Here is a 57,671-nt window from a genome sequence, read left to right as displayed (position 1 = left end):
AGGTGTTGGTGTGCGTGGGGCGGAAGACGTGCCCGAACTGCGTCTCGGACGCGGAGCGGTCGGCCTTCACGTCCAGCGGGAAGGCGGCCTTCAGGAACTTCTCCGTCTCGTGCCAGTCCACCTCGGTCTCGACGTCCAGCACCTTCGCGCCCGCGCGCAGCGTGAGCCGCTGCACCACGGAGGAGCCTCCGAAGGTGCGGGCCACACGCACGGTGGCACGCTCCTCGCCGGACTCCGCCAGCGTCAGTTCGTCGGTGTCCGTGAGGTCGGTGACGTTGTGGCGGTAGAAGGCGTCGACGTCCCAGGCGTCCCAGTGGTTGGGGAAGTCGGGGTGCACCTGCAGCAGGTTGGCCGCACCGCCGGGCGCGACGTTCTCTCGCTGCGCTTCCTTGTCGTATGCCGATACGACCAGACCGCGCGCGTCCACCTCGATCCGGAGCAGCCCGTTGGCGAGGACCCAGCCCCCGCCGGGACGCTCCTCGGCCGACACGGGTGTGCCGCCGGCGCGCTCCCGGGCAGGCGCTGCTCCGCCCGCGGGGACGCCGTCCCTCGCGTGCGGGGCAGCGTTGAAGACGAGCGGGACGTCGCCCTCCCCGGCGAGGGCGGCCTGCGCCTCCCCGATGATCCCTTCGAGCTCCGCTTTCACCCGGGCGTAGGTCTCACGGGCCTCACGGTGCACCCAGGCGATCGACGAACCCGGCAGGATGTCGTGGAACTGGTGCAGCAGCACCGTCTTCCACAACGCGTCGAGCTGCTCGTACGGATAGGTGTGCCCTGTCCGCACCGCGGCCGTCGCAGCCCACAACTCGGCCTCGCGCAGCAGGGATTCGCTGTGCCTGTTGCCCTGCTTGGTCTTGGCCTGCGAGGTGTACGTGCCCCTGTGCAGCTCCAGGTAGAGCTCGCCCGCCCACACGGGCGCCTTCTGCGCGTACTCCTCCTCCGCCTTCGAGAAGAAGGCCGAAGGCTTCTCGATGGTCACGCGCGGCGAGCCCTCGAGGTCCTTCAGCCGCTCGGCGCGGGCGAGCATCTCGCGCGTGGAACCGCCGCCCCCGTCGCCCCAGCCGAAGGGAGCGAGCGAGCGCGTGGCGCCGCCCTTCTCCTGGTAGTTGCGGGCGGCGTGCGCCATCTCCTCGCCGCCGAGATCGGAGTTGTAGGTGTCGACCGGCGGGAAGTGCGTGAAGACCCGCGTGCCGTCGATGCCCTCCCACCAGAAGGAGTGGTGGGGGAACTTGTTCGTCTCACTCCAGGAGATCTTCTGGGTCAGGAACCACTTCGCTCCCGCCAGCTTCACGATCTGCGGCATGGCCGCCGTGTAGCCGAAGGAGTCGGGCAGCCACACCTCCTTGGTCTCCACGCCGAACTCGTCGAGGAAGAACCGCTTTCCGTAGAGGAACTGCCGCACCATGGCCTCGCCGCCGACCATGTTCGTGTCGGACTCCACCCACATACCGCCGACCGGCACGAACTGGCCGTCCGCGACCTTCTTCTTGACCTTCGCGTAGACCTCCGGCCGGTGCTCCTTGATCCAGGCCAGCTGCTGCGCGGACGACATGGCGAAGATGAACTCGGGGTGGTCGTCCATGAGGTTGACCATGTTGGAAGCCGTACGGGCGACCTTCCGCACCGTCTCGCGGACGGGCCAGAGCCACGCGGAGTCGATGTGCGCGTGCCCGACGGCACTGATGCGGTGGGCCGACGGGCGCGCCGGCGTGGACAGCACCCTGCTGAGTGCGGCGCGGGCGGCGGAGGCGGTGCCAACGATGTCATGGAGGTCGAGGGCGTCCAGCGCGTCCTCGACGGCACGCAGCAGTTCCCAGCGCCGCGCGTCCTCGAGGGGCAGCTCCCGCATCAGCGATCCGGTCACTTCGAGGTCCTGGACCAGCTCCCAGACCTCTTCCTCGAAGACCGCGATCTCCATGCGCCGCAGCCGGTAGAGCGGACGGTCGCTGGCGGTGAGCTTGTCGCCCTGGTACGTGGGCGTCTGCGGGGTGTTGACGATCGGGTTGGCAGCGGCCTCGACGAACAGCTCGATCTCTTCGTCGCCCGCCGCCGAATCGGCGATGCGCACCCAGTCGTTGCGCGGGTTGAGCGCCTTCACGGCCTCGCCGTCCGCGCGGTAGACCAGGCCCTCGCACTGGAAGCCGGGCATGTTCCGGTCGAAACCGAGGTCCAGCACCGCCTCGACGGTCCGGCCCCGCCACTCCTGCGGGACGCGCCCGGTGACGCGGAACCAGGTGGTGCCCCACGCGGGTCCCCACCGCTGTCCTGCCTTCGCGGGCTCGTAGGACGCGTTGAGGCCCTCGTCCACAGGAACGGGCTCGCCGGGTGCGTCCCAGCGCCCGAGGGTCAGGGGTACGGGGCTGCTGTACACCGCGGGCCTGATGCGCTCGTTCAGGACGCGGCGCAGTCGGTCCTCAACGATGCGGCGGTCGTCGTGCATGCGGCTGCTCCGATCTGTGGATCCTCATTCCTCCTGGTAGGGACCCTGCCATCATGCGCGCCGCGAAGATAGCGCTTGTGATTCGGCCTGCGGTGGCGTAAGGGCACACCGCTGCCGGTCCGTTCGGTGAGAGGGCCGCTGGTAGCGACGGCGAACGGCTCGCCGCGGTCCGCCTGTTGGGGCCGGCGCGATCTGCCGGGTGCGCCTCTGCCGGAGAGACGCGGATTCCTCAGCGTCGAACTGCCCCTGGCATCACGCGCGGACGCTCCGGCGCCTTGTGGTGCGGTGCCCACGAGGCGGAGGATGTTTCGCCCGCGGCAATCATGCGCATGCCAACCCAGTCCGTTCAGTTCAGTTCGGTACGGAGTTCCGGGCCCTGCCGGGCCGATGAGGAGGACGCAACGTGGAGAAGACCACCGGCCCGGAGCCCGCGCGCCGGCGGCTGAGGCGGCTGTCGATCGCCGGAGCCGCGGGAACCGCCGCCGTCCTGGCACTGCTCGCGTTCCCCGCCTCAGCCGTCGAGGGACCACCGCCGGCGCTGCCGGCCGGCGCGGAGGAACGCGAGAAGACGTTCCAGCCCGCCTACGACTACGACACCGACGGCTGCTACGCCACCCCCGCGATAGGCGCCGACGGGACGCTGAACGAGGGGCTGAAGCTGGGCGGCGACGTCAACGGCGAGTGCCACGACGAATCCGACCTCGACAACACCAACAACTACTCGCGCGAGAAGTGCAACAACGGATGGTGCGGCATCGTCTACGCCTCCTACTTCGAGAAGGACCAGGTCTCCCTCGGCCCTGGCAGCGCCGGCCACAGGCACGACTGGGAACACATCGTGGTGTGGGTGAAGGACGGGAAGGCCGAGTACGTCTCGACCTCCCAGCACGGCGGGTTCGCCGTCCACAAGGCCGCGGACCTGCCGTTCGACGGCACGCACCCGAAGGTCGTCTACCACAAGGACGGGGTGAGCACGCACTGCTTCCGGGCCGCCAAGAACGACGGAGGCGACGAACCCCCGGAGAACCACAAGGGCGCGTGGCAGTACCCGACCCTGGTCGGCTGGAACGGCTTCCCCGAGGGCGTGCGCGACAAGCTCACGGCCGCGGACTTCGGCGACGCGACACTCGGCATCAAGGACGACACCTTCAACGCGCACCTCGCCGAGGCCAAGCCGGACGACATCCCGTTCGACCCGGACGCCTGATCCGGCGGCCAGTCCGGCGGGCCGCCGGGGCACGGGTGCGACAGCCGGCGGTCCGCCGCCAAGGGGCGGTGCCGCCGCCCGCCGTGAGCGCGTCCGGCGGCTGCGCCGGCAACGCTGTTTCGCCGAGGGCAGACCGCTGCTGCCTTCCCCAGGAGCTCCGCGCTCCTACGCTGGGAAGGTGACCCAACACGCCGCGAAACGAGCCCGCGTCATCCCTCTGTGCCCGCCCGAGACGGCGCCGCCGCACCCACCGCACGGGCAGGGGCGCCCGCCCGTGCGCCCCGGGGACCCCGCGGCGGGGCGCCCCGCCGTTCCTGGTGGTCCCGCTGCCGTGAAGGAGCCCCTGTGGAGGGACGTCGTCGGCGACGTCCTGCGGCGTGAACGGCTCGCTCAGGACCGCACGCTCAAGGACGTGGCGGAGACCGCCCGCATCTCGATGCCGTACCTCTCCGAGGTGGAGCGCGGTCTCAAGGAGGCGTCGTCCGAAGTGCTCGCGGCAGCCGCGAGGGCGCTCGGCCTGGATCTCGCGGGCCTCCTCGTCCTGGCACACGAGGAGCTGGTGCGCCTCGCAGGGATCGCCCGGGTGTCGGCGCAGCGCACGGTGCCCGCTTCGACCGCCTCGTTCCTCGCGCGCCGGCCCGACGCCGTGGGCCCCCGGCGCAGCGGCGCCCGTACAAGCCCCCTGCACGGGGAGATGCGCCTCGCCGCCTGACGACGTGTCCGGCGCCGCCGCCCTCCGCCCGACGTTGCGGAGGGCGGAGAGCGGCGAAACTGAAGGCGGCGACGGAACGTCGCGTCAGGCAGCCGCTACTGCGCGCTTCGTGAGCACCTCGTCGGCGAGCCCGTACGCCACCGCCTCGTGAGCGGTGAACACCTTGTCGCGGTCCATGTCGGCGCGGAGGGTCCCGACGTCGTGGCGTGTGTGCTTGGAGAGGACCTCCTCGACCTGGGACCGGATGCGCAGCATCTCCTTGGCCTGCAGGCTGAGATCGGAGACCGTCCCCTGGTGGCCGCCGCTCGCGGGCTGCCCCAGCAGCACACGCGAGTGATCGAGGACGAAGCGGCGCCCCGCGTCGCCGCCCGCGAGCAGGACCGCGGCGGTGGAGGCGGCCTGACCGACGCAGAACGTGGAGATCGGGGCGCCGACGAACGTCATCGTGTCGTAGATCGCCATGAGCGAAGTGAACGAGCCGCCGGGCGAGTTGATGTAGATCGACACCTCCCGCTCCGGGTTCGACGCCTCCAGGTGGAGGAGCTGTGCGATGACGACGTTCGCCACTCCGTCGTCGATCTCCGTGCCGAGGAAGATGACGCGGTCGGCCAGGAGCCGGCTGTAGATGTCGTACGCCCTCTCGCCCTGCGGCGTGCGTTCGACGACCGTCGGGATCGTGTACTGGCTCATGACAGCCCCATCCGTCGCTGCGTGCGGGCCGGGCGGACGTCCGCGAGCGATTCGACGACGCGGTCGGCCAGTCCGTACTCAGTCGCCTGCTCCGCCGTGAACCAGCGGTCGCGGTCGCTGTCTTCGGAGATCGTCCCGACGTCCTGACCGCTGTGCGACGCGGTGATCCGTTCGATCGTCCGCTTCATGAACTCGAGGTTCTCCGCCTGGATCGCGATGTCGGCGGCCGGTCCTCCGATCCCGGCGGACGGCTGGTGCATCATGATCCGCGTGCTGGGCATCACGAAGCGCTTTCCCGCCGCTCCGACGGTGAGCAGGAACTGGCCCATGCTGGCGGCGAATCCCATGGCCAGAGTCGAGACGTCGTTGGGGACGAGCTGCATCGTGTCGTAGATCGCCAGGCCGGACGTGACAGAGCCGCCGGGACTGTTGATCAACAGGCAGATGTCTGTCCTCGGGTCCTCGGCGGACAGCATGAGCAGCTGTGCGCAGACCCGGTTCGCGGATACCTCGTCGACCTGCGTGCCCAGCAGCACGATGCGCTGTGCGACCAGCTGCTCCGCCAGGTGGTCGTCGAAGCGGGTGCGGGGAGTGTCCTCGTCGGCGGTTCGCGCGTCGCGCACCGGCTGCGGGCCGGTCGTCAGCAGGGCCATCGCTCCTCCATGTGTGGGGCGGCCGGGATGCCGCTGTCCTCCACACTCGGCGGGGTTCCGTGCCTGCCCAAGAGTTCTCGGCCCCCGGCAGATTCGCCGAAGGCAGAGGCGCGAAAGGAGAGTTGCGAGGGCGGGGGCACGACGCAGGAGTGCTACGGCAGAGGTGCCGGGAAGCGGTGCACTGTCCGGCCGTCGAGCGTGCAGCTGTCCGACCGCCGAGCAGGCCGCCCATGGGGGCGGCGGCCTGCTCGACTCGGAGTTTGATGGGCACCGGTCGCGGCTGTCGGCAGCGCGCTCCGGTCTCGCCGAACCGTCGCGGTGAGCATGACAGAACAGAGACCTCCGCGGGGCCGGTCCGTTCAGATAGGCCGAATACCAGCCCGACCGTGGCGCTGTACCCGCCCCGCAGTGCCCGTCCCTGGAGTCGGGCCTGCACGGACAGTGCGCTACGGCTTGACCGAGCGGTAGTAGTCCCGCGCGCCCCCGTGCAGCGCCAGCGGAGCCGTGTAGATCGCGGTACGCAGGTCGACCTTCTGCGCCGCGTGGACCTTGTCGCCGATCTGGTCGCGGCTCCTGAGGACCGCCCGCGTCACACCCTCCGTCAAAGCGGTGTCCGTACGGTCCGTCGTCACCAGCAGATTGGCCACTGCCACCGTCTTGACCGGCTCGCCCTGCTGGACGGCCGGGTACGCGTCCGGAGGCATCACCGCTGCCCGGTAGTAGCGGGTCTCGGGTTCGAGGGCGTGCAGCTTCGGTACGAGGTCGCCGAGCTGGACGAGCTGGATGTTGGTCTTCGCGGCGAGGCCCTCGATCGCGTTGGTCGGCAGGCCGCCCGACCAGAAGAACGCGTCGAGCTTCCCCTCCTCGAGCATGCCGGGCATCCGGTCGATCCCCGCGCGCACAGCGTGCACGTCCTTGTCGACGTCCAGCCCGGCAGCACGCAGCAGCCTCCCCGCGATGAGATTCACACCGGAGCGCTCCTGGCCGACGCCCACGCGCAGTCCCTCGAGGTCCTTCGCACTGCGCACGGCAGAGCCCGCGGGGACGACGAGCTGCATGTAGTCGTCGTACAGCCGTGCACACGCGCGCAGCCGGCCGGCGCCCTTCTCCCCGTCGTCGCGGTAGGTGGCCACCGCGTCGGCGGCGGCGATCGTGAAGGACGCCTTGCCGGACGAGACCATCTCCAGGTTCTGCACAGAGCCCTGACTGGGCAGCAGCCGCATGTCGACACCCGGCATCTCGCGGTCCACGCGCTCCTTGAGGAGCGAGCCGTAGCGCGCGTACACACCCGTGGGGACTCCCGTGGCGAACGAGACGGTGCCACTGGGCGCTGAGCGTCCGCCGGGGATCAGCCACCACAGCAGCAGGGACAGCACCACGGCGGCCGCTGCTCCGGCACGCAGCAGCGAGCGCCGGCGCGAGCGGTCGCTGCCCGTGCCGGGAAGGATGCGGCGGAAGCTGAACATGCGCGTGATCGTGCCAGCCCGCGGCCCGGTAAGCGAGGGGCGGGGGCCCTGAGGGAGCGCGTACCCTGGTCGACTGAGATGACTGCGAAGACATATCAGCTGCGGACGTTCGGCTGCCAGATGAACGTCCACGACAGCGAGCGGATGGCCGGTCTGCTGGAGGACGCGGGTTACGTGCGCGCGCCCGGGGACGCCGACGGCGCCGACGTCGTCGTCTTCAACACCTGCGCGGTGCGCGAGAACGCCGACAACCGGCTGTACGGCAATCTCGGCCAGCTCGCGCCGAAGAAGGCCTCCCGTCCCGGCATGCAGATCGCTGTCGGCGGCTGCCTCGCGCAGAAGGACCGCGAGACGATCGTGAAGAAGGCCCCCTGGGTCGACGTCGTCTTCGGCACCCACAACGTGGGGAAGCTGCCCGTACTGCTGGAGCGGGCCCGCATCCGCGAAGAGGCGCAGGTGGAGGTCGCCGAGTCGCTGGAGGCGTTCCCCTCGACGCTGCCCACGCGGCGCGAGAGCGCCTACGCGGCGTGGGTCTCCGTCTCCGTCGGGTGCAACAACACCTGCACCTTCTGCATCGTTCCGCAGCTGCGCGGCAAGGAGAAGGACCGCCGTCCCGGCGACATCCTCGCCGAGATCGAAGCCCTCGTCGACGAGGGCGTCAGCGAGATCACGCTGCTCGGGCAGAACGTCAACGCCTACGGCTCCGACATCGGCGACCGCGAGGCGTTCAGCAAGCTGCTCCGCGCCTGCGGCCGCATCGAGGGACTGGAGCGGGTCCGCTTCACCTCGCCGCACCCCCGGGACTTCACCGACGACGTGATCGCGGCAATGGCGGAGACGCCGAACGTGATGCCGCAGCTCCACATGCCGTTGCAGTCGGGCTCGTCGAAGGTGCTGAAGGCGATGCGGCGCTCCTACCGCCAGGAGCGCTTCCTCAGCATCATCGAGAAGGTGCGGGCCGCGATGCCGGAGGCGGCCATCACCACGGACATCATCGTGGGGTTCCCAGGGGAGACCGAGGAGGACTTCCTGGAGACGCTCCACGTCGTACGGGAGGCCCGCTTCGCGCAGGCCTTCACGTTCCAGTACAGCAAGCGCCCCGGGACGCCCGCAGCCGAGATGGACGGGCAGATCCCCAAGAAGGTCGTGCAGGAGCGGTACGAGCGCCTGGTCGAACTCCAGGAGGAGATCTCCTGGGAGGAGAACAAGAAGCAGGTCGGCCGGACGCTGGAACTGCTCGTCGCGGAGGGCGAGGGCCGGAAGAACAACGCCACGAAGCGGCTGTCCGGGCGGGCCCCCGACAACAGGCTCGTGCACTTCGCGCCACCGCAGGAGACCGTACGCCCGGGCGACACGGTGACGGTCGGGATCACCTACGCGGCACCGCACCACCTGCTCGCGGAGGCCCCGCCGCTCTCCGTGCGCCGCACCCGCGCGGGCGACGCCTGGGAGGCCCGGCACGCGGCGCCCGCCACGGGCGCGCAGCAGCAGGGCGTCATGCTCGGGCTGCCGACGGTGGGCGTCCCGGAGCCGCTTCCGGCCGACACCGGCGGCTGCGGAGTCCGCTGACGCGCGGAGCCGGACGGCCGAGTCACGTCCGCCACCGGCGGACGGCGCTGGAGACCGCCACCGCCGGTTTGTGAAGTCACCTGCGGCTACGCGGTGTTCATCGTTCGCAGGGGGGCGGGAGTACGGCCCACATCGGCTGCACCGGGGGCGGCACTCGTACACGAGCGCGACGGGTGAGACTTCGGGCGCCGCACCGTGCCGGATTCCCGGTCCCGTACCGCTCGCCGTAATTACCTGATGATCGAGCGGTTACGCAGAGCGACTCACGGCGTTAAGCTGCGCGCCATGCTTGTCGCCGCAGCCGTATGCCCCTGTCCGCCGCTGCTCGTTCCCGAGGTCGCGGGAGGTGCGGCCCACGAGATGGACGCAGCCCGCGCGGCCTGCGAAGAAGCGCTGAGACGTCTCGCCGCGGCCCGCCCGGGGAAACTCGTGGTCGTCGGCCCGGCCGATCCCCCCGCGCGCGGAACGTACGCCCAGGGGGCGCGCGGTTCCTTCCGCGGCTTCGGAGTCGACCTGGACGTCACGCTCGGCAAGGGCGACCCGGTCCCGGACGCGCACCCGCTGCCCTCGTCCCTGGCCGTCGGCGCGTGGCTGCTGAGCCGCGCGGAGTGGACTGCCGCCCCCGTCGAGGGCCTCGGCGTCGGCGAGCCCCTGAACAGGGAGCGGTGCGAGACCGTCGGGGCCCAACTGTCCGCTTCGGACGAGCGGTTGGCCCTGCTCGTGATGGGCGACGGCACGAACTGCCGCACCCTCAAGGCCCCCGGCTACTTCGACGAACGTGCCGCTGCGTTCGACGCCCGTGCCGCCCGCGCGCTGGACGAGGCGAGCCCGGAGCAGCTCCTCGCTCTGGACGAGGAGCTCGGGTACGAACTGGGTGCGTCCGGACGTTCGAGCTGGCACGTGCTCGCGGGCGCGGCGGCAGCCGGAAGGGGCGAGGCCGGCGCCGAACCAGGCGGCGGATTCGAGGGGCGCCTGCTCTACGACGAGGCTCCGTACGGCGTCGGGTACCTCGTCGCCAGCTGGAGCTGACGGGCGCCGTCGGGGAGCCGCCTACGACCCGCTCGTACGGAAGCGGGCGTGTGCTCCGGGGTACTCCGGAGCCCACGCCCGCGTGCCTGGGCGTTCGGCGGCCGGTTCGGTCCGCTTGGCCTCCTGGCTGCCTGGCTGCTTGGTCAGGCTCCGCCGGGGCCCTTGCCGCGGCCCCCGCCGGAATCGCGTCCCTTCCCGCCGCCGTCCTGCCGGCCGAGCTTCTCGGCCTGGTCCTTGGCCTTCTGGGTGGAGCTCCGGATCTGGTCGCTGTACTTGCCCTTGGTCTTGGAGTCGGCCATCTTGCCGGCCTTGTCGACGCCCTTGGAGACCTTGTCGCTGTGCTGGCCCAGCATGCCCTTGACCTTGTCCATGAAGCCCATGGTGGCCACCTTCCTTCTGTCCGGTGTGCCTGAGCGGCGTTTCAGTTGCGGGCGTCGCCGGCTTCGCCGCCGGCGGCTGCCTCGGGCGACCGCCGGCTCGGGAACCGAGATCCTCGCTCTCGTCCTCAGCCGCCGGTGCGGCACCGACCTCCTGCCTTTCTCTCCCGCTCGCCGGTCCGGCAGCCTAGGCGGCACCGGCGGGCGGCTTCCGAGGCGGATCGGAGAAGGGTGCAGAAGTCGCACAAAGACGCCCATACCTACACTCCTGACCTTACTCATTCGGCCGCGATCCGGCGCTTCGGGAGGCGTCGGCCCCTCAACACCGGGCCGCGGGCTCCCGGAGAACAGCTCGGGAAACACTTGAAAAGTGCAATGAAGCTGCTCGGGGCCGTGTTGCGCGGCACTTCGGGGAGAAGGGACGTCACGGGGGTTTGCGACACTGACGGCGTGAATCCCTCCGCCCTTCCTTCGTCATTCCGCAGCGAACCGCCGGTCGTCGCCGTGGTCGGACCGACCGCTGCGGGGAAGTCCGACCTGGGCGTCGAGCTCGCCCGTCACCTCGGCGGTGAGGTGATCAACGCGGACTCGATGCAGCTCTACAGGGGCATGGACATCGGCACGGCCAAACTGCCGGCCGACGAGCGCGGAGGCGTCCCGCACCACCTGCTCGACATCTGGGACGTCACAGCCGTCGCGAGCGTCGCCGAGTACCAGAGGCTCGCCCGAGCCGAGATCGACAGGCTCCGCTCCGCGGGACGCGTCCCCGTGCTGGTCGGCGGTTCGGGGCTGTACGTGAGGGGCGCCATCGACGCCATGGACTTCCCCGGCACCGATCCCGAGGTACGCGCGCGGCTGGAGGGAGAGCTCGCGGCCGAGGGATCGGGAGCGCTGCACTCGCGGCTCGCGCAGTCCGACCCGGCGGCCGCGCGGGCGATCCTGCCGAGCAACGGCCGCCGCATCGTGCGCGCACTGGAGGTCATCGAGATCACCGGCCGCCCCTTCACCGCCAATCTCCCCGGGCACGAGGCCGTCTACGAGACCGTCCAGATCGGTGTCGACGTGGCCCGGCCCGAACTCGACGCGCGGATCGCAACCCGCGTGGACCGCATGTGGGAGGCCGGCCTCGTCGCCGAGGTACGTGCCCTGGAGGCGGCGGGTCTGCGAGCCGGACGTACGGCCTCCCGCGCCCTGGGGTACCAGCAGGTGCTCGCCAGCTTCGCGGGAGAGTGCACCGAGGCGGAGGCGCGCGAGGAGACGGTGCGCGCCACGAAGCGCTTCGCGCGCCGCCAGGATTCGTGGTTCCGTCGCGACCCGCGTGTCCACTGGCTGAGCGGCGCGGAACCGGACAGGACGGAACTGACCGGGAAAGCACTGGCCCTCCTGGAAGAAGCGGTCACAGCCTGATCACGTGATGGCAGCAAGGGACGATGAAGCCCCCTGACCAGCAGCTTTCTAGCCGGTGAGGGGGTTTCGTCGGCGTGTGGGGCCGTCTCTGGGCCGTCAGGGCGGGGGAGCAGGCCCACCCAGCACAGAGTCGATGGCCTTCCGGGTGCGCTCCCGGCTGCTGGGCATGAGGTGCGCGTACACCCGAAGCGTCATCGCCGGGTCGGCGTGACCCAGATACTCGCTCACGGCCCTGATGTTCTCGCCTGCCTCCAGCAGCACCGAGGCGTAGAAGTGCCTGAGCGCGTGCGTGCCGTGCTCGCGGGCCGCTTCGGGGCTCTCTCCTGGCTCTGGCTCTGGAAGGACGCCAGCGGCGACGAGAGCCGGTTTCCAGTACCGGGTATTGAAGTCCTTCCGGCGTATGACGGTTCCCCGAGTACCGGTGAAGATCAGGTTGTGCGTCACCTGGGGACCGTCCAGCCGACGCCAGGGAAGCGTCACCTTGACCGGCTCGCAGCGGCGCATGTGCGACCTGAGCGCGTCGGAGACGACAGCGGGCAGCGGGATGTCGCGCTCCTTCTCACACTTCGGCGGTGCGAATACCGCCTGGCCGCGGATCAGCTTCACCTGCCTCACCACATGCACGGTCTGAGCCTCGAAGTCGACGGCGTCCGCAGCGAGTCCGAACACCTCTCCCTGTCGCAGGCCGCAACCGCCGGCAGCGTCGACGATGGCCTGGAACCGTCCCGGAAGTGCCCCGCGAACCGCGGCGACGTGCTCCGGAAGCCACGGAGTGACGCGCTTGGTGTCCCGCGCCGGGGGCCGCACGGACCGTGCACTGCACGGGTTCCGAGCCAGGTACCCGTCATCGACTGCGGCTGAGAGGACGGCTCGCACAGTCCCGTAGATGTGCACGGCGTACGTGCCGGGAACGCCCCTGTCCTCCAGCTCCCGAAGCCACTTGCGGACGTGTTCCGGCTTGAAGGAGCCGAGCGGACGAGAACCGATGTGCGGGTACGCATGCAGCCGGAGGTACCGCTCTGCACCGTCCTGCGTCGACACGTCGGTCGTCTGTACCGCCAACCACCGTTCCGCGTACTGGCGGAAGGTCGTACGAGCCGCCTTCGGGTCGACGTAGGCGCCGCGCGTCATATCGGCCGCCGTGTTGGCGAGCCAAGCGTCTGCCTCGCGCTTCTGCCTGTCGGGGAATGAACGGCTCTTCTCCGTGCCATCCGGTGCCACGTAGCGAGCGCGGTAGCGCATGCCGGTGCCGTAGCGGTCCGTCCTGGTCTTCACGGGCTTGCCGTCGTCGCCAGTGCTGGTCTTGTACCAGCGGTCTTGGATATGTCCGGCCATCAGGCGGCCTCCTCGACCTGGGAGGCCACCCAGGTCTGAACGTCCTCGGGGTCGTAGCGCACATGTCGGCCGACGCGGAAGCCGCGGGGACCGGTGCGCTTGCGGCGCCACTGGTAGACGGTCTCGACCGGGACGCACAGCAGGTCAGCGAGGTCCAGCGGAGTGAGGTAGCGCTCGGGGAGGGTGCGCTTCATGCCGCCACCTCCAAGTCGTCCAGGTCTGCGAGCGCTTCGCGTGCGGTTTCTCGGTTGGTCTGTAGGTCGCGGTGGATGTTGGCGGCGAGCCAGGATTCGCCGGGTGTGTGTCCGTGGCCGGCGTAGGTCCAGTGGGCGAGGGTGAGCGTGGTGGCCTCGGTGTGTTCGTCGGGGTCGGGGAGGCCGCGTTCGCGGCGTTCTTGTGCGGCGCGGTAGTCGGCGCGTACCTGGCGCCGTTCGGTGAGGGTGGTGGAGTAGGCGCGGGACTTGGTCATGAAGTGGCCGCGGAAGCCGAGCATGTGCGCCCACGCCCACAGCTTCCTGTCCGGGTAAAGGTCATCCAGATCGCGGCAGGCGCGGATCAACTGCCGTGTGTGGTCGGGCAGGTCAGGATGCTTGTCCAGCTCGGACATCTCGCCGATGCGGCGGTCCAGGGTGCCGGTGGTCTCGGCTGCTTTGGTGGCGTATTTGGCCACGTAGCCAGCCACGGCCGCATCGGTGAGTTCCTGGCCCTGGTCTGTGCCGATAGCGCGGACGTCGACCTGGCTGCCCCATCGCAGCGTCCGGGCAGGCTGGTCACCGGCAGCGGGCACGGTCGTCTGGGCGCGGCGGGCGGCGGCCTGGATCGCGTCCTCGAGCAACGCGGTCGATGCCCAGGCGGGTGGGGTTGAGGTGGGGCCGTCGGGTCCGTCGATGCGGATGATGGCGTGGAAGTGGATCGCGCCGCGGCGTTGGAACTCGGCGACCTTCCCGAACGAGACGCGGGCGGTCTCTTTGAGCAGGGTCTGTGTGATGCCGGCGCGTGCGGCGACTTCGCGGCGCAGGTAGATGGTGAAGCGCTGCCACAGCACGCTGGCGTGGTTGTTCCACAGCACCGCCGCGGCGTAGTCGTAGCGCTTCGGGTCGATCGCGGTCCCGAGCACAGGGGAGTTCTCCGCATGGCGGGCACCGCAGACGCAGCGACCGGAGGTCGGCCGGTTGTGAACGGCCCCAAAGCTCGGGGCGGTGAGGGTGGCGAACACGCCGGGGTGTGCGCGGATGCGGTCGGGGATGTCCAGGCGGGGATCGCCGGTGATGCCGGCGCGGATGAGGTGGAAGACGTCTCCGGCGTAGGTCCAGGCGCAGGCGGGGCAGCGGGAGGCGCGGCGGTTGCCGCAGGCGACGCGGAGCCTGCCGCCGGGTTCGTCGGCGGTGGAGTAGGAGTAGAGGACCTCGCCGGTGTTCCGGTCGCGGGTGACGGTGGAGCCGGTCAGGTGGATGGGGTCGGAGCAGCCGCCGGTGCGGCGTACTTGTTCTTCCCAGCGGTCGAAGCCGGGGGACCCGGCCACCCTGAGAAGGTCTCCCAGGGTGATCGGGTCCAGGCCCACCGCGGTGGCGGTGTCGGTCACTTGCGTCCCCCACAGATGTTCTTGTGGGCGGTGTAGTAGGCGACCATCGAGCTGACGTTGGCGTCGCCGTTGGTGTGGCCGGACTCGCCGCAGGGGCAGTAGAAGTCGCCGGTGGCGGGGGTGTATTCGTCGTCCTTGGTGACGTGGAGCCCCGGGCGGTTCTCGCTGGTACGCAGGTCAGCCACTGTGGTCACCGCCCCACCGGAGTCGTGAGGCGAGCAGGGCGGGAGACGGTGCCGGTGCCGTCGCAGCCGGTGCAGGTGATGCGGAGCGTGGCGCGGGTGCCGTCGGCGTGGCGGGTGCCGGTGTCGATGGCGACGACGGGGAAGCCGTCGCAGTCGGGGCAGCGGCGGACGCGGGCAGGGGTGGGCTGGGTCATGATGGTGGGTGTCCTTTCGGATCTTCGGATTCGGGAGGGATGCAGGCACCCGGGGCGGCGGATACTTGGCGGTAGAGGCCGCCCCGGGGGCCCTTCAGCGGTGGTGAAGTAGCGAGCGGATGACCACGGCGCACACGGCGACCGATGCCGCGGTGATCGCGACCGCGAGGAGCATGGAGACCAGGACCGTCCCGACGATCAGGACGGCGGCGGCGCCACCGGCTACGGCGAGACCGGCACCGGCCGGGGAGATGTGCACCGAGGGCCGGGAGGCAGGCGCCGGTGTCGGCGCGGGAGCGTGAACGGCAGGCGCCTGTGCGACCGCGTACGTCGGGGTGTCGGTGGTGCCGAGGGTGGTCACGATCGGGACCGGGGCGGTGCTGGCCTGGTCGGGTGCCGGGTATTTCGGGGTGAACATGCCTGTCCTTCCTGATCAGTTGGTGGTGCAGGTGTGGGTGCGGGCGGCGAGTTCGGCCGCGGGGCGGGAGTCGTAGTCGGCGGAGAAGCCGCAGCGTGGGGCGGTGCAGGCGGCGGTGTGCTTCTGCCGGCCGCGTGCGTCCGCGCGGGTGCCGACCTGGACCGGGCCGAAGCGCTGGACGTTGGTGAAGTGGTTCGGGCGTGCCATGTGCGGTGTCCTTTCAGGCGAGTTGAGCGGCGATGGCGTCGGCCAGGTGGTCAGGGACTCCGAGGCGAGCGCGCAGAGTCGGAGTGTCGATGCGGGTTCCGGTCTGCGCGTGGTGGGCGTCGGCGACCTTCCGTGCGTGATCCACCAGCGCCGGAGGCACGATCGGAACGGCGGCCGGGACCGGCTCGGGCTCGGGCTCGGGGGCAGCGGGTGCCTCGACGGAGACCGGTGCGGGATCGGCCGGCGCCGGGGTCGGCCCTGGCAGCTCGGCAGGGGCAGGTGTCGCGGGTTGGTGGACCGCTTCGCGTTCGACTTCGGTGACCGGCGTCGGCGCGGGGACGGGGTCGGCGGCTTCATCGGTGACGAGGTTGTGGACCTGTCGCATGAGGGCGCCGAAGGCCAGCAGTGCGGCGGTCGGCGGGACCGCGGCGACGACGTGATCGAGGCTCAGGTCATCGGTGCCGACGCCGGCGACGTTGAGTGCGATGGAGCCGAGGGAGCCCGCGGCGGTGAGGGAGAAGGCCCACCAGTCCCAGCCGCCGCGAAGTGCGGCGCGGAACATGAGGACTTCACCGGCGAGGATGAACAGGTCGATGGTGCCCGGCCATGCCCAAGCACGCTCGGGGCTCTTGGCCAGGCCGTTTTCCTTGGCCACGTCGGCGAGGTGTGCGTAGGAGAGCCAGAACGCGGCCACCGTCAGGACGATGATCACGACTCCTGCGGTGAGGATCGCGGCCCGCTCTGCCTGCATCTTCGTCATTGAGGCACCTCCTTCCAGATGAGAGTCAGTTCGGTTTCAGGCATGGGTGGGGTAGGGACGTGGCGTGAGGCGGTCACGCCAACCGGTTGGGAAGTGCGGCCTATTCGGTGACGGGCCGGGGCTTGACCAGCGAGGGACGCTCAACCGGCGTCGGCTCATCGGCCGCCGGGAGGACGGGGCGGAAGGGTGTGAGTGCCGGCAGGTGCGGGGTCAGGTGCGCGAACTCGCGGCAGACCGCGACCGCTTCAGCCGGGCTGGTCTCGGGGGTGCGGATGTAGGACCAGCCGCCGGAGGAGTCACCGGCCACCGCGACACCGGGCCGGTCCGGTGCGATCGTGGTGACCGCGGCGACGGCTTCGGGTGCGATGTCGCCCAGGCCCATCTCGCCGGTCTGCTTGTCGTTCACCCGGTGGACGACGCGGCCGGTCAGCTGTGCGCGGAGCATCGTGGCGCCCTTGCCGAGTTCGGAGCTGAAGCGCTGTCCGCAGACCTCCAGGTAGATGCCCACGGCGCGGGCCATCTGCGCGAGGCGGATCATCTGCATGACCATCCGGTCCCGGCGTTCCTCGTCCTTCTTCGCCGCGGTCAGGAACAGCTCTGCGACCTCATCGACCAGCAGGACCAGCGGTATCGGCCGCAGACGCGCGGGGAGTTCCCACAGGTCCGAGGCGCCGTGCTCGGCAAGCAGGTCGAAACGCGATTCCATCTCCCCCACCAGGACATCCAGCAGACCCGAGGTCTCCTCCGGAGTCGTCGCCAGAGCCGAGAGACGAGGGGCGTAGCGGGACTGCTCGACACCGCGCTTGCAGTCCACCCCGATCAACCCGACCGGCAGTTTCGCCAGTCCGGCGATGAGGTTGCGCTGGTACATCGACTTGCCCGACTGGTTCGCACCGAGCGTGAGTGCGTGGGGGACCTTGCGGTAGTCGCGGACGAACGCCGTCCCGTCATCCCGCAAAGCCACCGGCACCACCAGCTCACCCGAGGGCGAACGGCGGGGCATGCGCACCTTCTTCAGCACGTCGTAGCCGGTCATCCGCAGCTCAACCACACCGGGCCTTGTCTCCACCACGTTCACCGCGTGGACACCCCAGGCATGACGCAGACGACCCGAGGCGGCGGCCACGTCGGCAGGTTCCAGGCCGGCAGGCAGCCGCAAACTCACCCGCAGGCCCGTCGAGGTACCGCCCACACGGCGGATCTTCGGCGGGACCGGCTGCACCTGAGCCTGCCGGGCGATGTTCCGCGCGAGGAAGGCCCGCAGCCGGGAGGGCTGCACCGTCAGCCCGCACACATCCATCGTGGAGCGGTAGGTGACGACGAACCGCCCCCAGGTCACCGGCAGCCCGACAAGCGACCAGTAGACGCGCGGGGCGCGGACCTTGGCGTAGCCGAGACCACCAGCCCCCGCGAGGGGACCAGCGATCTCCAGCACCGTAGAGAGGTCCGCCATGATCAGGCACCCGCCGTGATCGCGACCGCGCGGAAGGCGATCCCGTGACGCTTCTGCCCGTTGAACTCGTTCTCCCAGTCCCGGGCCTTGAGCCCCACCACGGAGACCGGGGTACCGGGCTGCAAGTTCTCCGGGACGCCGGTCTCGGGCACGGACACCTGGTACAGGTTGCCCTCACCCTCATCCGAGATCAGCAGGCCAACGGTCATCATCTTCGCCTGCGTCTCACGGTCGACCGCGACCTCACCGGTCTTCTTGTTCACCAGCTTCGGCGTCGGCGCAGTCGCGACGAACACCACAGCAGTCGAAGTGTCGATCTTGAAGGACGGCATATCTACTCCCAGCCTTGCTGTATTGGAGCAGCCCCAAGAAGCCCCAATTCGGCGCTGTCCTAGGACTGCGGGGTTACTGAGCAAGACAGTGCCACGCAGTCCCAGGACTGTCAACAGTCCTGGGACTATGTTTGACTGGACTGGTCGGAAGGGGTTCAGAGATGGCGCCCAAGTGGCGAGAGCTGGCTGACAAGCTGGCAGAGCAGATCAAGGGGGGCGAGTACGAGCCTGGCCAGCAGCTTCCCGAGATTCGCAAGCTGGTCAAAGCAGGTGAAGGCTCCAAGTCGACCGTGCATGCGGCCTACAAAGCCCTCGAAGCAGAGGGCCTGGTCACCTCGTCACGGGGTCATGGCACCGTCGTACGGCAGCGAGTTCCGCTAAAGCGGCTGGGCATCGCTCGATACGACAAGGCCAAGTGGCGTGATGGCGACGAGGTCGCCTTCATCGCCGACCGCGTCGCCTCCGGACGTGCCTACCGCCGCAATGAGCAGACGCAGACGATCAACCTGGTTGAGGCCCCGCCGCTGGTCGCCGCTGCCCATGGCCTGCCTGAAGGTGCGGAAGTGTATGCACGAGCACGACTCGTGAAGGAAGGCGACCAACCGACGCACTCGCTCACCAGCTACTACCGCCCCGAACACGTCGAGGGCACAAGGCTCGTCGACCCGACTCCTGGGCCAGCTGGGCGCGGTGGCGGGTTCCGCGTGCTGTACGACGCGGGGTACGAGATCGACCACATGAAGGAAGAGATCTTCGCGCGCGCTCCGACGTCGGACGAAGTGAAGCAGCTGCAATTGCCTCCGGGGGAACCAGTCGTTGAGCTGCACAGGACGACGTTCACTGCCTCTGGCACGGTGGTGGAGTTCGCGATCGGCGTGCATGCAGCATCGCGCTTCGCTTGGGAGTACGAGTTCAAGGTCCCGGACTCGGCGAAGGATCAGAAGGGCCAGCAGTGATCTCGACGCAGTCTTGGGCTGACGCGCGGCGTTTGTGGGACTACCACCAGATGGGGCACGCCATGCGCCCGTGCTCAGTCGCAGTCGGGTTGGGCAGCCACGATCTCGGCGTAGCGGATACGGCGGTGGATCTGTACAAGCGCGGCCTCGCTCCATTGCTCGTCTTCACCGGAGCCACCAGCCCCACCACTCAAGACCGCATGCCGCGCGGAGAAGCCATCCACTATCGAGAGCGGGCGCTGGAACTCGGCGTTCCCAGCTCAGCCGTGCTTGTAGAGCCCCACGCCCGGAACACTGGCGAGAACATCCGCTTCTCGAAGGAACTACTCAAAGAGGCCGGCATCCAGGTGTCGTCTGCGGTCCTAGTCAGCAAGCCGTACGAAGAGCGGCGTGCGTACGCCACGGCGCGCAAACTCTGGCCCGAAGTGGAGATCATCAGTGCGTCCACTCCGATGACTTTTGACGAGTACGTCGAGTCGATCCAGGACGTTCACTTGGTAGTCGACATGCTCGTCGGCGCGCTGCAGCGGTTGCTGATCTACCCGGAGCAGGGATTCATGATCAGGCAGCCGGTGCCGGATGACGTAGCGGAGGCTTACCGTCGACTGTGCAACGAGGGCTTCACCAGCCGACTCGTGCCTGCCAGCTAGAGAGGTTGGCAACTGTTACAAGTTTCTCTACCTCATCAAGACCCCGCCCGATGGGCGGGGAGGGGGGTCGGGGCGCTTCAGTGGGGACCGGTCGAAGAAGGGGACGGCCGGCCCCGGTCAGCCTCAACGGCAGTGAGCAGGAACACAGGGGAGCTGCCGTACGGAAGCCCTCGCACCAGGTCCGGGCCAGCCGGCAAGGCTTCGCCCCCATGGGCAGCGGGTCGGCGCCGGCACCGCGATGGCGAGGAAGCTCTTGCCCTTCGGGCATCCGGTCGCGTGGCAGATCAATCGGCTTCACAGCCGTCGCTACGGACACACCCTCCGGCCCGCACATGCGGGCCGCTCGGGGCTCGCGGCTGCGGCTCCGCTCCTGCCTTCGGCCCGCGCCGCCGCGCCGCGGCCCCGCGCCGCAAAGCGCCGCGAGATGTCCGATAGACGCTTTGATCCACCAAAGCCCGCGCCGGACTGACGAGAGCAGAAAACACCCCACCCCACGGGCAACGAGCGCCACCCATACCCCAGGGGAAGCCACCACCAGCCGGACAGGGATCGAAGCAACGAATCGACACAACCAAATCCCGCACCAGGCCCGGAGCAACCACCCACCGAACCCCAAGGCGCAGGAAGAAGAGGGGGAAGGAGGGGTGGGAGCGGGGTCGGCCGGCTTCACGGCTTTAGGCAGCCACCTTGGGATGAGCCTCGAAGATCAGGGGCTCACTTCGGGCTATTGCGGGCAGGCGAGGTGCTGCCCGAGTCGCAGCAAGCTTACGAGCCCCTGATCTCTCATCCCAAGGCAGCTCCAGCCCAAAGCCGCTCCGTCGACCTCCCGCCACTTGCAACATCAGGTTTCAAGTGATGTAACGTTGTCGGTGTCAGCTTCCACTATTATTGGTGTAGTTGACGCCTGAAATGTCGCAGGTGGGCTCCATGTAAAGGAGCCCGGGTACTGGACCTTACCCAGCACCCGGGCTCGATGTGGAGTCATCGAGTGGGCCCGGCCGAGCGCAAAGCGGTCGGGCCTGTTCTATGCCCTTCCGGCGGGTCCAACTCGATCTTTGGGGCGCTAGCGCGCCAGCTGCTCCACACAGCCTGCGATCGCCGCGACAGTCGTCAGAATCGCAATTAGAAGCTGAGCCTTGCTCGGCTCAGATCCGTCCGCGTCATCAGCTTCCCGTCTTGGCTTGCGCATCTCCATGGCAGCTCCTCATCGTGAGAGCCCCCGAAGGCTCGGGGTCACCTCGGCCTCGTTGCCGAGGCGTACTAGACCGAGAGGAACTGACGCGATCAGCATACCGGTTGACGGGGACTCAGGTGCCGGGACCGTTGTCCAGTCAGCCTCTGTGCAGTCCTCAGAGCGCTGTGGAAGTCTGTTTAGTGCGCGCCTCAGTCTTGGTGTCTAACGCCCGCTCGTGACTGTCAGTTGCCACACGTACCCTTCCGTCATGCGCAAAGGTGCGATCACACGGGATGCCGTACTCAAGGCCATCGCCGAGTACGAACAGCTAGGCCGCTCCGAGTTTCTGGCTAAGCACAACTTCTGCGAGGCCCGCTCGTATGTCCTCCTGCACGAGGGACGGGAGTACGACTCGAAAGCCATAGCCGGAGTGGCACACAAGTGGGACCACGGCCGCGCGTTGCTGCCGGAAGAGTTCAGCGGTGGGAAGGATCACGCCGCGGCCTGGCTCAAGCGAGCCGGGTTCCACGTCAAGTCCGTGAAGAACCCCGACTGGGCCCGTGATGAGATCATCCTGGCCTGCCACCTCGTGATGACCAACGGGTGGAAAGGGCTGGACGCCAACGACCCGCGCGTCATAGAGCTGTCCGGCCTCCTGCAGCTCCTGCCGATCCACGCCGAGGCCGACCGCAACGAGAAGTTCCGAAACCCCAACGGGGCGGCCCGTAAGACGTTCGACATCGCCACGCGTCACCCGGACTACCGGGGCAAGCCCACTAAAGGTGGTGCCCTTGATGTCGAGGTGCTGCACGAGTTCCTGGCCCGGCCGGCCGAGATGACCGAGGTGGCCCAGCTAATACGGCAGGGAATCACCGCGGGAGACCTCCAGGCTCTGCCGCTGGACGATGACGAGGTTCTGGACGACTACAGCGTGCCCGAAGGCCGGTTGCTGATGAGCCGACACAAGCGCCGGGAGCGGAACAAGGGCCTGCGGAAGAAGAAGATCGCCGCAGTACTCAAGAAGGGCGGAACTCTGGCCTGCGAGGCATGCGGCTTCGATTTCGAAGGGGTATACGGCGACCGCGGTAGCGGCTACATCGAATGCCACCACGTCGTACCACTGCACGAGGCCGGCGAGGGGCGGACCAAGCTCAGTGACCTCGCACTCATCTGCGCAAACTGCCACCGCATGATTCATCGCTGTGCACCCTGGCCGACCCCGAGGGAACTGCGCACTCTCATCGAGAGCCGCCGGGGCGCCGTGGCACACATCCCCGCACAGCGGAACGCAGAAGCCACCGAGCCTGCCTCCGACCAGGCATAGCCTTCCGAAGCCCTCGTCCCTGCCGGGTACATCGAGCGGGAAACCACGAGACCAACAACCCCGGTCGGAGGCCGTTCCTACTGCTCTCTGCGCGGCGGCGGTGGGAATAGCCGAGCTGCGAGCCCTGGAAGCGCATACGCAGAGAAAGCGCATCAGGGGCCGCTCACCTGGGTCGTCGTCGTTGAGCATGCCTGGCTCGGGCTTCGCGAGATTCGCCACAGGCGAGCGCGCAGTCGGGACGGCGCAGGATGCCGACGCGCCGGTCGATGGTGCGGAGGTGTGGCGCATCATCAAGAGGATATCGAACACATGTGCGCTATGGCTCACCCCCCCCCGGGTGTCCGATTAGCGCCGAGTCCAGACGATGGTGGACTGGATCCCCGGGCCGTCTCTGGGCCGTGCGACGGCGGCCAGCAACGACCAATGACGCCCATTGGTGACCGCGCCGCGACGTCGCTGTGCTGGTGATTGCCGTGTTTCCCGTTGAACCGCCATATGGCCGGTCACAGCCTGATCACGTGATGGCATCGGGACGCCCTGCGCGTCCGTCGGGGCCGTTACGACGTGCCATCATCGACCATCGTTCGGAGCCTGCAGCCGTAGTTGGGAGGGCGGGTGGCGATGGAGGCCGGCCCTCGTGACAATGAGGAGACAGCCGTCGACGAGGTGAAGCGAGTCGGGCCTGTTGGAAGCCTCGACGACATCACGAGCCTCGACGACCGGGCGGAGGATTCGTCCGGGCACGGCGGCGGTTCCGCCGTCGGCAGTGCCGCGGCGGCTCACCGCGCTGCCGGCTTCCCCGGAAACGGCACCAACGGTACGCGTGACGGCCTCCCCGATGCCGTGGACGGCGGCGAGGACGGCGTCGGCCACGACCCCGACGAGCTGCCCGCCGTCGACGAGACGGCCGTCGAACCCCAGGAACTGCGTCCGCCGCGCAAGCTGCGGCTGTGGCAGATCGCCCCGATCGTCGGCCTGAGCGCGCTCGGCTCCCTGATGTTCGCTTTCCCCCTCGCCTTCGAGCCGGGCGGCGGCACCGGAGCGGTCGTCTCCATGCTCGGGCTGCTGATCTGCGGCTGCGCCGCGGGCTGGGGCGTCATGGCGGCCCGCCGAGCGGGCCTGACCTGGCCGGGGCTGCCTGCGCGCGGCTCCGGCGACCGCCCTGACTGGCGCGTCGTGCTGCTGTACGCCGTCGTCGTGGGCACCGTCGTGGTGCTGGCCATCTGGCGCGTCGCCCGCCTCCGCTGAGCACCCCCGCCCACCAGGAGCGGCGACCGGCGCTCCCGTACGATCGGGAGCATGGTCACCCCACAGCCCGTGCAGTTCCTGAAGGGCCACGGCACCGAGAACGACTTCGTCATCCTCCCCGACCCGGACGGCACCCTCGAAGTGTCCCCGGAGACCGTCGCGCGGCTGTGCGACCGGCGGGCGGGGATCGGCGGCGACGGGCTGCTGCGGGTCGTGCGGTCGGCGGCCCACCCCGAGGCCAGGGCAATGGCGGGGGACGCCGAGTGGTTCATGGACTACCGCAACGCTGACGGCTCCGTCGCGGAGATGTGCGGCAACGGCGTACGCGTCTTCGTGCGCTACCTGGAGAGGGCGGGCCTGGCCAAGGCGGGCGAGGTCGCCGTCGCGACTCGGGCGGGAGTGCGGCACACGCACCTCGCCGAGGACGGCGGCGAGGTCACCGTCGCCATGGGGCCGGCGGCACTTCCCGGGGACGAGATCACGGTGCGCGTCGGCCAGCGCGAGTGGCCGGCCGTGCACGTCGGGATGGGCAACCCGCACGCTGTGGCTTTCGTCGCCGATCTCGGCCATGCGGGAAGGCTGCTGGACGCGCCCGAGGTGTCCCCGGCAGCTGTCTACCCGGACGGTGTGAACGTCGAGTTCGTGGTCGACCGCGGCCCCCGCCATGTCGCCCTGCGCGTCCACGAGCGGGGTTCCGGGGAGACGCGTTCCTGCGGTACCGGTGCGTGCGCCGTGATGGTGGCGGCCGCGCGGCGCGACGGTCTCGACCCGGCAGCTGACGGTACGCCGGCGACGTACACCGTGGACGTGCCCGGCGGACGGCTGGTGATCACCGAACGGACCGACGGCGAGGTCGAGATGACAGGTCCGGCCGTGATCGTCGCGGAGGGTTCCCTCGATCCGGAGTGGCTGGACGCCTGAGGCGTGGGATCCGGCGGCACGAAACAAGCGCACTGGTGAACTCCCTTGCCTTTAAACGTCCCTCGATGGGGTGATCCGTTTCACGCTGCGCGGGACCCGGTCATCCGCGTGCGCTGGGGTCGGTAGCATCACAGGCCCGGGCCTGTCCGGGGTGTTGCGTCAGCGGAGGTGCCATGAGGAGTCTGAGAAGGCTCAGTCACGCGGCCCTGCTGGGGCAGGGCCCGCGCCGTGACGGTCTGCCCGACGCCATGGAGCACGTCGCCAAAGTGCACCGTGCCCACCACCCCGACGCCGATCTCGCGGCGCTGCGCCGCGCCTACGTGCTGGCCGAGTCCTCGCACCGAGGGCAGATGCGCAAGAGCGGCGACCCCTACATCACGCATCCGCTGGCCGTGACCCTGCTCCTGGCCCAACTGGGCGCGGAGACCACGACGTTGACGGCCTCCCTGCTGCACGACACCGTCGAGGACACCGACGTGACGCTGGATCAGGTGCGCGAGGAGTTCGGCGAGGAGGTGAGCTATCTCGTCGACGGCGTCACCAAGTTGGAGAAGGTCGACTACGGGGCGGCCGCCGAGCCGGAGACGTTCCGGAAGATGCTCGTGGCAACCGGCAACGATGTCCGCGTGATGTCGATCAAGCTCGCGGACCGGCTCCACAACATGCGCACGCTGGGCGTCATGCGCCCCGAGAAGCAGGTCCGCATCGCCAAGGTGACGCGGGACGTGCTGATCCCGCTCGCCGAGCGGCTGGGCGTACAGGCACTCAAGACCGAGCTGGAAGACCTCGTCTTCGCCATCCTTCACCCCGAAGAGCACGCGCTGGCACGGGAGTTGATCGCCGAACACGCCAAGGAGCCCGATCCGCTGACGGGCATGGCCACTTCGGTGCGGCGGGTGCTGCGCGAGGCCGGCATCATCGCGCAGGTCCTCATCCGGCCCCGCCACACCGTCTCCGTGCACCGCCTCCGCCAGAAGAGAGGCGATCTCGGACCGTGCGACTTCGGACGTCTGCTGATCATGGTGGAGGAGGACGCCGACTGCTACGCCGTCCTCGGTGAAGTCCACACCTGCTTCACGCCCATCGTCGCGGAGTTCAAGGACTTCATCGCGGCGCCGAAGTTCAACCTCTACCAGTCGCTGCACACGGCGATCGCCGATGAGGAAGGCCGCGTGGCCGAAGTCCTCGTGCGCACGCGGCAGATGCACCGGGTCGCGGAGGCCGGCGTCATCGCGCTGGGCGACCCGCACGGCGTTCCCTCCGGCGGTGACGGCAGCGACACGGAGCCCGGCCCCGGCTGGCTCTCCCGGCTCCTGAAGTGGCAGAGCCACGCCACGGACACCGAGACCTTCTGGACGGAACTGCGCGACGAACTCGCGCAGGACCGCGAGATCACCGTCTACTGCGCCTCCCCGGGGGCGGCGCCCGCCCCGAGCGGTGGCGCCCTGCCGCTTCCGGCGGGGGCGACCTGTGTCGACGCCGCCTACGCCAGGTACGGGGAAGCGGCCCACCGCTGCATCGGCGCACGCGTCAACGGGCGTCTGACGGCGCTGAGTACGGTGCTGAGGGACGGCGACGCGCTGCAGCTCTTCCTCGAGCCGGCGGCTTCGGCACCGTCCGGTCCGTCGCCGGAATGGCTGGACCACGCCCGTACCCCGGCCGCGCGTATCGCGATCCGGCACTGGCTCGCCGCTCACCCCGTGGCCGCGGAGGCGGAACCCAAGCAGGAGCTGACCAGCGTGGGTGCCCCCGGCAGCGGTGGCGGCCACACCCGGCAGGCCGGAGACGGCGGCTCCCGTGCAGTCGCACCCTTCTCTACAGCGGCTCCTGCCTCTCCGCCGGACCCGGCCGACCCGGGCGGCCGGAACTCCATGGGGACAGGGGACAGCGCCGGCCCGTCCCCGGACAACGGCCGCGCGACGGAGACGGCATCGGTCGTGGCCGAGGACCCGCATGCTGTCGTGCGCCTGGCGCGATGTTGTACGCCCGTGCCGCCGGACTCCGTCACCGGTTTCGCTGTCCGGGGCGGCGCTGTGACAGTGCACCGCGAGAGCTGCCAGACAGTGACACGCATGGCGTCCACCGGCAGGCGACCGGTCCCGGTGAGCTGGCGGCAGGGGGCAGTGGGCTGCCGGGTCACCCTGCGCGCGGAAGCGCTCGGGCGGCCGCATCTGCTGGCGGACCTGACCGAGATCATCGCGGCACAGGGCGCGGCAGTCGTCGCAGCCGACGTCGAACCGCCGCGCGAACAGCGAGTCCTCCACACGTACACGCTGCAGCTGCCCGACGCGGCGGGACTGCCTGATCTGATGCGCGCGATGCGACGAGTCCCCGGCGTCTACGACGTCACCCGGGCCAGCCGGCCCCTGCCTGCCCGCTGACGTTCCACGGCGCACAGACGGGCCCTGCACCGCCGGAGAAGGCCCGCAGAAGTCGTACTCTCCTGCCGACAGAGCGCGCTGACTTCTTTCGAGTGGGGCCCCGCGAGGCAGATCTTGCGCCCTGTCCGCCACGGATAGCAGTACCTGCATGGACTTCCCGCTCTTTCGGTCGCCGGCGCACAGTGCGCCGGCGACTCCGGCCCTCGTTTCCCCTCCCACGTCCGACGGCTCGGACCGATCAGCTTCCGGGGGGTGCGCCGGGGCACCGGCCGGGCCGTTCCGCGCCCGTCCCGCCTATCGCCGCGCCTGCACCTGCGCCGCCGTCGCCACCGCCGTCCTCACACTTGTCGGTGCCGCTCTGCCCCCGCCGGAACCGCAGGGAGTGGGCGACCGGCTCTTCCCGGAACTCGGCAACCCGGGGTACGACGTGCGCGCATACGACATCGCCTTTGACTACTCGGGCGACAACACCAAACCGCTCGACGCGCGCACAGTCATCGATGCCGATGTCACCGCAGAGGACGGCTTGTCCCGCTTCAACCTCGACTTCACGGCAGGGAAGGTGCGCTCTGTCCGCGTCAACGGCCGTCCGGCGAAGCGTCAGAGCGTGAAGGAGGATCTGGTGGTGACGCCCGCCGCTGCGCTGCGGAAAGGGCAGCGGATGCGCGTGGAGATCCGGCACACCAGTCCGACGGACAAGGCGGCCACGAGCGGCTGGGTCCGTACCGAGGACGGCCTCGCCATGGCGAACCAGGCGGACGCCGCCCATCGCGTCTTCCCGTCCAACGACCACCCTTCCGACAAGGCCGCATTCACGTTCCGTGTCACGGCTCCGAAGGCTCTGACCGTCGTCGGAGGCGGACAGTTGAAGAGGAAGGCGCACAGGAGCGGCGGCCGCACCGAGTGGACGTACCGCCTCGCTCACCCCATGGCCACGGAACTCGCGCAGGTGTCGATCGGCCGTTCCTCGGTGCGGCGGTCCGAGGGCCCGCACGGTCTGCCGCTGCGTGACGTGGTGCCCCGCAAGGACCGGAAGGCACTGGAACCGTGGCTGGAGAAGACGCCCGGGCAGCTGGCGTGGCTGGAGAATCGGCTGGGGCGCTACCCCTTCGAGACGTACGGACTGTTGATGGCCGACGCCAGCACCGGCTTCGAACTGGAGACGCAGACGCTCTCCCTGTTCGAGAAGGAGCTCTTCACCTCCGGCGCCGTTCCCGACTGGTACCCGGAATCGATCATGGTGCATGAGGCGGCGCACCAGTGGTTCGGTGACAGCGTCACGCCCGTCACCTGGGACGATCTCTGGCTGAACGAGGGCCATGCCACCTGGTACGAGTGGCTCTACGCAGCCGAACGCGGCGGTCCGTCGCTGGCATCGAGGGTCAGGAAGGCGTACATGGAGTCCGACACGTGGCGCCGCAAGTTCGGCCCGCCCGGCCGTCTGCACGCCGCCGAACCCGGCAACAAGATCAACATCTTCCGGAAGAGCGTCTACGACGGTTCCGCGATCCTGCTCTTCGCCCTCCGGGAGAAGATCGGGGCACAGGCGTTCGACCGGCTGCAGCGGGAGTGGGTCACCCGGCACCGGGACGCCAACGCCTCCTCGGACGACTTCGTCTCCCTGGTGAACGAGGTCTCCGGGGAGGATCTGAGTGCGTTCCTCGACGACTGGCTTTACGCGGAGAAGACGCCGTCGATGCCCGGTCATCCGCGCTGGCGGTCGGGCGGCCGGTAAACGGGATGACGGCGCGCAGGGGCCGTGTCACCATTTCAGGCGGCGCACGGAGCGTCACCGGACGCTCCGGCGTCTGGGAATCAATGGCGCGGGGCAAGCGTTCCCCTGATGGGACTCCGCGGGTCCGTGTGGCTGTGCGCGCACCATCCCCGCATCCGCCTTCGACGTAAGGATCAAATGACCTTCTCTTCTCCCTCTTCTTCCCTTCCCACCACTGGCCTGCGTGTCGCCGAATCCGACCGTCGAGCTGACGCCCTGATGGAAGAGGACGTTGCTTGGAGTGACGAGGTCGACGGAGAGCGTGACGGCGAGCAGCACGACCGCAGCGACCGGGCCGCTCTGCGCCGCGTCGCCGGTCTCTCCACCGAGCTGGAGGACGTCACCGAGGTCGAGTACCGGCAGCTCCGCCTGGAGCGCGTCGTGCTCGTCGGTGTGTGGACCTCCGGCACGGCCCGGGACGCGGAGAACTCCCTCGCGGAGCTCGCCGCCCTGGCCGAGACGGCGGGGGCGCTGGTCCTCGACGGCGTGATCCAGCGCCGCGACAAGCCTGACGCCGCGACGTACATCGGCTCCGGCAAGGCCCAGGAACTGCGCGACATCGTCATCGACAGCGGTGCGGACACCGTGGTCTGCGACGGTGAACTCAGCTCCGGTCAGCTGATCCACCTCGAGGACGTCGTCAAGGTGAAGGTCGTCGACCGTACGGCCCTCATCCTCGACATCTTCGCCCAGCACGCCAAGTCGCGTGAGGGCAAAGCACAGGTCGCGCTGGCTCAGATGCAGTACATGCTGCCGAGGCTGCGCGGCTGGGGCCAGTCGCTGTCGCGGCAGATGGGCGGCGGTGGCTCCGGTTCCTCGGGCGGCGGCATGGCGACGCGTGGTCCCGGTGAGACCAAGATCGAGACCGACCGGCGGCGCATCCGCGAGCGGATGGCGAAGATGCGGCGCGAGATCGCGGAGATGAAGACCGGCCGCGAGATCAAACGGCAGGAGCGGCGCCGCAACAAGGTGCCCTCGGTCGCCATCGCCGGATACACCAACGCGGGCAAGTCCTCCCTGCTCAACCGCCTGACGGGCGCCGGAGTCCTCGTCGAGAACGCCCTGTTCGCGACTCTGGACCCGACCGTGCGGAAGGCGGAGACGCCGAGCGGGCGGCTGCACACCCTGACGGACACGGTCGGTTTCGTGCGGCACCTCCCGCACCACCTCGTGGACGCGTTCCGTTCCACGATGGAGGAGGTCGCCGACGCGGATCTCATCGTGCACGTCGTGGACGGCTCGCATCCCGCTCCGGAGGAGCAACTGGCCGCTGTGCGCACGGTGATCCGTGATGTCGGGGCTTCGCACGTGCCGGAGATCGTCGTCGTCAACAAGGCCGACGCCGCCGAACCGCTCGTGCTGGAACGGCTGCTGCGTGCCGAGCGCTGCGCGCTCGCGGTCTCCGCCCGTACAGGGCAGGGGATCGACGAGCTCCGTGCGCTCATCGACGAGGAACTGCCGCGTCCGTCCGTGGAGCTGGAGGTGCTCGTGCCCTACACGGCGGGCAACCTCGTCTCCCGCGTACACGGCGAGGGCGAAGTGCTCTCCGAGGAGCACACGGGCGAGGGCACGCTGCTCAAGGTGCGTGTCCACCCGGAACTGGCGTCCGAGCTGCGCCAGTACGAGCCCGCTGCCGCTGCCCAGCGCACGTAACACACGGCCCTGTGACGGCCGAACAGTGCGACGGCCCGCTCTTCGACGTGAAGAGCGGGCCGTCGCGTGTGTGTCTGCCGACGTGATGCGTGTGCCGGTCAGTTCTACTTCGCGAACTTCTTGCTGATGCTGTCGAAGACCGCTTTCGCTGTCGGGCCCAGGCGCGGTCCCGCCAGCCACGTGGCCGGCTGCGGGCCGATCGAGTTGACGGAGACCAGCTCGGCCTTGCCGTTCTCGCCCTTCATGAACCAGCCGCCGCCCGAGGAACCGCCCGTCATGGTGCAGCCGATGCGGTACAGAGCGGGCTGCGCGGGGTCGATGGTGAGGCTGCCCGGCTTGTCCGTGCAGCTGTACATCTTCGCCCCGTCGTACGGCGGCGCCGCGGGGTAGCCGTAGGAGCTGAGGCCCGAGAAGCGCTCAGTGGCCGGAGCGTTGAAGTTGATCTTCACCGCCGCGCCCACGGTCTCCTCCAGGGACTTGCCCGTGCGCTGCTGCGGACGGACCTGAAGCACCGCGAAGTCCTGCTGGGCCCCGCCGCCGCCGGACTGAGCGCCCTCCTTGATCCAGTAGTCGCTCGTCTGCGCCCACTCCGTCCACCACTGACCGTACGGAGCGACGTCCTGCGGCTGCGCGTTCCGGATCTGCGACGGCGGCAGCCCGCGGTTGTTGTAGGCCGGTACGAACATGATGTTGCGCAGCCAGCCGCCGGCCTTGCCGGAATGTACGCAGTGACCCGCTGTGGCGACCAGGTTCGACCGTCCGGGACTGCGCGGGTCCTTCACGACGGTGCCCGAGCAGACCTTGGGGCCCTGCGGCGTCTCCATGAAGACCTTGCCCGCGGGTGCGGCGTTGCTCGTGTACGGCGTCTTGACGCCGCGCGCCTCGACCGGCCGGGGCTCGGGGCCGGTCGCGCTGGCGCCGGAGGCCGACTCGACGTTCTCGGGGACGCGCTTGCCGTTGTCCTCGGCGTCCTCCATGCGGCCCGGCTTCCAGTGGTCCTTGATGTAGGGGTTCACGAAGTCGGAGCCCTCACGGATCCACTGGTCGCGGTCCCAGTTCTTCCACTCGCCGTTGCGCCACTTCTCCAGGTCCTTCAGCGAAGTGGGCAGGTCCTCGGGCAGCTTGTCGGGGATGCCCAGGTCCTCCGCGGAGGAAGGCCGCCCGGACGGCCTGGCCTGCGCGTTGCTGTCGCTGTCGCCGCCCTGCGAACAGGCCGTGGCGGTCAGTACGAGAACCCCGGCGACCGCCGCGGCGGCCACGGCAGGACGGCGTCCCGGCCTGCGTATCGATGACATGGAACAGATCCCCCTGATCGGGCGTGAGTTGATGGCTGTGCGTGCCGTGGGGCGTGACCGCCCCGCGGTGGGTGCGATGCGTCGCTGCGGAACGCCGACCGCCGGGGCGGCGAACCTGATGCGGCACCGGGGACGTAGCGGTCCGGGTGGTTTCCGGGCAAGTACCGGGCGGACGCCGGCCGGCGCGCCTCGGACGCGCCGGCCGTACCGCAACGGGCACCGGTGGTGCTGTGCCGGCTACTTCTTCGCGATCCTGTCGAAGACGCCCTTGGCCTCCTTGCCGATGCGGGGGCCGGCCAGCCAGCCGCCCTGCACGGGGCCGATCGAGGTCACGGACAGCAGCTGCCTGCCGCTCGCCGTGAGCCAGCCGCCGCCGGAGGAGCCGCCGGTCATGGTGCAGCCGACGCGGTACATCGTGGGCTGCGCGGGGTCGATGGTGAGGCGGCCGGGCTTGCCGGTGCAGGTGAGCATCTTCGCCCCGTCGAACGGCGGCGCCGCCGGGTAGCCGTGCGGTGTGAGGCTCGGGATGGACTTCACACGCGGAGTGCTGAAGTTGATCTTCGCCGCCTTGCCGACGACTTCCTGCAGCGACGGGCCGGACTTCTTGTCCTCCGGCCTGACCTTCAGCACGGCGAAGTCCTGCGACGCGCCGCCGCCTCCGGCCTTCGCGCCCTCGTCGATCCAGTGGTCCGTGGTGCCCGCGTACTTCGCCCACCAGACGCCGTCGGGGGCCACGTCCTTGCTCTTGGCGTTCTCCAGCTGCGCGTTGGAGAGGCCCTTCGGGTTGTAGCGCGGTACGAAGACCACGTTGCGGAACCAGCCGCCGCTCTTGCCGGCGTGCACGCAGTGCCCCGCCGTCGCCACGAGGTTGGACTTGCCGGGGTGCGCCGGGTCCTCGACGACGGTGCCGGAGCAGACCAGCGGCCCCTTCGGGGTGTCCATGAACACCTTGCCCACCGGGGCGGTGTCCTTGGTGTAGGGGAGCTTGACCGGCTTGGCCGTCACGCGCGCAGGCGTGGGGTCGGTGACGCCCTCGTCCTCACCGGTGCCGTTGTCGCCGCCGCTCTCGCCGTTGTCGATCTCGTCGTCATCGACCTTGCGGTCGTTCCCGTCGGCGTCCTTCATCCGGTCCGGGTCCCAGAGGTCGTCGATGATCGGGTTGATGAACTCCTTGGCCTGGCGCAGCCATTCGTCGCGGTCCCAGTTCTTCCACTCGCCGTTGCGCCACTTCTCCAGGTCCTTGAGGGAACTCGGGAGGTCCTTGGGGAGCTCGTCCGGCAGGTTCAGATCGTGTTTGGCGTCCGGCTCGGCCGCCGAGGCCGAAGCGCTGGGCGCGCTCCCCCCGTTGTCCTCTTCCGGTCCGCAAGCCGTGGCCGTCAGTGCCAGAGCCGCGACTGCGGCGACTGTGGCCACAGCCGGCGCTGAACGCCGTCGCGAGCGCCGGAGGTTGGCTGACATGAATGAACTCCCCCTGGATGTCGTTCTGCCTCTTGAGTTGTGAGGGCCCCGCCGAGCGGAGCGGCAACCACTATGCCCGGTGAGAAGGGGGACGGGCCCGGCAGGGTCCACGGTTCCGACCGGTTCACATGACAGATCTTCACTTCGCCCGTGATCCCCGGGCATCGGCTTCGTTGGTACGGACGGGGGAGTCCGGCCCGCTCTTGAGCGCGCCAAGTCGACACCGGAGGAGATCTCTGTGAACGCGCGTACCGGAGCCGAAGGCCCGCCGAGCGGAACGGCGCCCGCACCCGCCCCCGCTACGGGCCGGCACCGCGCCGTCGTGCCCGGCCAGGTTCTGGCAAGCCGCCGGATCGAGCTGCAGGAGAGCGCCGTCGCAGCGGCTCCCGCGGAAGCCGCTGACGGGACGTTGGAACCACCGCGTCCACGGGCGGCCGCACTGCCGGCCGCGACCGCGCTGCTTGACGCGACGGCAGACGGCGCCGGTCATACCGGACTGCCGCGGCAGGCAACCGGTGCTCCGGACGGGCGTCCGTCCGCCGGGAGCTCCACCGACCCCGAGCAGGCGGCGGACGCCGCCGCGACGGAGAACCTGCTGCGGTGCTGGGTACGGGAGAACGACATCCCGCGACCCGCCCAGGACACGCTGCGCGTCGCACTGCACGCGTCCGGCCTCGTACTGCGCGTCCCGGTCCGCTACTGGTCCGACACCGGCCGCCACCGCTTCGGACCGCCCGTACCGGAGAAGGCCCCGCCGGACTGCGCGCCCATGGACGCCGTCACTCTGGCCGCACTCCTCAGCCGCGAGGCGTCCCACTCCGCCCGGACGGCTGCGGCGGCACAGGCACCGAGCGCGAACGGCGCGAGTACCGCCTCACCGCACGGCGTGGCTGGTTCCGCCGAGTCCGCGGGCCTCGTGGGCCGGGTCGCGGACTCCGTCGAGCGCACGGCCAGCTTCCTCGCCGCACGGACAGCCGCCCCCGAACCGCCGTCGCCAGTGGGACCGTTCCTGGACGCCGAGCAGTCGCTCGTCCTCGGGCATCCCCTGCATCCGTCGCCGAAGGCACGCCAAGGGCTCTCCGACGCGGAGTGCCGCGCGTACTCGCCCGAGCTGCGGGGCTCCTTCCGGTTGCACTGGATGGCAGTCGACCAGTCAGTACTCGCCCGGGACTCCGCGTGGACGGAGCGTGGCCGGACAGTCACCGGCGACCAGCTCGCGATGCGCCTCGTCGGCGATGCCGCTGTGCGGTTGCCCGCCGGAACCGTGCCGTTGCCCCTGCACCCGTGGCAGGCCCGCCAGCTCCAGCACAGGCCGGCTGTAGCCAGGCTCCTCTCGGACGGGCTGCTGCACGACATCGGCACGACGGGCGACCTGTGGCACCCCACCTCGTCCGTCCGCACCGTCGCGCAGCCCGGCGGACCGGCGATGCTGAAGCTCTCACTGGACCTTCCCATCACCAACTCCCGCCGGGAGAACCTCCGTAAGGAGCTGCTGCGCGGCCTGGAGGTGCACCGTCTGCTGCGCGCGGGGCTCAGCGCACAGTGGCGCGCGGCGCATCCGGGCTTCGACATCGTCCGCGATCCCGCGTGGCTCGGCGTCGACGGACCCGACGGGCTGCCGGTCCCGGGAATGGACACGGTGATCCGGCACAACCCCTTCGGCGCCTCGGACGACGCCGTCTGCCTGGCCGGACTGACCTCACCGCGCCCTGTGGCGGAGGCCGGCGGCACGGTCATGCGTTCACGTCTGACCGGCATCGTGCAGCGGCTGTCCGCGAGGACGGGACGGCCGGTCGCCGCTGTCGCCACCGAGTGGTTCCTGCGCTACCTCGACGCCGTCGTACGGCCCGTGCTGTGGCTCGACGCCAACGCCGGCATCGCGCTGGAAGCGCATCAGCAGAACACGCTCGTCCTGCTCGACGGCGACGGCTGGCCGAGCGGCGGACGCTACCGCGACAACCAGGGCTACTACTTCCGCGCGTCCCACCGTGAGGAGCTGCAGCAGCGGCTTCCCGGAGCGGCGCTCGGCGTCGCCAGCGACTCCTTCGTCGCGGACGCGGTGGTCGACGAGCGGTTCGCGTACTACCTGGGCGTCAACAACGTGCTCGGCCTCATCGGCTCGCTGGGGGAGCAACGGCTCGCGACCGAACAGGTGCTGCTCGCCGCGTTCCGCCGCTTCCTGCGCACCGAGGCGGCGGGGGAGGAGGGCGCACCCGCGTCGCCGCTCCCCGCCATGCTCCTCGACGCGCCGACGCTGCGGTGCAAGGCCAACCTGCTCACCAGGCTGCACGGCATGGACGAGCTGGTCGGGCCCGTCGACACCCAGTCCGTCTACGTCACCGTCACCAACCCCGTGGCCGGCTGAAACGCCGGGCTCCCGCCGGACGTCGCACCGCGCACGCACGCGGGCGACGCGAACGGCCTGCGCGGACCGTCACCACGGCACCCGCCAGGCCCTGACAAGCGAGAGGAGGCGCCGTCCGTGCAACAGCCGAACCGGCCCCCTTCCGGATCCAGCAACGACGACACCCTCGATCTTCAGCTGGCCGGGGAACTGGCCGCCCTGCTGGCCGAACACGACAAGGCGGACGAGATCGGCCGGCTCGCCGTGCACGGGGCGTCCGGCACGCCGGCCGGCCAGGCCGCAACTCCCGGCCGTTCCACGGCTCTCCCGTACGGTCACGACCGGCAGGTCACCGGCCCGTGCGTCCGCGGCCCCGTCCCGGGCAGGGCGAAGGATCCCGGACTCCTCGACTCCGTCCACACCTGGCCGCCCGTCGGCACAGAGGTCGGGACGGTTCGGCTGGTGCCGGTGCGGTTGGAACGCGATCTCCGGCTGATCACTGCATGGATGAACGACCCGGCAGTGGCCGCATTCTGGGAGCTCGCCGGTCCGGAGGACGTCACAGCAGAGCACCTGCGGAAACAACTGGACGGCGACGGACGCAGCGTCCCCTGTCTGGGCGTCCTCGACGGTGTCCCCATGAGCTACTGGGAGGTCTACCGCGCAGACCTCGACCCCATCGCCCGCTACTGCCAGGCGCGCCCGCACGACACCGGGCTGCACCTGCTGATCGGCGGGGTCCCGGACCGCGGCCGCGGCATCGGAACGGCTCTGCTGCGCGCCGTCGCCGATCTCGTCCTCGACCAGCGGCCCCGCTGCGGCCGGGTCCTGGCCGAGCCGGACGTACGCAACGTCGCCTCCGTCGCGGCGTTCCTCAGCGCCGGGTTCCGGCTGTCCGCCGAGGTGGATCTGCCGGACAAGCGCGCGGCGCTGATGGTCCGCGACCGCGAACTGCGCGAGGTGCTCTGAGGCGCACACGACCGCCCGTCCCCGAAGTTTCGCTGCTCCAGCGTTCCCGTCCCCGAGCAAAGGAGACCCCAGTGCACTTGCCGCCGACCGCTGACGACGGCACCGACGCCCCCTGCGGCCCCGCTGCGTTGCACTTCCCGCACGGACTGGACGCGGACAGCTGGCGCCGTGCTTCGCGCAGACTCTTGCTGAAGATGCTCAGCGAGTTCGCCTACGAGGGGATCATCGAACCGGAACACGATCCGGACGCTCGGCCCGACTCCCACACAGACGCTTCCTCGGGGGGCGCCGCAGGCCGGCCGTACCGCCTGCGCGTCGACGACGGGCTCACCCTCCGGTTCCGAGCCCGGCGCGGCGCGTACGGCCACTGGAACATCGCCCCGGCGTCGCTCAGCCCCGCGGACGCGGACCCCTTCACCTTCCTCGCTCACGCGCACGAATCCGTGCTCGGGCTGACCGGCGACACCACAGGGCATCTGATCCGCGAGCTGACGGCCACGCTCACCGCGGACGTCCGTTCGGCCGCGCGGGAACTCACGGCGGAACGCCTCGCCGACCTCGGCTACGCGGAACTCGAAGGGCACCAGAAGGGCCACCCGTGGCTCGTCGCCAACAAGGGCCGGATGGGCTTCTCCGCGTCCGACGCGGCCCGTTGGGCCCCGGAGTCGCGCAGCGCGGAGAGACTGCCCTGGATCGCCGTACGGACCGGCCTGGCCGCGTACCGCGGAGTGCCCTCCCTCGCCGAACCGCAGCAGCTCTACGCACGCGAGCTGTCGCCGGAGACGCTCCGCAGCTTCCGCTACACACTGCGCAAACGGGGGCTGCAGGCCGAGGACTACCTCTTCCTGCCCGTTCACCCCTGGCAGTGGGAGGAGATGATCGCACCGCTCTACGCCGCCTCCCTCGCCTCCGGTGACATCGTTCCCCTGCCCACGGACGGGGATCTGCGACTGCCCCAGCAGTCGATCCGCACCTTCCTCAACACCAGCCGCCCGGAACGGCTCACGGTGAAACTGCCGCTGTCCGTGCTCAACACCCTCGTCTGGAGGGGCCTGCCCACCGAGCGCACCCTGGCCGCCCCAGCCGTGACCCGCTGGATCCACGGGCTGCGGGACGGCGACGCCTACCTCCGGGACGAGTGCCGGGTGATCCTGCTCGGCGAGGTCGCCTCCGTCACCGTCTCCCACCCCCTGTTCGACCGGCTTCCGCAAGTGCCGTACCAGTACCGCGAACTGTTGGGCTGCATCTGGCGCGAACCGCTGTCCGGACAGCTGGACTCGGGCGAGCGGGCCCGCACCCTCGCGGCCCTCATCCACACCGACGCCCGCGGCCGCTCCCTGACGGCGGAGCTCGTGGGACGCTCCGGGCTGGAGCCGCGCGTGTGGCTGCGCCACCTGTTCGCCGCCCTGCTCCCGCCGCTGCTGCACTTCCTCTACCGGTACGGGACGGTCTTCTCCCCGCACGGCGAGAACGCCATCGTCGTCTTCGACGAGGACGACGTGCCGGTGCGCCTGGCGGTGAAGGACTTCGTGGACGACGTCAACGTGAGCGCCGAGCCCGTGCCGGATCTCGCCGGGATGCCGCCGGAGGTGGGCGAGGTGCTGCTGCGGGAGCCGCCGGACTTCCTCACCCAGTTCATTCACTCCGGTCTGTTCGTGGGCGTCTTCCGGTACCTGGCGCCGCTCTGCGAGGAGCAACTGCACGTACCGGAAGCGGAGTTCTGGGCGCTCGTGAGAGCGGAGACCGAGCGCTACCACGCCCGCTTCCCCGAGATGAAGGACCGCTTCGGCACCTTCGACCTGCTCACGCCGCGCATCGACAGGCTCTGCCTCAACCGCAACCGTCTGCATCTGGACGGTTACCGCGACAGGCCGGACCGGCCGCACGCCGCCGTGCACGGCACGGTCGCCAATCCGCTGAGCCCCTCCGCCGGGCTCCCGCCGGGGTGAGCGCGGCCGACGCGTTGTCAGAGGCGGCGCGTAGGGTGCGGTGTCTATGAGCAAGCCCGCCCTCACCGATCTCCTGCACGCCGCCGTCACCGCTGTCGGCGGCACCGAACGCCCCGGTCAGATCGCCATGGCCGAGGCGGTCGCCGAGGCCGTCGACAGCGGCACCCATCTGCTGATCCAGGCGGGCACCGGCACGGGCAAGTCGCTCGGCTACCTGGTCCCGGCGCTGGCGCACGGCGAGCACGTCGTGGTCGCGACGGCGACACTCGCCCTCCAGCGCCAGCTGGTCGAGCGCGACCTTCCCCGCACGGTCGATGCGCTTCATCCCCTGCTGCGCCGCCGTGCCGAGTTCGCCATGCTCAAGGGCCGCTCGAACTACCTGTGCCTCCACCGGCTGCACGAGGGCGTTCCGCAGGACGAGGAAGAGGGGCTCTTCGACCCTTTCGAGGGCGCCGCTCCCACGTCCTCGCTCGGGAAGGACCTGCTGCGTCTGCGCGACTGGTCGGACGAGACGGAGACGGGAGACAGGGACGACCTGCGTCCCGGCGTCTCGGACCGGGCCTGGAAACAGGTCTCGGTCTCCGCGCGCGAGTGCCTGGGCGCGTCCAAGTGCGCGTACGGCGCGGAGTGTTTCGCGGAGGCCGCCCGCGAGCGGGCCAAGCTCGCCGACGTCATCGTGACCAACCACGCTCTGCTGGCGATCGACGCCATCGAAGGCGCTCCCGTGCTCCCGCCGCACGACGTCCTGATCGTCGACGAGGCGCACGAACTGGTCTCGCGGGTGACCGGCGTCGCGACGGGCGAGCTGACCCCGGGCGGCGTCAACCGGGCGGTGCGCCGCGCAGCGCGACTCGTCGACGAGAAGGCGGCCGACCGTGCGCTGACAGCGGCGGAGGGATTCGAACGCCTCATGGAGCTGGCACTTCCCGGACGCCTCGAAGTCGTCCCGGAGGAGCTCGGCCACGCCCTGATGGCGCTCCGCGACGCGACGCGCGAATGCATCACCGCGCTGGGCAACACCCGCGACAAGTCGGTGCAGGACGAGGACGCCGTGCGCAAACTGGCCCTCGCGGCGATGGAGAACGTCCACGACGTCGCCGAACGGGTCGTGGAGGGCTCGGAGTTCGACGTCATCTGGTACGAGCGGCACGACCGCTACGGCGCGTCCCTGCGCGTCGCGCCGCTCTCCGTGTCGGGGCTGCTGCGCGAGAAGCTGTTCGCGGACCGCTCCGTCGTGCTCACCTCGGCGACTCTGAAGCTCGGGGGCGACTTCAACGGGGTGGGCGCCTCACTCGGCCTGGCGCCCGAACGCGTCATGGAGGACGACTCGCCGGGCGGTGAGGGAGAGAAGTCCGGGGAGGAGACACCCCAGTGGCGCGGACTGGACGCCGGCTCCCCGTTCGACTACCGCAAGCAGGGGATCCTCTACGTCGCCGGCCATCTGTCGCCGCCCGGCCGGGAGGGCCAGCGGCGCGACATGCTCGACGAACTCGCCGACCTGGTGGGCGCGGCGGGCGGGCGCACGCTCGGGCTCTTCTCCTCCATGCGGGCCGCGCAGGCCGCCGCGGAGGATCTGCGGGGACGGCTCGACGTGCCCATCCTGTTGCAGGGAGAGGAGACGCTGGGCGAGCTGATCAGGCGCTTCTCGGAGGACGCGGAGACGTGCCTGTTCGGGACGCTCTCCCTCTGGCAGGGCGTCGATGTCCCAGGGCCGAGCTGCCAGCTCGTCGTGATGGACCGGATCCCCTTCCCGCGCCCGGACGACCCGCTGATGAGCGCCCGGCAGAAGGCGGTCGAGGAGCACGGCGGGAACGGCTTCATGGCTGTCGCCGCCACTCATGCGGCGCTGCTGATGGCCCAGGGGTCCGGCCGGCTCGTGAGGGCGTCCGAGGACCGGGGTGTGGTCGCGGTCCTCGACCCGCGTCTGGCGCGTGCTCGGTACGGAGGCTTCCTGAGGGCCTCCATGCCGGACTTCTGGTACACGACCGACCGCAACCAGGTACGCCGGTCACTCGCCGCGATCGATGCGGCAGCCAAGGAGACAGCGCCTTCGGGCCGGTAGTAGCCCTCAGACCGGCTTTCGCCACACGGAGACGTGTTTGCCGGATGCCGGGCCGAACGGAGCGCCCTTCCAGTCCGCCACGCGCCGTTCCAGCTCCAGGCCGGCGATCCGTGCCATCAGGTCCAGCTCCGCCGGCCAGGCGTACCGCTGCCGGCAGCTCCCGCGGCGGTAGCGGCCGTCGTCGCCGTCGCGGGTGAGGTGGTGGGAGACGAGCGTCTGGTTGACCAGATCGAAGGTGTCGAAGCCGAGATGCCGCTCGGAGACGTCGAAGGGCACCGCGATTTGGCCGGGCGGCAGGAACCGCAGAGGCGGCACGCCCAGTTCGACGACGAACCTGCCGCCCGGCGCCAGATGGCGTGCGGCGTTGCGGAAGCATTCGACCTGCTCGTCCTGCGTGAGCAGGTTCGCGATGGTGTTGTAGACGAGGTAGACCAAGGCGAACTCGCCTGGGACGACGGTGGTTGCCATGTCGCCGATGACGACCGGTAGCGCGTCCTCGTCGACCTTGCGCCGCAGAACCGCTGCCATGTGCTCGGACAGTTCGATGCCCACCACGGGAACGCCGCGTTCGCGTAGGGGAACGCCCACCCGCCCGGTGCCGATGGCGAATTCCAGTGCGCGACCTCCTCCGGCAAGCTCCGCGAGGAAGGTGAGGGTCGGCTCAAGAACGGCGGCCGAGGAGTTCTCGCGCTCCTCGGCGTCGTAGCGTTCGGCGGTTTCACGGGGCCACAAATCGCTGCTCGTCACGGGCTGCACCTTGCCGGGTTGCGACCGTCCCTGTCGAAGCATTTTCCACTGGTTCCTGCCGTTTCCCGCCGCACCTTCCGCGGGCTGCGTTCGCTAGCTTCCCGGCGCAGCCGGCTCGACGTGGCGAGGACGAGGCAGCGGTGCGTCCGCGCACAACAGAGCCGCCGGTCCCGGCGCAGTGGAACCGACGGCTCGTGACCCGGCGAGGGGGCGGATGCGGGTCACACCCTTCGCAGCACCGCCACGACCTTGCCGAGGATGGTGGCGTCGTCGCCAGGGATCGGCTGGTAGGAGGCGTTGTGCGGCAGCAGCCACACGTGTCCGTCCTCGCGCTTGAAGCGCTTGACGGTCGCCTCGCCGTCCAGCATGGCGGCGACGATGTCCCCGTTCTCGGCCACGGGCTGACGGCGCACTGTCACCCAGTCCCCGTCGCAGATGGCCGCCTCGACCATCGAGTCACCGACGACCTTGAGCACGAACAGCTCGCCGTCACCGACCAGTTGACGCGGCAACGGGAAGACGTCCTCGACCGACTCCTCCGCGAGGATCGGACCGCCTGCGGCGATGCGGCCGACGAGCGGCACGTAAGAGGCGGAAGGCTTGCCCGCGGTGTCGGTGGCCGCCTGCGTGCTGGGCGTGTCCGAGCCGCGCACCTCATAGGCGCGCGGACGGTGCGGGTCGCGGCGCAGGAAGCCCTTGCGTTCGAGGGCCATCAGCTGGTGGGCGACGGAGGACGTGCTGGAGAGCCCGACGGCCTGACCGATCTCCCGCATCGACGGCGGGTAGCCGCGCCGCTGCACAGAGTCGCGGATCACCTCGATCACCCGGCGCTGCCGGTCGGTGAGCCCAGAACTGTCCGCACGGATCCCTGGAGGTCGTCCGGGCAGCGAGCGCTTGGCTTGCTGTTCCTCGGGCGCTTCCGGGCTCACGGGACCGTCGTTCAGTGACTGAACGCGATCGACCGACTGCGTGGGACGGTTCTGGGAGGTGATGGTGGCGCTGTCTGCGGTTGTGGTCACGTCGGCCCCTCTCGAGCGGTTCTCCCTAGTGGGACAACGGTAGTTGGTTTCGAAAGGTTGCGCCAAACACACGTTCGAGTGAAAATCTCCGGTTCTTCGCGTCGAAGTCGCGCCGACGGTGTAGAGGGTGTTCTCTTCGGGTGCCGCCGCCCGCTCGCGGGACCGCCATGCCGGCCGCTTCGAGTCGGTGTGGGAGGAGTCTCCCAGGTGTGCCCCGATGCGTCTGCGGCGGCTCTCCTCGCGTAGGGTCGGGAGCGCCGCGCGAGCTGCGACACGCATCGCGGTATCTGACGCACCGACACCAGATCTAGTGGTTAGATTGGCGTACGCCACCCACAAGTTGTGGTCCCGGGGGATTCATTCGTCTCTTCGTCGCTTATGCTTGTGGCAACTTCGCGGGCCCTTCCGGTGCCCGCCGAGGGGTGTACCAGTCATGCACGAAGCGGGCTTCTCGCAGGCTCAAGGAGGGTGGGGAAAATGCACTGTCCCTTCTGCCGACACCCCGACAGTCGCGTGGTCGACAGCCGCACGGCCGACGACGGCACCGCGATCCGGCGTCGCCGCCAGTGTCCGGACTGCTCCCGCCGCTTCACGACGGTGGAGAGTGCGTCCCTGATGGTGATCAAGCGCAGCGGCGTCACCGAACCGTTCAGCCGGGACAAGGTCATCGCCGGTGTGCGCAAGGCCTGCCAGGGGCGTCCCGTCACCGAGGACGCGCTGGCGCAACTCGGGCAGCGTGTCGAGGAGGCTGTGCGCGCCACCGGGAGCGCGGAACTGTCCGCGCACGACGTGGGGCTGGCGATACTCGGCCCGCTCCAGGACCTCGATCTTGTGGCCTATCTGCGCTTCGCCTCCGTCTACCGCGCCTTCGAGTCCCTGGAGGACTTCGAGGACGCCGTGCAGGAGCTGCGCGAAGCACGGAGAGGCGTGGGGGCGAGCGAGCAGGGAGCGGGCGGCGAAGCCCGCGGGGGAAGTGGGGCGGACGGCGGGAGCGGGAGTTCCGCACCGCCGGCAGCGGTGCCCGCCGCCGACTGAGCGGCAGCACGCCAGGACTTTCGACCCGGCTCTGGTGCGTCCGCGCGCCACGGGCCGGCACAAGCCATCGGACACAGCAAGGTGCCCTGGGAAGATTCGGGGTACATCGGGGCGTTATGCCCGGTACAGGGAGGCGGAATGACAGAGACGACGAGCGGCCCGGCACGCGGCTCCCGCGCGAAGGGCGGCAAGGGAAGCAAGGGGCTGCGCATCGAGCGCGTCCACACGACTCCCGGAGTGCATCCTTACGACGAGGTGACCTGGGAGTACCGGGACGTCGTCATGACGAACTGGCGCGACGGATCGATCAACTTCGAGCAGCGTGGCGTCGAGTTCCCCGCCTTCTGGTCGGTCAATGCGGCCAACATCGTCACCAGCAAGTACTTCCGCGGGGCGGTGGGCACGCCGCAGCGCGAGAACAGCCTCAGGCAGCTCATCGACCGCGTGGTCAAGACGTACCGCGCGGCCGGTGAGGAGAACGGCTACTTCGCGTCGCCGGCGGACGCCGAGATCTTCGAGCACGAGCTGGCCTACGCGGTTCTGCACCAGATCTTCAGCTTCAACTCGCCGGTGTGGTTCAACGTCGGCACCACGCAGCCGCAGCAGGTGTCCGCCTGCTTCATCCTGTCCGTCGACGACTCCATGGAGTCGATCCTCGACTGGTACAAGGAAGAAGGGATGATCTTCAAGGGCGGTTCGGGCGCCGGTCTCAACCTCTCCCGCATCCGTTCCTCGAAGGAACTCCTCTCGTCCGGCGGCAACGCCTCCGGGCCCGTCTCCTTCATGCGCGGGGCCGACGCCTCGGCAGGAACGATCAAGTCCGGCGGCGCCACGCGCCGTGCGGCGAAGATGGTCGTGCTCGACGTCGACCACCCCGACGTCGAGGCCTTCATCGAGACGAAGGTGAAGGAAGAGGAGAAGATCCGGGCCCTGCGCGACGCGGGCTTCGACATGGACCTGGGCGGGGACGACATCACCTCCGTCCAGTACCAGAACGCCAACAACTCGGTCCGTGTCACGGACGAGTTCATGAAGGCCGTCGAGTCCGGCTCCAAGTTCGCGCTGCGCGGGCGCATGACCGGTGAAGTCGTGGACGAGGTCGACGCCAAGTCGCTCTTCCGCAAGATGGCGGAGGCCGCACACGTCTGCGCCGATCCCGGCATCCAGTACGACGACACCATCAACCACTGGCACACCTCGCCGGAGTCCGGACGCATCACCGCGTCCAACCCCTGCAGCGAGTACATGCACTTGGACAACTCGTCCTGCAACCTCGCCTCGCTCAACCTGATGAAGTTCCTTCAGGACGACGACGAAGGCAACCAGTCCTTCGACGCCGCGCGGTTCGCGAAGGTCGTGGAGCTGGTCATCACGGCGATGGACATCTCCATCTGCTTCGCCGACTTCCCCACGGAGAAGATCGGTGAGACGACGCGGGCCTTCCGCCAGCTGGGCATCGGCTATGCCAACCTGGGCGCCCTGCTGATGGCCACGGGCCACGCCTACGACTCCGACGGCGGGCGCGCGCTCGCCGGCAGCATCACCTCGCTGATGACGGGCGTGTCGTACCGGCGTTCGGCTGAACTGGCCTCTGTCGTCGCCCCGTTCGACGGGTACGCACGCAACGCCGACGCCCACAACCGCGTCATGCGGCAGCACTCCGACGCGAACGCGGCCGCCAAGCGCGCCGACGACCTGGACACGCCGGTGTGGGCCGCGGCCACCGAAGCCTGGCAGGACGTCCTGCGGCTGGGCAAGAAGAACGGATTCCGCAACGCGCAGGCCTCTGTCCTCGCGCCGACGGGCACCATCGGCCTGATGATGGACTGCGACACCACGGGTGTCGAACCCGACCTGGCTCTGGTCAAGTTCAAGAAGCTGGTCGGCGGCGGCTCCATGCAGATCGTCAACAACACCGTGCCGAAGGCCCTCAAGCGGCTGGGCTACCAGGCGGAGCAGGTCGAGGCGATCGTCGAGTACATCGCCGAGCACGGCAACGTGGTGAACGCTCCCGGTCTGCGGCCCGAGCACTACGACGTCTTCGACTGTGCGATGGGCGAACGTTCCATCTCCCCCATGGGGCACGTGCGGATGATGGCGGCAGCCCAGCCGTTCCTCTCCGGGGCGATCTCCAAGACGGTGAACATGCCCGCGTCCTCCACCGTCGAGGACGTCGAGGAGATCTACCTCCAGGGCTGGAAGCTCGGCACGAAGGCGCTCGCCGTCTACGTCGAGAACTCCAAGGTCGGCCAGCCGCTCTCCGCCAAGCGCAAGGAGGAGAAGAAGGCGGAGGCGGAGCCGGAGAAGGTCATCGAGTACCGGCCCGTCCGGCAGCGCCTGCCCAAGGGACGCCCCGGGATCACCACTTCCTTCACCGTGGGCGGCGCCGAGGGCTACATGACGGCCAACTCCTACCCGGACGACGGGCTGGGCGAGGTCTTCCTGAAGATGTCCAAGCAGGGCTCGACGCTCGCGGGCATGATGGACGCCTTCTCGATCGCCGTCTCGGTCGGCCTGCAGTACGGCGTGCCGCTGGAGACGTACGTCTCGAAGTTCACCAACATGCGCTTCGAGCCGGCAGGCATGACGGACGACCCGGACGTGCGCATGGCGCAGTCGATCGTGGATTACATCTTCCGGCGGCTGGCGCTGGACTTCCTTCCCTTCGAGACGAGGTCCGCCCTCGGCATCCACTCCGCAGGGGAGCGGCAGCGCCACCTGGAGACCGGTTCGTATGAGCCGTCCGAGGAGGAGCTGGACGTCGAGGGCCTGGCGCAGTCGGCTCCGAAGGCCGAGACGGTCAAGGAGGCGAAGGAGAAGGCCAGGGAAGAGGCCAAGGCAGAAGGAGTCAGCGAGACGCAGGCCCCGGCGCCCGCGCCGGGCGGTGCGCACAACTCGACGGAGCTGATGGAGATGCAGCTCGGTCTCAACGCCGACGCACCGCTGTGCTTCTCCTGCGGCACCAAGATGCGCCGGGCGGGCAGCTGCTACCTCTGTGAGGGGTGCGGTTCGACGAGCGGCTGCAGCTGACAGGCAGAGGTAGGGCATATGCGCGCGTGAGTGTGCGCAGCTGAAGTGCCCAGTCTCAGGGGCGGGGGCGCCGACCACCGGTCGGCGCCCCCGTTCGCGTTTCCGGTTCCTTTGCGGTCAGCCGCTCCGCTCGCTGGGTGGCGGGGCCAACTCGTCCAGTTCGGCTGCGATCGCCTTTCGCAGCGGGTCGTGCTGCGTGCCGAGTGCGAACCGCTCCTCGCGCCATCGGTCGCCGGGATACAGCCACACCGGCTTGCCCACCAGCTCGTCCGGCTCCCAGTCGAAGCGAGGCCACACGTGGGCATGAAGGAAAGCGTCGGTGTTGCCGAGGATCTCCAGATTCACGCGCCTGAAGGCGGAGTCGAGGCGGCTGCAGGCGCGTTCGACTGCTTCCCCCAGGCGGTCCATGTCGGAGAGGAAGGAGATCCGCTTCGCCCTGGACAGTTCCGACAGCCGTTGCACCTTCGGGTCGTCGGTCAGCAGCAGCGAATACCCCGGCAGGAACTGAACGTCCCCGATCACCGCGAAGCCGGACTCCATCCTTCGCAGCACGCTGGGGTTCGCGCCCCGCAGGGCACTGCCAATCCGGTCCTCTCGCCAGTCGTCCGTCATAGCGGAAACCTATCCGTCAGCGCTCTCCGGAGGGCTTGGCCGGCCGAAGAGCCCCGGCGGCACGGGGTACGACACGGTGCGGAGCGAGGGTGTCACGGACGGCGCCGGGCGGACGGAGGATGGGGGCATGAGCCAGAACTCCGGACCGGTGCTGGTCACAGGCGGCACAGGCACGCTTGGCCGGCGGGTCGTCTCCGAACTGCTGGAGCGGGGGCGGGCCGTGCGGGTCCTCAGCCGTCGTCCGCGGCCCGCTGCGGGTACGGCATCCGATGCCGAGACGCAGGTGGACACTCCGAGAACCGAGTGGGTGAGAGGCGACCTCACCACGGGGGCCGGGCTGGACGGAGCCGTCGCCGGCGTGGGCTGCGTCATCCACTGCGCCACGACGGGCTCCGGTAAGGACCTCGCGGCCACACGGACGCTGATCGAGGCCGTACGACGGTCGGGAGACGCACCGCACCTGGTCTACATCTCCATCGTCGGCGTCGACCGGATCCCCTTCTCCCACTACCGGGCGAAACTGGCCGCGGAGAAGGTCATCGAGGAGAGCGAGCTGCCGTGGAGCGTCCTGCGCACCACGCAGTTTCACGATCTCATCGCACGCATCACCTCGATCCAGCGGCGACTCCCGGTGACGATGTATCCGGCTGGCATGTCGGCTCAGCCGATCGAGGCGGACGAAGTCGCCCGGCGACTCTCCGAGTTGTCCGCAGGCGAGCCCGCAGGGCGAGTGGCCGACATGGGCGGTCGGAGGTGCGCACCATGCGCGAGTTCGCGCTGCTCACCCTGCGTGCATACGGCCTGCGAGGACCGCTCGTACCGGTACGGCTCCCCGGGAGAGCAGCCAGGGCTTACCGGGAAGGGCATCACACGACGCCCGGTCACGCGGTCGGCGTCCGTACTTACAGCGAGTATCTGGGCGTTGTCACCGCCGTACGAGGCCGCCGTAGCCGATGACCGGTGGAGCGCTCCCCGGAGAGCCGTACCGAGCTGCGCGCGAGCACAATTCGAGGACCGTGTGCGTACGGATTGTCACTCTCTTGGCCGTACGATGGCGCGGTGCTGGTCAAGTGGATGCGCTGCACCGTCGTGGACCGTCGGGGGTTCGAGCGCGGGCAGCGGAAGTGGGCGGGACTGCTCGGCGAGCCGGGATTCCGGGGTCAGGGCGGCGGCTGGAGCCGTGCCCGGCCGGGAGTCGCGCATCTCTTCGGGTTCTGGGAGAGCCGGGCCTTCTACGACTCCTTCATGGCCCGCTCCCACGACCGGCTCCATGCCGCCCAGGTCGGCACGTACAAGGACATGCGGGTACGCCTCTTCGAGTACCGCTTCGACGTGAAGACGGGGTTCCGGCCCGTCTTCACGGACGCCGATCTGCTGCGCGTCGCTCACTGCCGGGTCCGCACTGACCGCATCGAGCACTACACGCTCATGCAGGAGAAGGTGTGGAATCCGGCCATGGCCGGTTCGCCGGGGATGCTGCGCGGGGTCTTCACGCAGGCCCAGGCCGAGGACGAATTCATGGTCCTCTCCATGTGGGACTCGGCTGCCGAGCACGGCAAGTACCGCACAGAGCGAGTAGAGCGGCTCGCGCTGCGTGCCCAGTTGGGTGCGGACGTGACCGGTATCGCGGGCGATGTGATCGACCTCGAACCCTCCTGGACCGTCTGATCTGCCTGGGTGAGCCTAGAGTGGCCCTATGGCAAGACCTCGTCGCATCGTCCTGGTCAGGCACGGAGAGTCCGAGGGGAACAACGACGACTCCATCTACGAGCGGGTCCCGGACCACGCGCTGGCACTGACGGAACGGGGCGTTCACCAGGCGGAGGAGACTGGCGAGCACCTGCGGAAGCTTTTCGGTCAGGAGCGGATCTCCGCATATGTCTCGCCGTACCGGCGGACCCACCAGACCCTCGCCGCGTTCCGGCTGGATCCGGCGCTGATCCGCGTGCGCGAGGAGCCGCGCCTGCGGGAGCAGGACTGGGGGAACTGGCAGGACCGCGAGGACGTACGCAAGCAGAAGGAGTACCGCAACGCGTACGGACACTTCTTCTACCGCTTCGCGCAGGGGGAGTCCGGGGCCGACGTCTACGACCGCGCCGGCGCCTTCCTGGAGAGCCTGTGGCGGAGCTTCGAGAGGCCCGACCACCCGCCCAACGTGCTGATCGTCACGCATGGCCTGACCATGCGCCTGTTCTGCATGCGATGGCTGCACTGGACCGTGGCGGAGTTCGAGTCGCTGTCGAACCCCGGCAACGCGGAGACGCGTACGCTGGAACTGGGGAGTGACGGCAGGTACCACCTCGACCGGCCCTTCGAGCAGTGGTGCACACCGCGCTCGTACAGTTCCCTCGGCTGAATCCATCTCGGTGGACGCGCGACGATGAACTCTCCGGACGAAGACACCGCGCCACACGGCTCGTTGCACGAGCCGGAGGACGAACACGCCGTGTCCGGCGAGGAAATGGCCGGCGCGGGTGAACGCACTCTGAGCGAGAAGCCTTTGGACGGCCCCCCGGAGCAGGACGGCGGCACTCAGCGCTACGCTGAGGCGGCCATGCCGTACAAGCCTCCGACGCACACCGTCGAGCGGTCGATCCGCGCGAAGACGGGTGCCAAGCTGATCGCCGGTATCGACGAGGTCGGTCGGGGAGCGTGGGCCGGTCCCGTGACTGTCTGCGCGGCCATCACCGGCCTGCGCCGCCCCCCTGAGGGACTCACCGACTCCAAGCTCCTCACCGTCAAGCGGCGCACGGAGCTCGCCGGGATACTGAACAAGTGGGTCACCGCTCACGCGCTCGGGCACGCCTCTTCGGAGGAGATCGACGCGCTCGGCATGACGGCGGCCCTGCGGCTCGCCGCCGTACGCGCGCTGGACGCCCTTCCCGTCCGGCCTGACGCGGTCATCCTCGACGGCAAGCACGACTACCTCGGCATGCCCTGGCGGGTGCGTACCGTGATCAAGGGCGACCAGTCGTGCATCTCGGTGGCTGCGGCCTCCGTCCTCGCCAAGGTGCGCCGAGACGCTCTGATGGCCGAACTCGGAAGCGAGCACGCGGACTTCGCCTTTCACGACAATGCCGGGTACCCCTCGCCAGTGCACAAGACGGCGCTTCAGGCGCTCGGGCCGACACCGATCCACCGCATGTCGTGGGCCTTCATGGACGCGCTTCCCCGCTGGCAGCACCTGAAGCGGACGCGGGTTGAATCGGCCGAGGACCCGTCCGTGGACCAGATGAGCATCTTCTGAAACAGCAGGCGGGAGCCCCGATGCCGGGAGTCGCACCCGCTCACGGAACCAGAACCGACGTTTGATAGACATCACCCCATGCCTCTCACTCCTGAGGAGCCAAAGATTCACGAGAGTGTCCCGGGCCCCCGCAACATCGCGGCCGCCACCCGAACTCCGCAGGCTTCCCGCTCCGCAGCACCCGTCCCCGGCCCCCGTAATGCGTCCCGCCCCGCGCATCCCCGTGCGGACAGCAAGGGACCGACACCGGGCCGCCCAGGCACCGTTCGCAGCGGTGGCCCGTCGCAGCAGCGCGGCACCCCGGCCTCGGGCAGCGGTACTCCGACTGCGACCGCACAGATCGAACTTGTAGGCGCCACAGACGACACGGCCGTCGACGTCGCCGACGAGACCGTCGACAAGCTCCTGGACGACGGCATCGCGCCCGGTGACATCCTGCTCCTCACCACCGGGGATCAGCATCCGTGGGCCCAGCATGAACTCTCCTTCGGTGAGGACGCCTACTGGCGTCAACTGGCCGATGGCAACGACGTGTTCTGCGTCAGCGCTGATGCGCTGTCGCGCGTCGCCCAGCGGACAGTGGTGGTCCTGTCGGTCAACGGCGGTAGCGACGTGTCGGCGGCGGAGGCATTGCCCGCCGCGCTGGCGAAAGCCGGGGAGCGGCTGATCGTCTGCGGCGACCCGCAGCGTCTTCGCGACTTGCTGTGACGCCGTACCTGCGCCTGCTTCCCGAAGCTGAGCTGAGCGGGACGTACCGCTGAGCGTTCGATCTGAGATCGGCCGCTGTGGCTCCGGCCGGGCCGGAGCCACAGCCAAGGCTCGGTGGCGTTCGGCTGCGCTTCAGCCCTGCACGGCGAGGACCAGAGGCAGGACACCCGATGCGCCTGCTCCCCTCAGCAGCCGCGCCGCAACGGCCAGAGTCCAGCCCGTGTCGGCGAAGTCGTCCACGAGCAGAAGCGGGCCGTCTGCTTCGGCGACCGCACGTTCAAGTGGCTCCGGCAAGGTCAGCGCCGCGTGGAGCGCACGCACCCGCTGCGCGCCGTTGCTGCGTGAGGGTGCGCCCATAGCCGCATGTTCGGTGTACGTCACGGTGCCCAGCAGCGGTATGCGGCCCACAGAGGAGATGCGTTCTCCCAAGGAGCGCACCAGTTGCGGCCTGGAACGGGAATCGACGGTGACCACACCGACCGGGCGGGCCGAGCCGTCCGCAGCGCCCGTCGCCCAGCCCCCCGGCCCCTTGGCCCAGTCGGCAAGGACCTCGACAGCCGCTTGCGCGACGTCGTCCGGCACAGGCCCGTCCCCGGCCTGAGGGGTGAGCAGCGGACGGAGCCGGTTGCCCCAGCCGATGTCCGACAGCCGGCCCAAAGCCCTCCCGGCGGCGGCCTGCTGGTCTGCCGGAATGCGGCCCTTCAGCGGGACGCCGACCGCGGGAAGTCCCGTCGGCCACATCTTCCGCGGCTCCACCTCCACTCCGGGCCGGGCGAGTTCACCGCGCGCCGCCTCAAGCATCGCGTCGGAGACGTGGGAATCGAACCGGGCGCCCGAGCAGTTGTCGCAGCGACCGCACGGCGCCGCGGACTCGTCGTCCAGCTGTCTGCGCAGGAACTCCATCCGGCATTCGGTGGTCGCGGCGTACTCGCGCATCGCCTGCTGCTCGGACTCCCGCTGACGGGCCACCCAGGCGTACCTCTCCGCGTCGTACGTCCAGGGCTGCCCTGTGGCAGTCCAGCCACCGCGGACCCGGCGGACTGCGCCGTCCACGTCCAGCACCTTGAGCATCGTCTCCAGCCGGGAGCGCCGCAGATCCACCTGCGGTTCGAGTGCGGGCAGTGAGAGCGGCCGCTCCGAGGACGCGAGCGCCTCCAGCGTCCGGCGCACCTGTTCCTCGGCGGGGAAGGAGAGGGAGGCGAAGTACCGCCAGATCGCCTCGTCCTCCGGGCCGGGGAGCAGAAGGACTTCGGCATGCTCCACGCCGCGTCCCGCGCGCCCGACCTGCTGGTAGTAGGCGATGGGGGAGGAGGGCGACCCGAGATGTACGACGAAGCCCAAGTCCGGCTTGTCGAAGCCCATTCCCAGAGCAGAGGTGGCAACGAGCGCCTTCACGCGGTTGGCCAGCAGATCAGCCTCGGCGGCTTCTCGCTCCGCGTGCTCCGTCCGGCCCGTGTAGGAGCCCACCTCGCGTCCCTGAGCGCGCAGGAAGGCCGTCACCTCCTCCGCGGCGGCGACCGTGAGCGTGTAGACGATGCCGGAGCCCGGAAGCTTCTCGAGGTGGTCCGCGAGCCACGCCATGCGATGCGCCGCATTGGGCAGTCGCAGCACACCCAGACTCAGGCTCTCCCGGTCCAGAGGCCCGCGCAGCACCAGCGCCGCGTCGGCCTGACCGCCCTCCGCCGCGTCCCCATGCGGCGCTCCGGTGCCGAGTTGCTCCGCTACGTCGGCCGTCACGCGGGCGTTGGCGGTGGCCGTCGTCGCCAGCACGGGGACTCCCGGGGGCAGTTCGGCCAGCATGGTGCGGAGCCGCCGGTAGTCCGGCCGGAAATCATGCCCCCAGTCGGAGATGCAGTGCGCCTCGTCCACGACCAGCAGCCCGGTGGCCGCGGTGAGCCGGGGCAGCACCTCGTCGCGGAAGTCCGGATTGTTGAGCCGCTCCGGGCTGACGAGCAGCACGTCGACCGCGCCCTCGGTGATCTCGGCCTGGATCGCCTCCCACTCCTCCGTGTTGGCGGAGTTGATCGTACGGGCGTGGATACCGGCCCGCTCGGCGGCCGCCACCTGGTTGCGCATCAGTGCCAGGAGCGGGGAGACGATGACGGTGGGGCCGCTTCCGCGGGTGCGCAGCAACGCCGTCGCCACGAAGTACACAGCTGACTTGCCCCAACCCGTCCGCTGAACGACCAGCGCACGCCTTCGCTCGGCGACCAGCGCCTCGATCGCCCGCCACTGGTCCTCGCGCAGACGGGCCGGCTCGGCACCTGCCGTCTCGGCGTCCGCGGATCCGACGAGACGGGTCAGGACGCTATCGGCCTCACGGCGCAGCTCTGAGTCGTTCATGCCCCCATGCAACCCGACGGCATAGGGGTACCGCGAATGAGCCTGTGGATAAGCCACGTTCCGTAGTACTAGACATACGAATCGTGATGGCTGTGGATAAGTGCGGACGAAATTTGTGCGCGGCAAGGCACTGTCCTGGCATGACGCAGCGAGAGAGCCGGCACCGCACCCACAGCGAGAACGACGACCGCACCGCCCGAGGAGTCCGGGGCGGCGACGAACCGGAAGGCGCCACCCGTAGCGCACACCGCACACCGCTCCAGGGGGCGGGGGAGATCGCCCTGCGAGGCCCTGCCCAGCTGGCCGACGCGCTTCCGTACCTCCTCGGCTTCTACCCCGACGACTCCATCGTGGTCGTCGCCCTGCACGGCGATCGCCGCCGGTTCGGCGGCCGCATCAGGCTGGGTCTGCCCGCTGACCCGGGGGAGTGGCCTGCAGTCTCGGCCCAGGTCGCGGCCTGCCTGGAGGATAACGTCAAGTCGGGCGGGCGCCGTCCCGAAGGCGCCATCGTGTACCTCTGCCAGGACCCCGCCGGCGGTGAGTCGGGGCGGGAGGTGACGGAGCGCTTGCGTCCGCTCGCGCAGGCACTCCGAACCGCGTGCGGCGAGCGCGAGATGCCGGTGTGGGAGGCGCTGTGCCTCTCGGGCGGGTCGTTCTGGTCCTACTGCTGCCCGGACGCCGAGTGCTGTCCTGCTGAGGGCCGGCCCATGGGCGTTCCCGGCACCTCCCCGATGGCGGCGGCGGCCGCCTACGCGGGTATTCAAGTGCGAGGCTCCCTGCGGGAGCTGGAGCGCAGGCTCGCCCCACTGGAGCTGAGGGCGGCCGAGGCGCAGGAGCGGGCCCTGGATCGCGCCGGCAGACTCCTCGTGCCGCGCATGCTCGCACCCGGCACCCGCCCGGCGGTCGAAGCGGAGACGATCGAACTGGCCGAAAGGCTGCTGACCCGCTACCGGGCGGACGCACCCCCGAGCGAGGACGCCGCCGCTGCCGATGCTCACGACGACGAGCTGCTGGGTCACGAAGAGGCAGCGCTGCTGCTCCTCGGCTTGCAGGACCGCAGGACCAGGGACCGGGCAGCCGAATGGATGGAGGGCGACGACGTCGACCCGGCCTTGCGGCTGTGGCGTGCGCTGGCGCGGCGCTGCGTCGGCCCGTACACGGAGCACTCCGCCGCTCCGCTGACGCTCACAGGCTGGGTGGCGTGGTCCGGGGGTGACGAGGCCACTGCCCGCGTCGCTCTGGACCGGGCCCTCGAGAACGACCCGGAGTACTCGTTCGCCCGATTGCTGCACCAGCTCTTCAACGAGGAAACCGATCCGGAACTGCTGCGCGGCTGTATGCGCAAGGAGCGTGAGGCCCGCAGGGCCCTCGAGACCCAGGATCGTCCGAACGGGGCGCCACGAAGTGGCCCGTGACCTGCGCGCCAGTCCGTCCGTTCTGTTGAGTGCGGACGCCGCTCATCCCCACCGCCCGGCCCGTCCGGATCCAAGAACCAGGAAAGCGGAGGAACGCTCCATGTCTCCTACGCCGCAGTCCACTTCATCGCAGAAGCGCCGTCGGGACGAACAGCAGGCGCGGGCAGAGAAGAGGCCCCTCGAGCTGGCGGCGCGTCCCGGCCAAGGCGTCGGAGGATCGCCATCGGAAACGGGGCGGACCGAAAACAGGGCGGAGCACCAGACAGCCCACTCCGCACTGATCTGCGTGGCCGCCCCTCACCTCGCTGTCTCTCCCGAACATGGCCAACTGACCGGACAGGGAATGGAGGGCGTCTACTACGCGGGGCGCAGGGTTCTCGCGCGCAGCCGACTGCTCATCGCCGGCATGGAACCCCTTCCGCTGCAGGGGCGCATGGTCAGTGCCTGGCGTGCCCGCTTCGTCTCCACCGCGCGCACCACCCCTGCCGACGGTCCCGACCCGGCGATCATGGTCGAGCGGTTGCGTTCGGCGGACGGCACGGAGCAAATCACGCTGCGCAATGCCGGAGGGGTTTCGGCAAGGGTCCCGCTCGAGCTGCGGCTGGGTACGGACCTGGCGGAGATCGCTCAGGTGGCAGTCGGGTGTGCAGGGCAGGAGCTGCCCGGAACCGTGCACGGGGCCGGCCTGTCCTGGACTTCGAGAGATTTCCGCGCCCGCGTCGCCGCCGATCCTCAGCCGGAAAGCTGCTGGGCACAACTCGGCGTGCTGCGGTGGGACTGGGAGCTGCCTCCAGGTGAGTCCCGCACCGTGACGCTCAGCGCCGATCTCACCAGGACAGCTTCCTCGAACTCTCGCGCAAGGAAGAACGTCCGCCCTCCGAACGTGATCTCACGGGCTGCCAGACCACCCCGGCTGTGGCACGGTGCCCGGGCGCGTGGTGACGACCCGAGGGTGGGCGCACTCTTCCGCGTCTGCCTCGATGACGCCAACGCGCTGCTGATGGCCGATCCCGCTGCCTCGTCGGACCTCCATCTGGTGGCGGGAGTGCCCTGGCGCGGGGCCTTCGCCCCGGTCGAGTCCCTGCAGGCCGCCCGGATGCTCCTCCCACTCGGGACCAGGCTCGCAGCAGGAACGTTGCGAACCCTCGCACGAGGACAGATCACCGGGTCCGGGCGCGAGTCGGGTCGCCTGCCCGGCTCGATGAGACTAGCCGGCCCGTACGCCCCGCCCAGCTGCACAGGCATCGAAGCCACCCTGCTTTTCCCCGCGTTGCTTGCCGAAGCATGCCGCTGGGGCCTCCCAGCGAGTGACGCGGAAGAGCTCCTGCCGGCAGCCCAGCGAGCGCTGCAGTGGATGCTGCGCGCCGTGGACCAGCGGCCCTATCTGCCCGACCCCGTGCCCGACGGCCCGTACAGGTGCGAGGTCCAGGCTGGGGCGCACCGGGCGGCTCTGCTCGGAGCCGAACTCCTCGACGCCCACGGATGCGACGGGGGAGGGGAGTTGAAGGAATGGGCCAGCGCACTGCGAGGACGCTTCCTGAAGGACTTCTGGTCCGACGACGACAGCGGCGGAAGACCGGTCGCCCTGCGCACTCGAAAGGGCGGCCCCGTCGCCTACCTGGGTTGCGCGGCAGTCGAATTGCTGGACACCGGCCTGCCTCGTGTCGGCGAACCGGCAGAGAGCCTGCTGACCGCGGAGCAGACCGAGCAGCTCGCCCGCCTGCTGGCGGGCCCCTCGCTCAACTCGGGGTGGGGGTTGCGCAGCCTTGACTGCCGCGATGCGAGGTACAACCCGTTCGGTCACCGGAGTGGGGCTGTGCGTCTCCAGGAGTCGGTCACGGCGGTGACAGGGCTTGCCAGGTCGGGGCACGCGCGTGAGGCAGGGGCCTTGCTGCGCGGGATCGTCGACGCGGCAGGACGCTTCGGTCTGCGTCTGCCGGAGATGTACGCAGCGGAGCAACGCTCGCGAGGCGGCCTGCCCGTTCCGCATCCGGCAGCGTGCCGCCCCGCAGCCGTCGCCGCGGCCGGAGGCATCCAACTGCTCCTGGCGCTCGCCGGACTGCACCCGAACGTGCCCGAGGGCACCCTCACCCTGCGTCCCCTGGCCACCGCTCCCCTGGGAGCCGTGGAGTTCGGCGGCTTGCGCGTCGCGGGAGAGCCTCTTTCGGTCCGGGTGAGCGACGCAGGGCAGGGAGAAGTCTCCGAGATGCCAGGGAGCTTGCGACTCGCGGACTGACACGGTCCCGGCAGGGACTCGGACGGCGAGCCCTGCGGAGAACCTGGCAGAGAGCCGTTTGGGAACGCTCTGTTTATCGTCAGGGAGACGACTATGATCACGCCATGCCCTACGATCCGTCGGCCTTCCCTCCCTTCGCTGTCACCGTCGACCTCGTGGTGCTCACAGTCCGCAGACACGCCCTGTGCGCACTCGCCGTGCGTCGCGGTGAAGAGCCCTACAAGGGGATGTGGGCGCTCCCAGGAGGCTTCGTCCGGGCCGACGAGGACTTGGCCACGGCAGCAGCGCGCGAACTCGCGGAGGAGACCGGGCTGCGGGCCCACGATCAGGAAAGCCGTTCCCCGGGAGCGCACCTGGAACAACTCGCCACCTACGGCGATCCCGGACGGGACCCCCGGATGCGGGTGGTCAGCGTCGCGCATCTCGCGCTCGCCCCCGACCTCCCCTCGCCGACGGCCGGCGGCGACGCCCGCAGCGCACGCTGGGCGCCGGTGGAAGCGCTGCTCGGCACAGGTGAGGCCTCCGCACAGGACAGCGAGTCCCGCAGTCCGCTCGCCTTCGACCACGGGGAGATCCTGGCCGCCGGAGTCGAGAGGGCCCGCTCGAAGATCGAGTATTCCTCCCTCGCAACGGCCTTCTGTCCGCCGGAATTCACTGTCGGAGAGCTGCGCCGCGTGTACGAGGCCGTGTGGGGAGTCGTACTCGACCCGCGGAACTTCCACCGCAAGGTGACGGGTACGCCCGGTTTTCTCGTCCCCAGCGGTGGCACGACGACGCGGCAGGGCGGCCGCCCAGCGCAGCTCTTCCGTGCGGGAGGAGCGACATTGCTGAACCCGCCCATGCTGCGCCCCGAAGTCTGAGCTCGATCAGCATCCTGAACTCCGGGCCGAGCTTGGCCCGGAGTCTGAACTCGCCCCTGAGTCAGCAGGTGAAGTCAGCCCTCGTCCGACCCACCCGGCATCTGAACGCTCCGGTACCTGACTGGATATCCGACGGAGCGAGCTCCGGCCGGCCGGTCAGGCCGCTGACCTAGGCCGTGTCTTCAATTGATCTTGTGTGGTGGATCATGGTCGGGTGATACGTCGCCATGAACTGTCCGATGAAG

The 57,671-nt window shown here is 69.7% G+C and carries 46 protein-coding genes and 2 pseudogenes (1 of these 48 running past the window's edge); 27 read left to right on the top strand and 21 right to left on the bottom strand.

Annotated elements, in window-relative coordinates:
- Positions 1 to 2,440, bottom strand: partial view of an alpha-mannosidase gene (locus tag IEY56_RS25065; RefSeq protein ID WP_189039548.1) — the 5' portion only. The gene continues 608 nt to the left of window position 1, outside the view; the window shows 2,440 of its 3,048 coding nt (coding positions 1–2,440); the start codon lies at positions 2,438 to 2,440; the stop codon falls past the left edge of the window.
- A 403-nt stretch (positions 2,441 to 2,843) separates the two neighbouring features.
- On the opposite strand from IEY56_RS25065, the gene IEY56_RS25060 reads away from it, so the two are divergent.
- Entirely contained in the window at positions 2,844 to 3,647 is an 804-nt protein-coding gene (locus tag IEY56_RS25060; RefSeq protein ID WP_373292182.1) for an NPP1 family protein, read from the top strand.
- Positions 3,648 to 3,825: 178 nt separating this feature from the next.
- Positions 3,826 to 4,359, top strand: a complete 534-nt coding sequence (locus IEY56_RS25055) for a helix-turn-helix domain-containing protein (RefSeq protein ID WP_189039547.1) — start codon at positions 3,826 to 3,828, stop codon at positions 4,357 to 4,359.
- Between the two features lie 84 nt (positions 4,360 to 4,443).
- On the opposite strand, the gene IEY56_RS25050 is transcribed toward IEY56_RS25055, so the two are convergent.
- The 3 genes from IEY56_RS25050 to IEY56_RS25040 form a co-directional block, all read right to left on the bottom strand.
- Positions 4,444 to 5,049 (bottom strand): ClpP family protease, encoded by a 606-nt coding sequence (locus IEY56_RS25050; protein WP_189039546.1) that lies wholly within the window; start codon positions 5,047 to 5,049, stop codon positions 4,444 to 4,446.
- The gene (locus IEY56_RS25045) at positions 5,046 to 5,702 is read right to left on the bottom strand and encodes a ClpP family protease (protein WP_189039545.1); all 657 of its coding nucleotides are present in this window, start codon (positions 5,700 to 5,702) and stop codon (positions 5,046 to 5,048) included. Before IEY56_RS25045 ends, IEY56_RS25050 begins: the two co-directional genes overlap by 4 nt.
- Before the next feature lie 446 nt (positions 5,703 to 6,148).
- Positions 6,149 to 7,168 carry a TAXI family TRAP transporter solute-binding subunit gene (locus IEY56_RS25040; protein WP_189039544.1) on the bottom strand — a complete coding sequence of 340 codons (1,020 nt, stop codon included), beginning with the start codon at positions 7,166 to 7,168 and terminating at the stop codon, positions 6,149 to 6,151.
- A 78-nt stretch (positions 7,169 to 7,246) separates the two neighbouring features.
- Between IEY56_RS25040 and miaB the strand changes: the two genes are divergently transcribed.
- Positions 7,247 to 8,737, top strand: coding sequence for a tRNA (N6-isopentenyl adenosine(37)-C2)-methylthiotransferase MiaB (gene miaB, locus IEY56_RS25035; RefSeq protein ID WP_189039543.1), 1,491 nt, complete (start codon positions 7,247 to 7,249; stop codon positions 8,735 to 8,737).
- A gap of 285 nt (positions 8,738 to 9,022) precedes the next feature.
- Complete coding sequence (locus IEY56_RS25030; RefSeq protein WP_189039542.1) at positions 9,023 to 9,766, top strand: class III extradiol dioxygenase subunit B-like domain-containing protein; 744 nt, start codon at positions 9,023 to 9,025, stop codon at positions 9,764 to 9,766.
- A 143-nt stretch (positions 9,767 to 9,909) separates the two neighbouring features.
- On the opposite strand, the gene IEY56_RS25025 is transcribed toward IEY56_RS25030, so the two are convergent.
- Positions 9,910 to 10,146 (bottom strand): antitoxin, encoded by a 237-nt coding sequence (locus tag IEY56_RS25025; RefSeq protein ID WP_189039541.1) that lies wholly within the window; start codon positions 10,144 to 10,146, stop codon positions 9,910 to 9,912.
- 447 nt (positions 10,147 to 10,593) lie between these two features.
- On the opposite strand from IEY56_RS25025, the gene miaA reads away from it, so the two are divergent.
- A complete protein-coding gene (gene miaA / locus IEY56_RS25020) occupies positions 10,594 to 11,550 on the top strand; it encodes a tRNA (adenosine(37)-N6)-dimethylallyltransferase MiaA (RefSeq protein ID WP_229712181.1) in 957 nt (318 codons plus the stop codon).
- Between the two features lie 96 nt (positions 11,551 to 11,646).
- On the opposite strand, the gene IEY56_RS25015 is transcribed toward miaA, so the two are convergent.
- From IEY56_RS25015 to IEY56_RS24970, 10 genes are all read right to left on the bottom strand, one after another.
- Entirely contained in the window at positions 11,647 to 12,885 is a 1,239-nt protein-coding gene (locus tag IEY56_RS25015) for a site-specific integrase (RefSeq protein ID WP_189039539.1), read from the bottom strand.
- Positions 12,885 to 13,079, bottom strand: a complete 195-nt coding sequence (locus IEY56_RS25010; RefSeq protein WP_189039538.1) for a helix-turn-helix transcriptional regulator — start codon at positions 13,077 to 13,079, stop codon at positions 12,885 to 12,887. Before IEY56_RS25010 ends, IEY56_RS25015 begins: the two co-directional genes overlap by 1 nt.
- Positions 13,076 to 14,467, bottom strand: a complete 1,392-nt coding sequence (repSA, locus tag IEY56_RS25005) for a replication initiator protein RepSA (protein ID WP_189039537.1) — start codon at positions 14,465 to 14,467, stop codon at positions 13,076 to 13,078. The genes IEY56_RS25010 and repSA overlap by 4 nt, the downstream gene beginning before the upstream one ends.
- Positions 14,464 to 14,661, bottom strand: coding sequence for a hypothetical protein (locus IEY56_RS25000; protein ID WP_189039536.1), 198 nt, complete (start codon positions 14,659 to 14,661; stop codon positions 14,464 to 14,466). Before IEY56_RS25000 ends, repSA begins: the two co-directional genes overlap by 4 nt.
- Positions 14,658 to 14,846, bottom strand: a complete 189-nt coding sequence (locus IEY56_RS24995; protein ID WP_189039535.1) for a hypothetical protein — start codon at positions 14,844 to 14,846, stop codon at positions 14,658 to 14,660. The genes IEY56_RS25000 and IEY56_RS24995 overlap by 4 nt, the downstream gene beginning before the upstream one ends.
- A gap of 94 nt (positions 14,847 to 14,940) precedes the next feature.
- Positions 14,941 to 15,264 carry a SpdD protein gene (locus tag IEY56_RS24990; RefSeq protein ID WP_189039534.1) on the bottom strand — a complete coding sequence of 108 codons (324 nt, stop codon included), beginning with the start codon at positions 15,262 to 15,264 and terminating at the stop codon, positions 14,941 to 14,943.
- Positions 15,265 to 15,279: 15 nt separating this feature from the next.
- Complete coding sequence (locus IEY56_RS24985; protein ID WP_189039533.1) at positions 15,280 to 15,471, bottom strand: mobile element transfer protein; 192 nt, start codon at positions 15,469 to 15,471, stop codon at positions 15,280 to 15,282.
- 13 nt (positions 15,472 to 15,484) lie between these two features.
- Positions 15,485 to 16,231: a DUF2637 domain-containing protein gene (locus tag IEY56_RS24980; RefSeq protein ID WP_229712180.1), complete on the bottom strand. Its 747-nt coding sequence runs from the start codon at positions 16,229 to 16,231 to the stop codon at positions 15,485 to 15,487.
- Between the two features lie 100 nt (positions 16,232 to 16,331).
- Positions 16,332 to 17,684, bottom strand: a complete 1,353-nt coding sequence (locus IEY56_RS24975) for an FtsK/SpoIIIE domain-containing protein (protein WP_189039532.1) — start codon at positions 17,682 to 17,684, stop codon at positions 16,332 to 16,334.
- Between the two features lie 2 nt (positions 17,685 to 17,686).
- Positions 17,687 to 18,016: an SCO3933 family regulatory protein gene (locus IEY56_RS24970; RefSeq protein ID WP_189039531.1), complete on the bottom strand. Its 330-nt coding sequence runs from the start codon at positions 18,014 to 18,016 to the stop codon at positions 17,687 to 17,689.
- Between the two features lie 161 nt (positions 18,017 to 18,177).
- Here IEY56_RS24970 and IEY56_RS24965 point away from each other — a divergent pair, with 161 nt between their 5' ends.
- From IEY56_RS24965 to hflX, 8 genes are all read left to right on the top strand, one after another.
- Complete coding sequence (locus IEY56_RS24965; protein ID WP_189039530.1) at positions 18,178 to 18,972, top strand: GntR family transcriptional regulator; 795 nt, start codon at positions 18,178 to 18,180, stop codon at positions 18,970 to 18,972.
- Positions 18,969 to 19,622 (top strand): YdcF family protein, encoded by a 654-nt coding sequence (locus tag IEY56_RS24960; protein WP_189039529.1) that lies wholly within the window; start codon positions 18,969 to 18,971, stop codon positions 19,620 to 19,622. Before IEY56_RS24965 ends, IEY56_RS24960 begins: the two co-directional genes overlap by 4 nt.
- 1,442 nt (positions 19,623 to 21,064) lie before the next feature.
- Entirely contained in the window at positions 21,065 to 22,120 is a 1,056-nt protein-coding gene (locus IEY56_RS24955) for an HNH endonuclease (RefSeq protein WP_189039528.1), read from the top strand.
- Positions 22,121 to 22,741: 621 nt separating this feature from the next.
- Positions 22,742 to 23,368, top strand: coding sequence for a hypothetical protein (locus tag IEY56_RS28690; protein ID WP_229712179.1), 627 nt, complete (start codon positions 22,742 to 22,744; stop codon positions 23,366 to 23,368).
- 51 nt (positions 23,369 to 23,419) lie between these two features.
- The gene (gene dapF / locus IEY56_RS24945; protein WP_189039527.1) at positions 23,420 to 24,289 is read left to right on the top strand and encodes a diaminopimelate epimerase; all 870 of its coding nucleotides are present in this window, start codon (positions 23,420 to 23,422) and stop codon (positions 24,287 to 24,289) included.
- A 173-nt stretch (positions 24,290 to 24,462) separates the two neighbouring features.
- Positions 24,463 to 26,670 carry a RelA/SpoT family protein gene (locus IEY56_RS24940; RefSeq protein WP_189039526.1) on the top strand — a complete coding sequence of 736 codons (2,208 nt, stop codon included), beginning with the start codon at positions 24,463 to 24,465 and terminating at the stop codon, positions 26,668 to 26,670.
- 358 nt (positions 26,671 to 27,028) lie between these two features.
- Positions 27,029 to 28,405, top strand: a complete 1,377-nt coding sequence (locus IEY56_RS24935; protein ID WP_229712185.1) for a M1 family metallopeptidase — start codon at positions 27,029 to 27,031, stop codon at positions 28,403 to 28,405.
- Between the two features lie 177 nt (positions 28,406 to 28,582).
- Positions 28,583 to 30,097 (top strand): GTPase HflX, encoded by a 1,515-nt coding sequence (gene hflX / locus IEY56_RS24930; RefSeq protein ID WP_189039524.1) that lies wholly within the window; start codon positions 28,583 to 28,585, stop codon positions 30,095 to 30,097.
- Between the two features lie 104 nt (positions 30,098 to 30,201).
- Here hflX and IEY56_RS24925 read toward each other — a convergent pair whose 3' ends face one another.
- Together IEY56_RS24925 and IEY56_RS24920 are read right to left on the bottom strand one after the other, a co-directional pair.
- Positions 30,202 to 31,392, bottom strand: coding sequence for a trypsin-like serine peptidase (locus IEY56_RS24925; protein ID WP_189039523.1), 1,191 nt, complete (start codon positions 31,390 to 31,392; stop codon positions 30,202 to 30,204).
- 237 nt (positions 31,393 to 31,629) lie between these two features.
- A complete protein-coding gene (locus IEY56_RS24920) occupies positions 31,630 to 32,850 on the bottom strand; it encodes a trypsin-like serine peptidase (RefSeq protein ID WP_189039522.1) in 1,221 nt (406 codons plus the stop codon).
- A gap of 238 nt (positions 32,851 to 33,088) precedes the next feature.
- On the opposite strand from IEY56_RS24920, the gene IEY56_RS24915 reads away from it, so the two are divergent.
- From IEY56_RS24915 to IEY56_RS24900, 4 genes are all read left to right on the top strand, one after another.
- Positions 33,089 to 35,215, top strand: a complete 2,127-nt coding sequence (locus IEY56_RS24915; RefSeq protein ID WP_229712178.1) for an IucA/IucC family protein — start codon at positions 33,089 to 33,091, stop codon at positions 35,213 to 35,215.
- A gap of 117 nt (positions 35,216 to 35,332) precedes the next feature.
- Complete coding sequence (locus IEY56_RS24910; protein WP_189039521.1) at positions 35,333 to 36,163, top strand: GNAT family N-acetyltransferase; 831 nt, start codon at positions 35,333 to 35,335, stop codon at positions 36,161 to 36,163.
- Positions 36,164 to 36,240: 77 nt separating this feature from the next.
- Entirely contained in the window at positions 36,241 to 38,112 is a 1,872-nt protein-coding gene (locus IEY56_RS24905; protein ID WP_373292185.1) for an IucA/IucC family protein, read from the top strand.
- A gap of 46 nt (positions 38,113 to 38,158) precedes the next feature.
- Positions 38,159 to 40,174: an ATP-dependent DNA helicase gene (locus tag IEY56_RS24900; protein WP_189039520.1), complete on the top strand. Its 2,016-nt coding sequence runs from the start codon at positions 38,159 to 38,161 to the stop codon at positions 40,172 to 40,174.
- 6 nt (positions 40,175 to 40,180) lie between these two features.
- Here the strand turns inward: IEY56_RS24900 and IEY56_RS24895 are convergent, their stop codons facing one another.
- Both IEY56_RS24895 and lexA read right to left on the bottom strand, forming a co-directional pair.
- Positions 40,181 to 40,921, bottom strand: coding sequence for a class I SAM-dependent DNA methyltransferase (locus IEY56_RS24895; RefSeq protein ID WP_189039519.1), 741 nt, complete (start codon positions 40,919 to 40,921; stop codon positions 40,181 to 40,183).
- Positions 40,922 to 41,142: 221 nt separating this feature from the next.
- A pseudogene (gene lexA, locus IEY56_RS24890) lies at positions 41,143 to 41,820 on the bottom strand (transcriptional repressor LexA); the annotation flags it as partial.
- A gap of 597 nt (positions 41,821 to 42,417) precedes the next feature.
- Between lexA and nrdR the strand changes: the two are divergent.
- Both nrdR and IEY56_RS24880 read left to right on the top strand, forming a co-directional pair.
- On the top strand, positions 42,418 to 42,975 hold the full coding sequence (gene nrdR, locus IEY56_RS24885) for a transcriptional regulator NrdR (protein WP_189039517.1): 558 nt from the start codon (positions 42,418 to 42,420) through the stop codon (positions 42,973 to 42,975).
- A 138-nt stretch (positions 42,976 to 43,113) separates the two neighbouring features.
- Entirely contained in the window at positions 43,114 to 46,005 is a 2,892-nt protein-coding gene (locus IEY56_RS24880) for a vitamin B12-dependent ribonucleotide reductase (RefSeq protein WP_189039516.1), read from the top strand.
- 117 nt (positions 46,006 to 46,122) lie between these two features.
- Here the strand turns inward: IEY56_RS24880 and IEY56_RS24875 are convergent, their stop codons facing one another.
- Positions 46,123 to 46,617 carry an HIT family protein gene (locus IEY56_RS24875; RefSeq protein WP_189039515.1) on the bottom strand — a complete coding sequence of 165 codons (495 nt, stop codon included), beginning with the start codon at positions 46,615 to 46,617 and terminating at the stop codon, positions 46,123 to 46,125.
- A 127-nt stretch (positions 46,618 to 46,744) separates the two neighbouring features.
- Here IEY56_RS24875 and IEY56_RS28980 point away from each other — a divergent pair.
- The 5 genes and pseudogenes from IEY56_RS28980 to IEY56_RS24850 form a co-directional block, all read left to right on the top strand.
- A pseudogene (locus IEY56_RS28980) lies at positions 46,745 to 47,149 on the top strand (SDR family oxidoreductase); the annotation flags it as partial.
- 527 nt (positions 47,150 to 47,676) lie between these two features.
- A complete protein-coding gene (locus IEY56_RS24865) occupies positions 47,677 to 48,285 on the top strand; it encodes a YdbC family protein (protein ID WP_189039514.1) in 609 nt (202 codons plus the stop codon).
- Positions 48,286 to 48,313: 28 nt separating this feature from the next.
- A complete protein-coding gene (locus IEY56_RS24860; RefSeq protein ID WP_189039513.1) occupies positions 48,314 to 48,973 on the top strand; it encodes a histidine phosphatase family protein in 660 nt (219 codons plus the stop codon).
- 198 nt (positions 48,974 to 49,171) lie between these two features.
- Positions 49,172 to 49,864 (top strand): ribonuclease HII, encoded by a 693-nt coding sequence (rnhB, locus tag IEY56_RS24855; RefSeq protein WP_189039568.1) that lies wholly within the window; start codon positions 49,172 to 49,174, stop codon positions 49,862 to 49,864.
- Between the two features lie 78 nt (positions 49,865 to 49,942).
- On the top strand, positions 49,943 to 50,572 hold the full coding sequence (locus IEY56_RS24850; RefSeq protein ID WP_189039512.1) for a hypothetical protein: 630 nt from the start codon (positions 49,943 to 49,945) through the stop codon (positions 50,570 to 50,572).
- A gap of 132 nt (positions 50,573 to 50,704) precedes the next feature.
- Here the strand turns inward: IEY56_RS24850 and IEY56_RS24845 are convergent, their stop codons facing one another.
- Positions 50,705 to 52,915, bottom strand: coding sequence for a RecQ family ATP-dependent DNA helicase (locus tag IEY56_RS24845; protein ID WP_189039511.1), 2,211 nt, complete (start codon positions 52,913 to 52,915; stop codon positions 50,705 to 50,707).
- A gap of 140 nt (positions 52,916 to 53,055) precedes the next feature.
- Here IEY56_RS24845 and IEY56_RS24840 point away from each other — a divergent pair, with 140 nt between their 5' ends.
- The 3 genes from IEY56_RS24840 to IEY56_RS24830 all read left to right on the top strand — a co-directional run bounded on the left by IEY56_RS24840 (position 53,056) and on the right by IEY56_RS24830 (position 57,426).
- Entirely contained in the window at positions 53,056 to 54,330 is a 1,275-nt protein-coding gene (locus tag IEY56_RS24840; protein WP_189039510.1) for a DUF4192 domain-containing protein, read from the top strand.
- Positions 54,331 to 54,673: 343 nt separating this feature from the next.
- Positions 54,674 to 56,566 carry a glycogen debranching N-terminal domain-containing protein gene (locus IEY56_RS24835; protein ID WP_229712177.1) on the top strand — a complete coding sequence of 631 codons (1,893 nt, stop codon included), beginning with the start codon at positions 54,674 to 54,676 and terminating at the stop codon, positions 56,564 to 56,566.
- A gap of 104 nt (positions 56,567 to 56,670) precedes the next feature.
- The gene (locus IEY56_RS24830; protein WP_189039508.1) at positions 56,671 to 57,426 is read left to right on the top strand and encodes an NUDIX hydrolase; all 756 of its coding nucleotides are present in this window, start codon (positions 56,671 to 56,673) and stop codon (positions 57,424 to 57,426) included.
- Positions 57,427 to 57,671 lie beyond the last annotated feature (245 nt).

This window comes from Streptomyces daqingensis (assembly GCF_014645895.1).
In the GTDB taxonomy this organism is placed as follows: domain Bacteria; phylum Actinomycetota; class Actinomycetes; order Streptomycetales; family Streptomycetaceae; genus Streptomyces; species Streptomyces daqingensis.
The sequence above is the reverse complement of the archived record's forward strand: the minus strand, read 5'-3'. Positions and strand labels throughout refer to the sequence as shown.

Excerpts from the sequence above, each read along its gene's own strand:
- IEY56_RS25045 (WP_189039545.1), bottom strand. The coding sequence starts at position 5,702 with ATGGCCCTGCTGACGACCGGCCCGCAGCCGGTGCGCGACGCGCGAACC.
- IEY56_RS24860 (WP_189039513.1), top strand. The coding sequence starts at position 48,314 with ATGGCAAGACCTCGTCGCATCGTCCTGGTCAGGCACGGAGAGTCCGAG.
- IEY56_RS24970 (WP_189039531.1), bottom strand. The coding sequence starts at position 18,016 with ATGCCGTCCTTCAAGATCGACACTTCGACTGCTGTGGTGTTCGTCGCG.
- IEY56_RS25025 (WP_189039541.1), bottom strand. The coding sequence starts at position 10,146 with ATGGGCTTCATGGACAAGGTCAAGGGCATGCTGGGCCAGCACAGCGAC.
- IEY56_RS24985 (WP_189039533.1), bottom strand. The coding sequence starts at position 15,471 with ATGGCACGCCCGAACCACTTCACCAACGTCCAGCGCTTCGGCCCGGTC.
- IEY56_RS28690 (WP_229712179.1), top strand. The coding sequence starts at position 22,742 with ATGGAGGCCGGCCCTCGTGACAATGAGGAGACAGCCGTCGACGAGGTG.
- hflX (WP_189039524.1), top strand. The coding sequence starts at position 28,583 with ATGACCTTCTCTTCTCCCTCTTCTTCCCTTCCCACCACTGGCCTGCGT.
- IEY56_RS24840 (WP_189039510.1), top strand. The coding sequence starts at position 53,056 with ATGACGCAGCGAGAGAGCCGGCACCGCACCCACAGCGAGAACGACGAC.
- IEY56_RS24845 (WP_189039511.1), bottom strand. The coding sequence starts at position 52,915 with ATGAACGACTCAGAGCTGCGCCGTGAGGCCGATAGCGTCCTGACCCGT.
- dapF (WP_189039527.1), top strand. The coding sequence starts at position 23,420 with ATGGTCACCCCACAGCCCGTGCAGTTCCTGAAGGGCCACGGCACCGAG.
- IEY56_RS24880 (WP_189039516.1), top strand. The coding sequence starts at position 43,114 with ATGACAGAGACGACGAGCGGCCCGGCACGCGGCTCCCGCGCGAAGGGC.
- IEY56_RS24835 (WP_229712177.1), top strand. The coding sequence starts at position 54,674 with ATGGAGGGCGTCTACTACGCGGGGCGCAGGGTTCTCGCGCGCAGCCGA.
- IEY56_RS24920 (WP_189039522.1), bottom strand. The coding sequence starts at position 32,850 with ATGTCAGCCAACCTCCGGCGCTCGCGACGGCGTTCAGCGCCGGCTGTG.
- IEY56_RS24900 (WP_189039520.1), top strand. The coding sequence starts at position 38,159 with ATGAGCAAGCCCGCCCTCACCGATCTCCTGCACGCCGCCGTCACCGCT.
- nrdR (WP_189039517.1), top strand. The coding sequence starts at position 42,418 with ATGCACTGTCCCTTCTGCCGACACCCCGACAGTCGCGTGGTCGACAGC.
- IEY56_RS25010 (WP_189039538.1), bottom strand. The coding sequence starts at position 13,079 with ATGAAGCGCACCCTCCCCGAGCGCTACCTCACTCCGCTGGACCTCGCT.
- IEY56_RS25030 (WP_189039542.1), top strand. The coding sequence starts at position 9,023 with ATGCTTGTCGCCGCAGCCGTATGCCCCTGTCCGCCGCTGCTCGTTCCC.
- IEY56_RS25040 (WP_189039544.1), bottom strand. The coding sequence starts at position 7,168 with ATGTTCAGCTTCCGCCGCATCCTTCCCGGCACGGGCAGCGACCGCTCG.
- rnhB (WP_189039568.1), top strand. The coding sequence starts at position 49,172 with ATGCCGTACAAGCCTCCGACGCACACCGTCGAGCGGTCGATCCGCGCG.
- IEY56_RS24875 (WP_189039515.1), bottom strand. The coding sequence starts at position 46,617 with ATGACGGACGACTGGCGAGAGGACCGGATTGGCAGTGCCCTGCGGGGC.
- IEY56_RS24980 (WP_229712180.1), bottom strand. The coding sequence starts at position 16,231 with ATGACGAAGATGCAGGCAGAGCGGGCCGCGATCCTCACCGCAGGAGTC.
- IEY56_RS24990 (WP_189039534.1), bottom strand. The coding sequence starts at position 15,264 with ATGTTCACCCCGAAATACCCGGCACCCGACCAGGCCAGCACCGCCCCG.
- IEY56_RS24925 (WP_189039523.1), bottom strand. The coding sequence starts at position 31,392 with ATGTCATCGATACGCAGGCCGGGACGCCGTCCTGCCGTGGCCGCCGCG.
- miaB (WP_189039543.1), top strand. The coding sequence starts at position 7,247 with ATGACTGCGAAGACATATCAGCTGCGGACGTTCGGCTGCCAGATGAAC.
- IEY56_RS24975 (WP_189039532.1), bottom strand. The coding sequence starts at position 17,684 with ATGGCGGACCTCTCTACGGTGCTGGAGATCGCTGGTCCCCTCGCGGGG.
- IEY56_RS24830 (WP_189039508.1), top strand. The coding sequence starts at position 56,671 with ATGCCCTACGATCCGTCGGCCTTCCCTCCCTTCGCTGTCACCGTCGAC.
- IEY56_RS24955 (WP_189039528.1), top strand. The coding sequence starts at position 21,065 with ATGCGCAAAGGTGCGATCACACGGGATGCCGTACTCAAGGCCATCGCC.
- IEY56_RS24940 (WP_189039526.1), top strand. The coding sequence starts at position 24,463 with ATGAGGAGTCTGAGAAGGCTCAGTCACGCGGCCCTGCTGGGGCAGGGC.
- IEY56_RS25050 (WP_189039546.1), bottom strand. The coding sequence starts at position 5,049 with ATGAGCCAGTACACGATCCCGACGGTCGTCGAACGCACGCCGCAGGGC.
- IEY56_RS24995 (WP_189039535.1), bottom strand. The coding sequence starts at position 14,846 with ATGACCCAGCCCACCCCTGCCCGCGTCCGCCGCTGCCCCGACTGCGAC.
- IEY56_RS25015 (WP_189039539.1), bottom strand. The coding sequence starts at position 12,885 with ATGGCCGGACATATCCAAGACCGCTGGTACAAGACCAGCACTGGCGAC.
- IEY56_RS24965 (WP_189039530.1), top strand. The coding sequence starts at position 18,178 with ATGGCGCCCAAGTGGCGAGAGCTGGCTGACAAGCTGGCAGAGCAGATC.
- IEY56_RS24850 (WP_189039512.1), top strand. The coding sequence starts at position 49,943 with ATGCCTCTCACTCCTGAGGAGCCAAAGATTCACGAGAGTGTCCCGGGC.